At 72.9% G+C, this 55355-nt stretch carries 54 protein-coding genes (1 of these 54 only partly in view); 28 read left to right on the top strand and 26 right to left on the bottom strand.

Annotated elements, in window-relative coordinates; translation table 11 throughout:
- The 4 genes in view from ACGFW5_RS23215 to ACGFW5_RS23200 are tightly spaced (each overlapping or abutting the next) and all read right to left on the bottom strand, a layout consistent with a single transcriptional unit that may run on beyond the window.
- Window positions 1-443, bottom strand: the 5' portion of a protein-coding gene (locus ACGFW5_RS23215; RefSeq protein ID WP_393836190.1) for an ATP/GTP-binding protein. Its footprint begins 157 nt before the window's first position; the window shows 443 of its 600 coding nt (coding positions 1-443); its start codon is at window positions 441-443; its stop codon lies beyond the left edge, outside the window.
- Window positions 424-771: a DUF742 domain-containing protein gene (locus ACGFW5_RS23210; protein ID WP_393836189.1), complete on the bottom strand. Its 348-nt coding sequence runs from the start codon at window positions 769-771 to the stop codon at window positions 424-426. The genes ACGFW5_RS23215 and ACGFW5_RS23210 overlap by 20 nt, the downstream gene beginning before the upstream one ends.
- Window positions 768-1169 carry a roadblock/LC7 domain-containing protein gene (locus ACGFW5_RS23205; protein WP_393836188.1) on the bottom strand — a complete coding sequence of 134 codons (402 nt, stop codon included), beginning with the start codon at window positions 1167-1169 and terminating at the stop codon, window positions 768-770. The genes ACGFW5_RS23210 and ACGFW5_RS23205 overlap by 4 nt, the downstream gene beginning before the upstream one ends.
- Complete coding sequence (locus ACGFW5_RS23200; RefSeq protein WP_393836187.1) at window positions 1166-2809, bottom strand: ATP-binding protein; 1644 nt, start codon at window positions 2807-2809, stop codon at window positions 1166-1168. The genes ACGFW5_RS23205 and ACGFW5_RS23200 overlap by 4 nt, the downstream gene beginning before the upstream one ends.
- A gap of 337 nt (window positions 2810-3146) precedes the next feature.
- Here ACGFW5_RS23200 and ACGFW5_RS23195 point away from each other — a divergent pair, with 337 nt between their 5' ends.
- Window positions 3147-5969 carry an FAD-binding and (Fe-S)-binding domain-containing protein gene (locus ACGFW5_RS23195; protein WP_393836186.1) on the top strand — a complete coding sequence of 941 codons (2823 nt, stop codon included), beginning with the start codon at window positions 3147-3149 and terminating at the stop codon, window positions 5967-5969.
- Window positions 5970-6190: 221 nt separating this feature from the next.
- Window positions 6191-7162 (top strand): DMT family transporter, encoded by a 972-nt coding sequence (locus ACGFW5_RS23190; protein ID WP_393836185.1) that lies wholly within the window; start codon window positions 6191-6193, stop codon window positions 7160-7162.
- A 434-nt stretch (window positions 7163-7596) separates the two neighbouring features.
- Here ACGFW5_RS23190 and ACGFW5_RS23185 read toward each other — a convergent pair whose 3' ends face one another.
- Window positions 7597-8298 carry a DUF4232 domain-containing protein gene (locus ACGFW5_RS23185; RefSeq protein ID WP_393836184.1) on the bottom strand — a complete coding sequence of 234 codons (702 nt, stop codon included), beginning with the start codon at window positions 8296-8298 and terminating at the stop codon, window positions 7597-7599.
- Window positions 8299-8776: 478 nt separating this feature from the next.
- On the opposite strand from ACGFW5_RS23185, the gene ACGFW5_RS23180 reads away from it, so the two are divergent.
- The 8 genes from ACGFW5_RS23180 (at window position 8777) to ACGFW5_RS23145 (ending at window position 19658) form a co-directional block, all read left to right on the top strand.
- Window positions 8777-9601: a TIGR03084 family metal-binding protein gene (locus ACGFW5_RS23180; RefSeq protein WP_393836183.1), complete on the top strand. Its 825-nt coding sequence runs from the start codon at window positions 8777-8779 to the stop codon at window positions 9599-9601.
- Complete coding sequence (locus ACGFW5_RS23175) at window positions 9601-11313, top strand: acyclic terpene utilization AtuA family protein (RefSeq protein WP_393836182.1); 1713 nt, start codon at window positions 9601-9603, stop codon at window positions 11311-11313. The genes ACGFW5_RS23180 and ACGFW5_RS23175 overlap by 1 nt, the downstream gene beginning before the upstream one ends.
- A 223-nt stretch (window positions 11314-11536) precedes the next feature.
- Entirely contained in the window at window positions 11537-13138 is a 1602-nt protein-coding gene (locus ACGFW5_RS23170) for an acyl-CoA carboxylase subunit beta (protein ID WP_393836181.1), read from the top strand.
- Window positions 13139-13287: 149 nt separating this feature from the next.
- Window positions 13288-15189: an acetyl/propionyl/methylcrotonyl-CoA carboxylase subunit alpha gene (locus tag ACGFW5_RS23165; RefSeq protein ID WP_393836203.1), complete on the top strand. Its 1902-nt coding sequence runs from the start codon at window positions 13288-13290 to the stop codon at window positions 15187-15189.
- Window positions 15186-16337: an acyl-CoA dehydrogenase family protein gene (locus ACGFW5_RS23160; RefSeq protein ID WP_393836180.1), complete on the top strand. Its 1152-nt coding sequence runs from the start codon at window positions 15186-15188 to the stop codon at window positions 16335-16337. Before ACGFW5_RS23165 ends, ACGFW5_RS23160 begins: the two co-directional genes overlap by 4 nt.
- 20 nt (window positions 16338-16357) lie before the next feature.
- Window positions 16358-18181, top strand: a complete 1824-nt coding sequence (locus ACGFW5_RS23155) for an AMP-binding protein (protein WP_393836179.1) — start codon at window positions 16358-16360, stop codon at window positions 18179-18181.
- Between the two features lie 77 nt (window positions 18182-18258).
- Window positions 18259-18993 (top strand): enoyl-CoA hydratase family protein, encoded by a 735-nt coding sequence (locus ACGFW5_RS23150; RefSeq protein WP_393836178.1) that lies wholly within the window; start codon window positions 18259-18261, stop codon window positions 18991-18993.
- On the top strand, window positions 18981-19658 hold the full coding sequence (locus ACGFW5_RS23145; RefSeq protein ID WP_393836177.1) for a TetR/AcrR family transcriptional regulator: 678 nt from the start codon (window positions 18981-18983) through the stop codon (window positions 19656-19658). Before ACGFW5_RS23150 ends, ACGFW5_RS23145 begins: the two co-directional genes overlap by 13 nt.
- 74 nt (window positions 19659-19732) lie before the next feature.
- On the opposite strand, the gene ACGFW5_RS23140 is transcribed toward ACGFW5_RS23145, so the two are convergent.
- Together ACGFW5_RS23140 and ACGFW5_RS23135 are read right to left on the bottom strand one after the other, a co-directional pair.
- Window positions 19733-20140 carry a rodlin gene (locus tag ACGFW5_RS23140; protein WP_393836176.1) on the bottom strand — a complete coding sequence of 136 codons (408 nt, stop codon included), beginning with the start codon at window positions 20138-20140 and terminating at the stop codon, window positions 19733-19735.
- A 494-nt stretch (window positions 20141-20634) separates the two neighbouring features.
- Window positions 20635-21045 carry a rodlin gene (locus ACGFW5_RS23135; protein ID WP_393836175.1) on the bottom strand — a complete coding sequence of 137 codons (411 nt, stop codon included), beginning with the start codon at window positions 21043-21045 and terminating at the stop codon, window positions 20635-20637.
- Between the two features lie 319 nt (window positions 21046-21364).
- Here ACGFW5_RS23135 and ACGFW5_RS23130 point away from each other — a divergent pair, with 319 nt between their 5' ends.
- From ACGFW5_RS23130 to ACGFW5_RS23115, 4 genes are all read left to right on the top strand, one after another.
- Window positions 21365-21775, top strand: a complete 411-nt coding sequence (locus ACGFW5_RS23130) for a rodlin (RefSeq protein ID WP_393836174.1) — start codon at window positions 21365-21367, stop codon at window positions 21773-21775.
- A gap of 287 nt (window positions 21776-22062) precedes the next feature.
- Window positions 22063-22287 carry a chaplin gene (locus ACGFW5_RS23125; RefSeq protein ID WP_393836202.1) on the top strand — a complete coding sequence of 75 codons (225 nt, stop codon included), beginning with the start codon at window positions 22063-22065 and terminating at the stop codon, window positions 22285-22287.
- Between the two features lie 157 nt (window positions 22288-22444).
- Window positions 22445-23605 carry a chaplin gene (locus ACGFW5_RS23120; protein WP_393836173.1) on the top strand — a complete coding sequence of 387 codons (1161 nt, stop codon included), beginning with the start codon at window positions 22445-22447 and terminating at the stop codon, window positions 23603-23605.
- Window positions 23606-23968: 363 nt separating this feature from the next.
- Window positions 23969-25360, top strand: a complete 1392-nt coding sequence (locus ACGFW5_RS23115; RefSeq protein WP_393836172.1) for a glycosyl hydrolase — start codon at window positions 23969-23971, stop codon at window positions 25358-25360.
- Here the strand turns inward: ACGFW5_RS23115 and ACGFW5_RS23110 are convergent.
- The 8 genes from ACGFW5_RS23110 to ACGFW5_RS23075 are packed head-to-tail and all read right to left on the bottom strand — an operon-like array spanning window position 25346 to window position 34721.
- Window positions 25346-26476 (bottom strand): GNAT family N-acetyltransferase, encoded by a 1131-nt coding sequence (locus ACGFW5_RS23110; protein WP_393836171.1) that lies wholly within the window; start codon window positions 26474-26476, stop codon window positions 25346-25348. The two genes, ACGFW5_RS23115 and ACGFW5_RS23110, sit on opposite strands and share 15 nt — an antisense overlap.
- On the bottom strand, window positions 26476-27141 hold the full coding sequence (locus tag ACGFW5_RS23105; protein WP_393836170.1) for a lipopolysaccharide biosynthesis protein: 666 nt from the start codon (window positions 27139-27141) through the stop codon (window positions 26476-26478). The genes ACGFW5_RS23110 and ACGFW5_RS23105 overlap by 1 nt, the downstream gene beginning before the upstream one ends.
- On the bottom strand, window positions 27138-28352 hold the full coding sequence (locus tag ACGFW5_RS23100) for a glycosyltransferase (RefSeq protein WP_393836169.1): 1215 nt from the start codon (window positions 28350-28352) through the stop codon (window positions 27138-27140). Before ACGFW5_RS23100 ends, ACGFW5_RS23105 begins: the two co-directional genes overlap by 4 nt.
- Window positions 28349-29134 carry a polysaccharide deacetylase family protein gene (locus tag ACGFW5_RS23095; RefSeq protein ID WP_393836168.1) on the bottom strand — a complete coding sequence of 262 codons (786 nt, stop codon included), beginning with the start codon at window positions 29132-29134 and terminating at the stop codon, window positions 28349-28351. Before ACGFW5_RS23095 ends, ACGFW5_RS23100 begins: the two co-directional genes overlap by 4 nt.
- Entirely contained in the window at window positions 29124-30743 is a 1620-nt protein-coding gene (gene murJ / locus ACGFW5_RS23090) for a murein biosynthesis integral membrane protein MurJ (RefSeq protein WP_393836167.1), read from the bottom strand. Before murJ ends, ACGFW5_RS23095 begins: the two co-directional genes overlap by 11 nt.
- Window positions 30740-32062: an O-antigen ligase family protein gene (locus ACGFW5_RS23085; RefSeq protein ID WP_393836166.1), complete on the bottom strand. Its 1323-nt coding sequence runs from the start codon at window positions 32060-32062 to the stop codon at window positions 30740-30742. Before ACGFW5_RS23085 ends, murJ begins: the two co-directional genes overlap by 4 nt.
- 2 nt (window positions 32063-32064) lie before the next feature.
- Window positions 32065-33498: a sugar transferase gene (locus ACGFW5_RS23080; RefSeq protein WP_393836165.1), complete on the bottom strand. Its 1434-nt coding sequence runs from the start codon at window positions 33496-33498 to the stop codon at window positions 32065-32067.
- Between the two features lie 50 nt (window positions 33499-33548).
- Entirely contained in the window at window positions 33549-34721 is a 1173-nt protein-coding gene (locus tag ACGFW5_RS23075) for a glycosyltransferase (protein ID WP_393836164.1), read from the bottom strand.
- Window positions 34722-35311: 590 nt separating this feature from the next.
- Here ACGFW5_RS23075 and ACGFW5_RS23070 point away from each other — a divergent pair.
- The 8 genes from ACGFW5_RS23070 to ACGFW5_RS23035 all read left to right on the top strand — a co-directional run bounded on the left by ACGFW5_RS23070 (window position 35312) and on the right by ACGFW5_RS23035 (window position 40835).
- Window positions 35312-35551, top strand: a complete 240-nt coding sequence (locus ACGFW5_RS23070; RefSeq protein ID WP_393836163.1) for a chaplin — start codon at window positions 35312-35314, stop codon at window positions 35549-35551.
- 224 nt (window positions 35552-35775) lie between these two features.
- A complete protein-coding gene (locus ACGFW5_RS23065) occupies window positions 35776-36489 on the top strand; it encodes a hypothetical protein (protein WP_393836162.1) in 714 nt (237 codons plus the stop codon).
- 317 nt (window positions 36490-36806) lie between these two features.
- Window positions 36807-37154: a hypothetical protein gene (locus tag ACGFW5_RS23060; RefSeq protein ID WP_393836161.1), complete on the top strand. Its 348-nt coding sequence runs from the start codon at window positions 36807-36809 to the stop codon at window positions 37152-37154.
- Window positions 37155-37472: 318 nt separating this feature from the next.
- Window positions 37473-37712, top strand: coding sequence for a chaplin (locus tag ACGFW5_RS23055; RefSeq protein ID WP_393836160.1), 240 nt, complete (start codon window positions 37473-37475; stop codon window positions 37710-37712).
- A 238-nt stretch (window positions 37713-37950) separates the two neighbouring features.
- The gene (locus ACGFW5_RS23050; protein ID WP_393836159.1) at window positions 37951-38451 is read left to right on the top strand and encodes a DUF5949 family protein; all 501 of its coding nucleotides are present in this window, start codon (window positions 37951-37953) and stop codon (window positions 38449-38451) included.
- Between the two features lie 36 nt (window positions 38452-38487).
- On the top strand, window positions 38488-39138 hold the full coding sequence (locus ACGFW5_RS23045; RefSeq protein WP_393836158.1) for a vitamin K epoxide reductase family protein: 651 nt from the start codon (window positions 38488-38490) through the stop codon (window positions 39136-39138).
- Between the two features lie 316 nt (window positions 39139-39454).
- On the top strand, window positions 39455-39982 hold the full coding sequence (locus tag ACGFW5_RS23040; RefSeq protein WP_393836157.1) for a tyrosinase family oxidase copper chaperone: 528 nt from the start codon (window positions 39455-39457) through the stop codon (window positions 39980-39982).
- The gene (locus ACGFW5_RS23035) at window positions 39966-40835 is read left to right on the top strand and encodes a tyrosinase family protein (protein ID WP_393836156.1); all 870 of its coding nucleotides are present in this window, start codon (window positions 39966-39968) and stop codon (window positions 40833-40835) included. The genes ACGFW5_RS23040 and ACGFW5_RS23035 overlap by 17 nt, the downstream gene beginning before the upstream one ends.
- A gap of 105 nt (window positions 40836-40940) precedes the next feature.
- Here ACGFW5_RS23035 and ACGFW5_RS23030 read toward each other — a convergent pair whose 3' ends face one another.
- The 6 genes from ACGFW5_RS23030 to ACGFW5_RS23005 all read right to left on the bottom strand — a co-directional run bounded on the left by ACGFW5_RS23030 (window position 40941) and on the right by ACGFW5_RS23005 (window position 44729).
- Window positions 40941-41219, bottom strand: a complete 279-nt coding sequence (locus ACGFW5_RS23030; protein WP_358994695.1) for a chaplin — start codon at window positions 41217-41219, stop codon at window positions 40941-40943.
- 143 nt (window positions 41220-41362) lie between these two features.
- The gene (locus ACGFW5_RS23025; RefSeq protein WP_393836155.1) at window positions 41363-41608 is read right to left on the bottom strand and encodes a hypothetical protein; all 246 of its coding nucleotides are present in this window, start codon (window positions 41606-41608) and stop codon (window positions 41363-41365) included.
- A gap of 159 nt (window positions 41609-41767) precedes the next feature.
- Window positions 41768-42688 carry a glycoside hydrolase family 26 protein gene (locus ACGFW5_RS23020; RefSeq protein ID WP_393836154.1) on the bottom strand — a complete coding sequence of 307 codons (921 nt, stop codon included), beginning with the start codon at window positions 42686-42688 and terminating at the stop codon, window positions 41768-41770.
- 107 nt (window positions 42689-42795) lie between these two features.
- Window positions 42796-43041 carry a hypothetical protein gene (locus tag ACGFW5_RS23015; protein ID WP_393836153.1) on the bottom strand — a complete coding sequence of 82 codons (246 nt, stop codon included), beginning with the start codon at window positions 43039-43041 and terminating at the stop codon, window positions 42796-42798.
- Between the two features lie 58 nt (window positions 43042-43099).
- Window positions 43100-44374, bottom strand: coding sequence for a cytochrome P450 (locus ACGFW5_RS23010; RefSeq protein WP_393836152.1), 1275 nt, complete (start codon window positions 44372-44374; stop codon window positions 43100-43102).
- Between the two features lie 76 nt (window positions 44375-44450).
- Window positions 44451-44729: a hypothetical protein gene (locus tag ACGFW5_RS23005; protein ID WP_393836151.1), complete on the bottom strand. Its 279-nt coding sequence runs from the start codon at window positions 44727-44729 to the stop codon at window positions 44451-44453.
- Between the two features lie 165 nt (window positions 44730-44894).
- On the opposite strand from ACGFW5_RS23005, the gene ACGFW5_RS23000 reads away from it, so the two are divergent.
- The gene (locus tag ACGFW5_RS23000; RefSeq protein WP_393836150.1) at window positions 44895-45395 is read left to right on the top strand and encodes a hypothetical protein; all 501 of its coding nucleotides are present in this window, start codon (window positions 44895-44897) and stop codon (window positions 45393-45395) included.
- Window positions 45396-45450: 55 nt separating this feature from the next.
- Here ACGFW5_RS23000 and ACGFW5_RS22995 read toward each other — a convergent pair whose 3' ends face one another.
- Window positions 45451-45924, bottom strand: coding sequence for a hypothetical protein (locus ACGFW5_RS22995; protein WP_393836149.1), 474 nt, complete (start codon window positions 45922-45924; stop codon window positions 45451-45453).
- A 380-nt stretch (window positions 45925-46304) separates the two neighbouring features.
- Between ACGFW5_RS22995 and ACGFW5_RS22990 the strand changes: the two genes are divergently transcribed.
- The gene (locus ACGFW5_RS22990; RefSeq protein ID WP_393836148.1) at window positions 46305-46604 is read left to right on the top strand and encodes a hypothetical protein; all 300 of its coding nucleotides are present in this window, start codon (window positions 46305-46307) and stop codon (window positions 46602-46604) included.
- Window positions 46605-46689: 85 nt separating this feature from the next.
- Here ACGFW5_RS22990 and ACGFW5_RS22985 read toward each other — a convergent pair whose 3' ends face one another.
- Entirely contained in the window at window positions 46690-46896 is a 207-nt protein-coding gene (locus ACGFW5_RS22985) for a hypothetical protein (protein WP_393836147.1), read from the bottom strand.
- Window positions 46897-47079: 183 nt separating this feature from the next.
- Window positions 47080-48183: a citrate synthase 2 gene (locus ACGFW5_RS22980; protein WP_393836146.1), complete on the bottom strand. Its 1104-nt coding sequence runs from the start codon at window positions 48181-48183 to the stop codon at window positions 47080-47082.
- 336 nt (window positions 48184-48519) lie between these two features.
- Between ACGFW5_RS22980 and pdxH the strand changes: the two genes are divergently transcribed.
- Window positions 48520-49143, top strand: a complete 624-nt coding sequence (gene pdxH / locus ACGFW5_RS22975; RefSeq protein WP_393836201.1) for a pyridoxamine 5'-phosphate oxidase — start codon at window positions 48520-48522, stop codon at window positions 49141-49143.
- Window positions 49144-49507: 364 nt separating this feature from the next.
- Here the strand turns inward: pdxH and ACGFW5_RS22970 are convergent, their stop codons facing one another.
- The gene (locus tag ACGFW5_RS22970) at window positions 49508-49891 is read right to left on the bottom strand and encodes a VOC family protein (protein WP_393836145.1); all 384 of its coding nucleotides are present in this window, start codon (window positions 49889-49891) and stop codon (window positions 49508-49510) included.
- Between the two features lie 182 nt (window positions 49892-50073).
- Between ACGFW5_RS22970 and ACGFW5_RS22965 the strand changes: the two genes are divergently transcribed.
- A complete protein-coding gene (locus tag ACGFW5_RS22965; protein ID WP_393836144.1) occupies window positions 50074-51453 on the top strand; it encodes a PAS domain-containing protein in 1380 nt (459 codons plus the stop codon).
- A gap of 398 nt (window positions 51454-51851) precedes the next feature.
- Here ACGFW5_RS22965 and ACGFW5_RS22960 read toward each other — a convergent pair whose 3' ends face one another.
- Window positions 51852-52607, bottom strand: coding sequence for an SIS domain-containing protein (locus ACGFW5_RS22960; protein ID WP_393836143.1), 756 nt, complete (start codon window positions 52605-52607; stop codon window positions 51852-51854).
- Window positions 52608-52809: 202 nt separating this feature from the next.
- Between ACGFW5_RS22960 and ACGFW5_RS22955 the strand changes: the two genes are divergently transcribed.
- Together ACGFW5_RS22955 and ACGFW5_RS22950 are read left to right on the top strand one after the other, a co-directional pair.
- Window positions 52810-53502, top strand: coding sequence for an iron dependent repressor, metal binding and dimerization domain protein (locus ACGFW5_RS22955; RefSeq protein WP_393836142.1), 693 nt, complete (start codon window positions 52810-52812; stop codon window positions 53500-53502).
- Between the two features lie 635 nt (window positions 53503-54137).
- A complete protein-coding gene (locus ACGFW5_RS22950; protein WP_393836141.1) occupies window positions 54138-55001 on the top strand; it encodes an alpha/beta fold hydrolase in 864 nt (287 codons plus the stop codon).
- Window positions 55002-55355: the final 354 nt, after the last annotated feature.

Raw genomic sequence — 55355 nt, 5'->3', positions numbered from 1 at the left:
TCGGGCCCGCCGAAGTCGTTGCACGCCACGACGAACGGCGTGCCGTGGTGCTCCAGACGGTCGATGGCGTACCAGGAGTCCGCCAGGCGCCGCGTGTCGACGAGGACGACCGCGCCCAGCGTGCCCGCGAACAGCCGGTCCCACAGGAACCAGAACCGCTCCTGGCCCGGCGCGCCGAACAGGTACAGGACGTTGTGCGCGTCCAGGGTGATGCGGCCGAAGTCGAAGGCGACCGTGGTGGCCGTCTTCGTACGGACGGCGTCGAGGTCGTCGACGGCCTCGCCCGCCTTGGTCATGGTCTCCTCGGTGTTCAGCGGACGTATCTCGCTGACCGAGCGCACCATGGTCGTCTTGCCGACGCCGAAACCACCGACGACGACGATTTTGAGGCCGTTGTCCGCGGTCCCCGCGAGGGCGGGCCGTTCAGAGATTTCGGAGGCCAACGAGCACCTGCTCCAGGATGTCGGGGTCGGGAAGGCGATGGGCGGAGCGCGGATGGCGGGCGCTGATGCGGCCGGTGTCGTGCAGGTCGGCGAGCAGGATGCGGACCACCGTGACGGGCAGCGCGAGCTCGGCGGCGATCTCCACCACCGCCGTCGGGAAGCGGCACATCGTCAGGATCGCGACGTGCTCGGACTGCATGCCGGGCGCCGGTTCCGACTCGGTGACCACGAGGGTGACCAGGTCGAAGGCGGCCGAACCGGAACGGCTGCGTCCGCCGGTGAGGGTGTAGAGCCGGTCCGGCGAGTCGTCCCGGCCCGGCCGGCTCATGCCCGCGGCTCGGCGCTGAGGTAGTCGCCGAGCTGTTCCACCAGCTCGGACATGTTGTGTCCGACCAGACCCGCGTCCGCGTCCTCGGCGGCGACCACCGCGAGGTGCGCGCCCTCACCGGCCTCGACGATGAACAGGATGCCGCCGTAGAACTCGGCCATCGCGGAGCGCACCCCGCCGCTGCCGTCGCCGAACTCCATGGACGCCCCGTGCGACAGGCTCTGGATGCCCGCGGCGATCGCGGCGAGCTGGTCGGCCTGGTCGACGGAGAGCTCCGGCGTACGGCACAGTTTGAGGCCGTCACGGGACAGCACCAGGGCGTGGCGGGCCCCGGGCGTGCGCTGGAGCAGGTTCTCCAGAAGCCAGTTGAGCTTCTCGTCGGTGGTGGTGCCGGTCATTCTGTGGTGCCTTCCGGGGTGGGGGACTTCGCGCGTACGGCCTGACGGAAGCTGCTGAAGCGGGCGGCGGCGTCCGATGCCGCCGTCGTGGCGCGGGCCGGCGCCGCCGGGGCGTCGGGGCCCTCGGGGTGCGCGGCGGCCAGGGCCCGACCGCGCTTGCGCTTGGGCAGCCCGCTCTCGCCGAACTGCGGGAACTCGCCGCTGGTCTCGCTCCGGCCCGCGTCGGCACCGACCGGGCCGACCGGGCCGACGGGGTCGGCGGGGCCGGTGGGGGCGGTGAGGTCGACGGGGCTGACGGGATCGGCGGCGGACCCGGCTCCGGGGCGGTGGCCGCCGGCGCTTCCACCGAGGTCGCGGCCGGGGTCGCGGCCGGGGTCGAGGTCGGGGTTGAGGCCGGGGTTGGTGCCGGGGTCGCGGCCGTTGCCGGGCTCGGTGACCGGCTCGTGCGTGGCCTCCGGCTCGTTCGTGCTCCCCGGCCCGTGCGTGGCCTCCGGTACGGCGCTGTCCTTCCGCGCCGCGGAACGGGCGGCAGGCGCCGGTGCGTGGGCGACGGGCGCGGCCGGGGCCGGGGCCGGGGTCGGGGTCGGGGTCGGGGTCGGCGCCAGGGTGACATGGGAGATCAACTCGTGCGGCAGCAGCATCAACGCGCCGGTGCCACCGCGCGCGGAGGGCCGGAACGACACCGTCAGGCCGTGCTTGCGGGCCAGCCGTCCGACGACCGCGAGGCCGAGCCGGGTGCCCGAGAGGCCCGCGAGGTCCAGTGAGTGGCCGGACACGGCCTGCTCGGCGCGGCGCTGCTGCACCTCGCTCATCACCAGACCGCTGTCCTCGACGGTGATGATCACCCCGGCCGGCACCTCCTCCACGTACACGTGGACCTCGGCGGTCGGCGGCGAGAAGTTGGCCGCGTTGTCGAGGAGTTCGGCCAGCGCGTGCATCACGCCCTCGGCGGCGTGCCCGGCGACGGCCGCGTCACTGGTGGAGTGCAGGCGCACCCGCTGGTAGCCGCCGATGCGGCCCATGGCGCCGCGCAGGATGGACTCCATGACGATGGGCTTGGCCCAGCGGCGGCCCGAACGCGCCCCGGTCAGCACGGCGATGGAGTCCGCGAGACGGCCTGCCTGCGCCGTGCGGTGGTCGAGGTGGAGCAGATCGCCGAGTACGTCCTCGTCGGCGTGCCGGTGCTCCATGTCGCGCAGGTCGGCGAGCATGCCGGTGGCGAGCGCCTGCATGCGGCCGGCGGCGTTGGCGGTGGCGGCGAGCGCCGCGGCACGGGCGGATTCGGCGCGGCGCAGCTCGGCGGCGTGGGCCGCGATCAGGGCCTTGCGCTCGGCGGACTGGGCCGCGTCCAGGCGTACCGCGTCGGCGCTGCGCCGGGCGGCGTTGGCCTCCTGGGCGCTGATCTGGGCGTTGAGCGCGGTGAGCCGGGCGCGCAGGACACGGTTGCGCAGCACGGTGTGCGTCATGGCGTAGGCGCCTGCGCTGAGCAGGGCCGCCGCGGCACCGAGGCTCCAGCCGACCAGGGCGCGGGAGCCGGGCTCTGCCGAGACCACCGCCGCCGTGCAGAACGCGCCGGTGACCGCCGCGGTGATCAGCAGGGCCAGCGCGGAGGGGCGAATGGGGGAGGGCGACGCCGTCATTGATCAATGCCTTACAGCGCTTATGGCGGGCGAAGGGAGGGTCGGAGTGGTCGGGGTGGCCGGTGGGGCGGGTGTCGCGGTGGGGCGGGTGCAGCGGTGGGGCGGTGGGGCGGGTGGCCGGGGTGGGCCGGGTGTGGAAGGTCGTGTTCCTGTTCCTGGGGGAACGAGGGGCAACTATAGGAGAGTTGGTGATCGAATTGGATAGTTCTTGGTGAACATTCCCGCTCATTGGGACCGTTGGCCAGTCGCATTCTGGTCATCCGGGTAGTTTCAGGACACGCTATGAATGACGCTGCGTCAAGTCCGGACACCGGGCGGCACGGGGCATTCTGGGCTCATGGCAGATGACGCGAAGGGCCGCGAAGCGGGACGGGAGCTGGAGCGGGAGCTGTCCCGTGTGGTGCGCGGCCGGGTGGACCTGTCGGTCACCGCCCGCGCCCTGACGACAATGGACGCCTCCAACTACCGCCGGGTGCCCCTGGGTGTGGTCGCCCCGCGCGACGCCGACGACGTGGCGGCGGTCCTCGCGGTGTGCCGGGCGTACGGGGTGCCGGTGGTGCCGCGCGGCGGCGGCACCTCGATCGCGGGCCAGGCCACCGGCACCGGGATCGTGCTCGACTTCACCCGCTTCATGCGCTCGCTCGTCTCGGTGGACGCCGAGGCCCGAACGGCCGTGGTGCAGCCGGGACTTGTGCTGGACACCCTCAGGGACGCGGTCGCCCCCCACGGTCTGACCTTCGGACCCGACCCCTCGACACACAGCCGGTGCACGCTCGGCGGGATGATCGGCAACAACGCGTGCGGCGCGCACTCGGTGGCGTGGGGGACGACAGCTGACAACATCCGTGATCTGACCGTCGTCAGCGCACGGGGAGAACGTCACCATCTGTCACAGGGGTGGCAGAACTCGTCCGCGCCCGCCGGTCTGCGCGATGCCGTCAGCCGTCATCTGTCGCTGCTGCGTACCGGCTACCCGCAGGATCTCCCGCGTCGCATCTCCGGCTATGCGCTGGACGCCCTGCTTCCCGAGCGCGGCGCCGATCTGGCGCGGGCGTTCTGCGGCAGCGAGGGAACCCTCGGCGTGCTCACCGAGGCAACCGTACGCCTGGTGGAGTCACCGCCCGCCCGCGCCCTCGCCGTGCTCGGCTACCCCGACGAGAGCGCGGCCGCCGAGGCGGCGCCGGGGCTGCTGCCCTACCGTCCGCTGACCGTCGAGGGCATGGCCGCCGATCTCGTACGGGTGCGGGGCGGGGCCGGTCTGCCGCGCGGCGGGGCCTGGCTCTTCGTCGAGACCGGCGGCGCGAGCGAGGCCGAAGCCCGCTCGCGCGCCCAGGAGTTGGCACGCGCCTCCGACGCGCTCGACACCGCCGTGGTGAGCGAGCCGGCCGGGATGCGCACGCTGTGGCGGGTGCGTGAGGACGCCGCGGGCACCGCGACCCGGATGCCCGACGGCACCGAGGCCTGGCCCGGCTGGGAGGACTGCGCGGTGCCGCCCGCCCGGCTCGGCGGCTACCTCCGGGAGTTCCGCGCCCTGCTGGCCTCGTACGGCCTGCACGGCACCCCGTACGGGCACTTCGGCGACGGTTGCGTCCATGTCCGTGTCGACTTCGACCTCCTGACGCCGCAGGGGATCGCGCGCTTTCGCGCGTTCTCCGAGGACCTGGCCGCTCTCGTGGTCGCCCACGGCGGCTCGCTCAGTGGCGAACACGGCGACGGCCAGGCCCGCGCGGAACTGCTCCCCACGATGTACGGAAACCAACTGGTGGGCGTGTTCGGCGAGTTCAAGGACCTGTGGGACCCGGACGGGATCCTGAACCCCAAGATCCTGGCCCGGCCGGCACGGCTCGACGAGAACCTGCGCTTCGAGGTGCTGCCGAAGCGGGCGGTGGACGTCGCGTTCGGCTATCCGCACGACGGCGGCGACTTCTCGGCGGCGGTACGCCGCTGCGTCGGGGTCGCGAAATGCCGCACGGAACAAACCGGTCCCGGCGCGGTGATGTGTCCGTCCTTCCGCGCCACCGGAGAGGAGGAGCACTCGACCCGGGGCCGGGCGCGACTGCTGCACGAGATGCTGGCGGGCGAGGTGGTCACGGACGGCTGGCGCTCGCGCGAGGTCCACGACGCGCTGGACCTGTGCCTGTCCTGCAAGGGGTGCCGCAGCGACTGCCCGGTCGGCGTGGACATGGCCACGTACAAGGCGGAATTCCTGCACCACCACTACGAGGGGCGCCGCCGCCCCGCCGCCCATTACGTGCTCGGCCGGCTCCCCGAGTGGCTTCGGGCCGCCGCGCCCCTGGCACGGCCGCTGAACGCGGCGGCCCGCGTACGCCCGCTCGCCGCTCTCGCGAAACGGCTCGCGGGGATCGCGCCGGAGCGTACGATCCCGCCGCTGGCCCCGCGCACCCTGCTCGCGGGCCTGGGAAGGCGGCCCGAGCCGGACGCGGCGTCGGTGATCCTGTGGCCCGACACCTTCACCAACCACCTGTCCCCGCAGGTCGGCCGGGCGGCGCTGCGGGTGTTCGCGGACGCGGGGATCGGGGCGGCGCTTCCCGGCGGCCGCGTCTGCTGCGGCCTCACCTATGTCTCCACGGGGCAGCTGGACCGCGCCAAAGGGGTGCTGCGCCGCACCCTGGACGTCATGGAGCGGCACCTGGACGGGACGGACCTGCCCGTGGTCGTACTCGAACCGAGCTGCGCGGCCACCCTGCGCACCGACCTGCCGGAGCTGCTTCCCGCCGACCCCAGGGCCGCCCGCCTCGCCGCGTCGGTACGCACCTTCGCCGAGGCCCTTGAGGAGCGCGCCCCGCACTGGAACCCGCCGCGCGTCGACCGCCCGGTGGCCGGGCAGACCCACTGCCACCAGCACGCCGTCCTGGGCGACGCCGCCGAACGCCGCCTGCGCGCAAAGGCGGGCCTCGACGGCGAGCTGAGCGGGGGGTGCTGCGGGCTCGCCGGGAACTTCGGGTTCGAGCGCGGCCACTGGGAGGTGTCGCTGGCCTGCGCGGAGGACCAGCTGCTGCCCGCCGTACGGGCGGCCGCCCCCGGCACGGAACTCCTGGCCGACGGCTACTCCTGCCGTACGCAACTGGCCCAGCTGGCGGGCCGCCGGGCCAGGCACCTGGCGGAGGTACTGGCGGAGGGGCTTGCGGGAGAGGCTTGAGGCAGGGGCGTGAGGCAGGGGCTGGGGCCCGGCTGGGGAGGAGTCCGGGGGGTGAGGGCCGGATGCGGCGGGTGCCGCTTACATTGGGTGGACGGGGTCATTCCGCTTGGCCCGGGTCGTGGCGTCACGAAAACGGTTGCGACGGGCGCAGGTGGTGCAGAATAATGTATGCTTGAGTCCAATTTAATGAACCAAAAGTGGCAAGAGTGAGGTGAGCGCCGGTGAATCCGGTCCAGGGCGCGAGTGCGGCCGAGCCGGTCGCGGCGTCCGCCGTCGCCGTACCGGAGGCTGCCGGTGTACCGGCGGGTGCGGATGCGCAGGTGCCCCAGGGGCCGGGCCGTGGCCGCCGGGCGGCGTTCGGGTCGGTGGCGCTCGTCGTGTCGGGCGGCATATCGGTGCAGTTCGGCGCCGCCGTGGCCGTGACGCTGATGCCCCGGGCGGGCGCGGCCGGCGTGGTGACGCTGCGGCTCGTCGCGGCGGCGGTCGTCCTGATGCTGGTGTGCCGGCCCAAGCTGCGCGGGCATGCACGGGCGGACTGGGGGACGGTCGTCGTGTTCGGCATCGCGATGGCCGGCATGAACGGGCTGTTCTACCAGGCCGTCGACCGCATCCCGCTCGGCGTCGCCGTCACCCTGGAAGTGCTGGGGCCGCTCGCCCTCTCCGTCTTCGCCTCCCGCCGCCTGGTCAACGTGGTGTGGGCGGGGCTCGCCCTCGCCGGCGTCGTCCTGCTCGGCGGGGGCGGCTTCGGCAGCCTCGACCTGGTCGGCGTGGCGTACGCCCTGGGGGCGGGCGTGTGCTGGGCGCTGTACATCCTGTTCAGCGCGCGTACGGGACGGAGGTTCCCGCAGGCCGACGGGCTCGCTCTCGCGATGGTGGTCGGGGCGGTCGTGTTCCTGCCGATCGGCATCGCGCAGGCCGGGGGTGCGCTGCTGGTGCCCTCCACGATGGCGCTGGGCGCGGTGGTGGCGGTGCTGTCCTCGGTGCTGCCGTACACCCTGGAGCTGCTGGCGCTGCGCCGCCTGCCCGCGTCCACCTTCGCGATCCTGATGAGCCTGGAGCCGGCGATCGCGGCGGCGGCCGGGTTCCTGATCCTGAACCAGGCGCTGGCGTGGCCGCAGGCGCTGGCGATCGGGTTGGTGATCGGGGCGAGTATGGGGGCGGTGCGGACGCAAATTCGGGCGGTTTCGGGTTAGCTCCCGGGCTGGGCGGCGTGGCTCCCTTACCGGGGGCACCCGCATCCCGGCCGCCCCCGTGAGGCGCGCCCCCCGGGGCTCCGCCCCGGACCCCGCTCGCACCTTGAGGGCGCTTGTCCTCAATCGCCGGACGGGCTGAGGATGTTCATGCTGCCCGGCACGAGCCCTGCCGGGGGCGCGGGCACGGTCCGCGCGCAAGCGGGGGTTGCCGGGGCTTCGCCCCAGACCCCGTTCGCGCCTGAACGGCGCTCGTCCTCAATCGCCGGACGGGCTGAGGATGCCGATGTTGCCCGGCACCGACCCTGTCAGGGGCGCGGGGAACTGCGCGAACAGCGGCCGCGGCCCGCAGGGCGGAGGCGGGGTTCAGGGGGCGCGCGCCCCGCGCGGTCGTGTCCCGCGGGCGGCACCGCCGGGGCTGGCCTCCCCGGGACGGGTCAGCCGCCCTGGCCCGCGCTGCCCATCGGGCCGACCTTGACCTGGGAGCCGCCGTCCTCCGTGACGGGGAGCGACGCCGCACCCGGCCACGGCAGCGTCGCCGACTTGGTCTCTCCGGGCGGGGTCACCACCAGGCCCGTGATGCGGACACCCGAGCCCCCCGAGTCGTTGGCCGGGTAGGTGATGCCGAAGTAGACCGACTTGCCGTTCTTGAGGGTGTAGGGCGTGGCCGACGCACCCGTGCGCTTCGCGGACAGTGAGCCCGAGTTGGTCTTCAGGTCGACGCCCGCGAACCCGGACACCATGCAGTCGTGGCCGCTGGTGTTGTTGAACTCCACGGCCACGGTGCGCTCCGCGTCACCGCCGACCGTGGCGTCCGCCGCCGTGATGTTCAGGTCGAGGGTGCGGCACTTGGCGACACCCTTGGCGCTCCCGGACCCGCCCGACCCACCGGACCCGCTGGAGCCCGTTCCGCCCGTCGTGGTCTTGCCGCCGCTGCCGCCGGTACCGCTGCCGCCCGTGCTCTTGCCGCCGCCCTGGTCCGAACCCGTACCGGAGCCGGAGGCGGAACCGCCGCCCGCCGAGGCCGCGTTGGACGACGGGTCGTTCTGCGCCGTGGATCCGTCGTCGCTCTGGCAGGCCGTGAGCGAGAGGCCCGCGGCGACGACCACGGCTGCGAAGGTCAGCTTGCGAACGCGCATCGGTTCTTCCTCAGTATCGGTTGGCATGGCGGGCCGCTCGGTACGGGGCGATCGGTACCAGCGAGCGTTTCTGCCCACCAAGAGCGCCCCGGCCCGGCGAACCGTTCCTCCCGACCGCCGTCCAAGACAGTCCTGTTACACGCACAGGCGGCGCACAGCACGCACCGCGACCGTGCTCCCCGCCCCGACCCCCTGCCCCGATGCGCACCGATGCGCCCCGACACCCCGCCGCGTCGCGCCCCCGACCGCCGGGACGCTCGTACCCGTCCCCGTTCCGTCCCCGTTGCGCGGACGTTCGCCTCGGCCGCCCGCTGGGACAGACCCGTAACCCGGTGGATCTTGACCGGGGCCGGTGGCGTGCTTCGTGCCCCGGGAAACCCGGGGAAACCGGCCGGAAATAAATGCAAGCACGCTTGATTGTTTCCCGGGCCGCTGCCATGCTCCGGGGCACACCCGCTGTCCCGGAGGGGAGCGCACCGTGTCCGAACCGGCCGGTCCGACCGACGCCGTTCTTGCCGTCCTCGACGACCTGCTCGCCGAAGGCGGCGAACTCGACGTCCTGATCGGGGAGTTGAGCCCCGCCCAGTGGGCCACCCCCACCGCCGCCCCCGGGTGGACCATCGCCCACCAGGTCGCCCACCTCGCCTGGACCGACACCGCCGCACTGCTCTCCGTCACCGACCCCGAAGCCTTCGCCGCGGAGGCCGAGAAGGCCACGGCCGCGCCGGACACGTTCGTGGACGACGGCGCCGAGGCCGGGGCCCTGCTCCCGCCCGCCGAACTGCTTTCGTGGTGGCGGGACAGTCGCGTACAGCTGCAAGAGGCACTGCGGGCCGCGCCCGCCGGGGCGCGGTTCCCTTGGTACGGGCCGCCCATGTCCGCCGCGTCGATGGCCACCGGGCGGCTCATGGAGACCTGGGCGCACGGCCAGGACGTGTTCGACGCCCTGGGCCGCACCCGCAGGCCCACCGACCGGCTGCGCCATGTCGCCCGTATCGGCATCCGCGCCCGCGACTACGCGTTCGCCGTGCGGGGGCTTGCGGCGCCGGACGAGGAGTTCCGCGTCGAGCTGACCGCGCCGGACGGCGACGGAGTGTGGACGTACGGGCCGCAGGACGCCCAACAGCGCGTCACCGGGCCCGCGTTGGACTTCTGCCTCCTGGTCACCCAGCGGCTGCACCGCGACGACACGGCCGTGACGGCCCAGGGCGCCGACGCCGACCGCTGGCTCGACATCGCCCAGGCCTTCGCCGGGCCTGCCGGTCCCGGCCGCCCGGCGCGTACGCCCGGGGGCGGGGCCTGATGGAGCGCGGCGGCCCCATACTGCGCATCGGCAACGCCTCCGGGTTCTACGGCGACCGCTTCGACGCCATGCGCGAGATGCTGACCGGCGGCCCCCTCGACGTCCTCACCGGCGACTACCTCGCCGAACTCACCCTCCTGATCCTGGGCCGCGACCGGCTGCGCGACCCGACGCTCGGGTACGCCAGGACGTTCCTGCGGCAACTTGAGGAATGCCTCGGGCTTGTCCAGGAGCGCGGGGTGCGTGTCGTGGCCAACGCAGGTGGGCTCAACCCGGCCGGACTCGCCTCGGCCGTACGGGAGTTGAGCGTCCGCGTGGGCGTTCCCGTACGGGTCGCGCATGTCGAAGGGGACGCGCTGGCGCTGCCCGAGGGCGCGCTCACCGCCAACGCCTACCTCGGCGGCGGCGGGATCGCGGCCTGTCTGCGGGGCGGCGCCGACATCGTCGTCACCGGCCGGGTCACGGACGCGGCCCTGGTGACAGGACCCGCCGCGTGGTGGTTCGACTGGGGGCCCGAGGAGTACGACGCGCTCGCGGGCGCGGTGGTCGCCGGGCACGTACTGGAATGCGGCACACAGGCCACCGGCGGCAACTACTCCTTCTTCACGGAGCTCTCGGGCCCCGCGGGCCGCGACCTCGTGCGGCCCGGCTTCCCGCTCGCCGAGCTCCACGCCGACGGCAGCAGCGTCATCACCAAGCACCCCGGGACCGGCGGCGCCGTCGACATCGGCACGGTCACCGCGCAGCTCCTGTACGAGACGTCCGGCGCCCGGTATGCCGGGCCCGACGTCACCGCGCGGCTCGACACGGTGCGGCTCCACCAGGAGGGGCCCGACCGGGTACGCGTCACCGGGGTGCGGGGCGAGGCGCCGCCGCCGACCCTCAAAGCGGGGATCACCCGCATCGGCGGGTGGCGCAACGAGGTCGTGTTCGTGCTCACCGGGCTCGACATCCCGGAGAAGGCCGACCTGGTGCGGCGGCAGATCGAGGATGCCTTCCGCCGCGCCAAGTGTGCGCCACAGCAGGTGAGTTGGCAGCTGTCACGGACCGATCGGGCCGACGCGTCGAGCGAGGAGTGCGCGTCCGCGCTGTTGCGTCTTGTCGTGCGGGACGGGGATCCGGAGGCGGTGGGCCGGGTCGTGAGCGGCGCGGCCATCGAGCTGGCGCTCGGCAGCTACCCCGGATTCCATGTCACGGCCCCGCCGGGCAAGGGCGCGCCCTACGGGGTGTTCTCGGCGGTGCAGGTGGACCCCGGGACGGTGGAGCACATGGCCGTACTGGCGGACGGCGTACGGCAGTTGGTGCCGCCCGCACCCCGCACCGCCCCTCTGGTGGCCGTCCCGGAACCGTCCCTGCCGCCGTTCGTCGCGACCGGACCCACGCGGCAGGTGCCGCTGGGGGCCGTGGTGGGGGCTCGCAGCGGGGACAAGGGCGGGGACGTGAACGTGGGGGTGTGGGCGCGGTCGGAGGGGGTGTGGGGGTGGCTGGTGCATGCGCTCACCGTCGGTCACCTTCGTCAACTCCTGCCGGAAATCGCTGTGTTGACTATCACCCGGCACGTTCTGCCCAACCTGCGGGCGCTGAACTTCGTGGTGGAGGGGTTGTTGGGGGAGGGGGTCGCTTCGCAGGCGCGGTTCGATCCTCAGGGGAAGGGGGTGGGGGAGTGGCTGCGGAGCCGGGTGGTGGCTGTGCCGGTGGATCTGCTGGGGTGAGGTGTTCCCCGCCCCGCCCCTCCCCTTTCCGAGACCCGCCGGGGAGCCGTCCGGCCGCGGGCCGGTGGGAGCTGGCGGGGGCTGGTGGGGCTGGTGGGGGCTGGTGGGGGCCGGGGTGCAACCCCGCCGCAAGCGTCCCCACCCCCACCCCGAGGCCTCCACCTCGCCCCCGCACCCCGCCCCGCGCCCGAGCCCCCCTCGCCCACCCACAAGGGAGCGCCCCATGCCCACCCTTCGTACCGCTCTCGACCCCACCACCCCCGCGTTCCGCCAGGCCGCCGAGGCCATGCGGACCCGGCTCGCCGAGCTCGACGGGGAGCACGCCAAGGCACTCGCCGGCGGCGGCGAGAAGTACACCCAGCGGCACAGGCGGCGCGGCAAGCTCCTGCCCCGCGAGCGCATAGAGCTGCTGCTCGACCCGGACACCCCCTTCCTTGAGCTGTCCCCGCTCGCGGCCTGGGGCAGTGACTATCCCGTGGGCGCCTCGATGGTCACCGGCATCGGTACCGTCGAGGGCGTCGAGTGCCTGATCACTGCCAACGACCCGACGGTCAGGGGAGGCGCGTCCAACCCCTGGACGCTCAAGAAGGCCCTGCGCGCCAACGAGATCGCGTACACCAACCGCCTGCCCTGCATCAGCCTCGTCGAGTCCGGCGGCGCCGACCTGCCCTCGCAGAAGGAGATCTTCATCCCGGGCGGCGCGATCTTCCGGGACATCACCCGGCTCTCCGCCGCCGGCATCCCCACCATCGCGGTCGTGTTCGGCAACTCCACCGCCGGCGGGGCCTACGTCCCCGGGATGTCCGACCACACCGTGATGATCAAGGAGCGGTCGAAGGTGTTCCTCGGCGGGCCGCCGCTCGTCAAGATGGCCACCGGCGAGGAGAGCGACGACGAGTCGCTGGGCGGCGCCGAGATGCACGCCCGCGTCTCCGGGCTCGCCGACCACTTCGCCGTGGACGAGCACGACGCGATCCACCAGGCCCGCCGCATCGTCGCCCGCCTCAACCACCGCAAGGCGCACCCCGATCCGGCCGGACTCGCCGAGCCCCCGAAGTACGACGAGGAGGAACTGCTCGGCATCGTGCCCGAGGACCTGAGGACACCGTTCGATCCGCGTGAGGTCATCGCGCGGATCGTCGACGGGTCCCGTTTCGACGAGTTCAAGGCGCTGTACGGGACGAGTCTGGTGACCGGGTGGGCCGAGCTGCACGGCTATCCCGTCGGCGTTCTCGCCAACGCCCAGGGCGTGCTGTTCTCGGCCGAGTCGCAGAAGGCCGCCCAGTTCATCCAGCTCGCCAACCAGCGCGACATCCCCCTCCTGTTCCTGCACAACACCACCGGCTACATGGTCGGCAAGGAGTACGAGCAGGGCGGCATCATCAAGCACGGCGCGATGATGATCAACGCGGTGTCCAATTCCCGAGTGCCCCATCTGTCCGTGCTGCTCGGGGCCTCCTACGGCGCCGGGCACTACGGGATGTGCGGGCGGGCCTACGACCCCCGCTTCCTGTTCGCCTGGCCGAGTGCCAAGTCGGCCGTCATGGGGCCCCAGCAGCTCGCAGGCGTCCTGTCGATCGTGGCCCGCGCCTCCGCGCAGGCCAAGGGGCAGCCGTACGACGACGAAGCGGACGCGGGGCTGCGCGCGATGGTCGAGCAGCAGATCGAGGCCGAGTCCCTGCCCATGTTCCTGTCCGGGCGGCTGTACGACGACGGGGTCATCGACCCCCGTGACACCCGGACCGTCCTCGGGCTCTGCCTGTCCGCGATCCACACCGCCCCCGTCGAAGGCGCCCGTGGCGGCTTCGGCATCTTCCGGATGTGAGGGCCATGACCGATACGCGCGCCGTGACCGAGTCGAGGGCCGTGACCGATACGCGCGCCGTGACCGAGTCGAGCGCCGTGACCGATACGAGCGCCGTGACCGAGACGAGGGCCGTGATTGAGACGCGCGCCGTGACCGAGTCGAGCGCCGTGATCAAGTCCGTGCTCGTCGCCAACCGGGGCGAGATAGCCTGCCGGGTCTTCCGTACCTGCCGCGAGCTGGGCATCGCCACCGTCGCGGTGTTCTCCGACGCCGACGCGGGCGCCCTGCATGTGCGGGAGGCCGACACCGCCGTACGGCTGCCGGGGGCCACGTCCGCCGAGACGTATCTGCGCGGCGACCTCGTCGTGGCGGCGGCCCTCGCCTCGGGCGCCGACGCCGTGCACCCGGGGTACGGGTTCCTGTCCGAGAACGCCGGTTTCGCCCGGGCGGTCACCGGTGCCGGGCTCACCTGGATCGGGCCGCCCCCCGAGGCCATCGAGGCCATGGCCTCCAAGACCCGCGCCAAGCAACTCATGGGTCTTGCCCCGCTGAACCTCGCCGACGTCACCGAGGACGACCTGCCGCTCCTCGTGAAGGCGTCGGCGGGCGGCGGCGGACGCGGCATGCGGGTGGTGCGCCAACTTGACGACCTGGACGCCCAGTTGAGGGCCGCGCGTGCCGAAGCCCTCGGCGCCTTCGGTGACGGTGATGTGTTCGTCGAGCCGTACATCGAGGGCGGACGCCATGTCGAGGTGCAGATCCTCGCCGACGCCCACGGCACCGTCTGGGTGCTCGGCACCCGCGACTGCTCGCTCCAGCGCCGCCACCAGAAGGTCATCGAGGAGGCCCCGGCGCCCGGCATCGGATCCGAGCAGGCCGGCGAACTGCACGCCCTGGCCCTGCGGGCGGCCAAGGCCACCGACTACCGGGGCGCGGGCACCGTGGAGTTCCTGGTCGCCGACGGCAGGGTCCACTTCCTGGAGATGAACACGCGCCTCCAGGTCGAACACCCCGTCACCGAGGCGGTGTTCGGCGTCGACCTCGTCGCGCTCCAGCTCCGCGTCGCCGAGGGGCACGCGCTTCCGCCGACCCCGCCCGAGCCCCGGGGGCACGCCATCGAGGCGCGTCTGTACGCCGAGGACCCGGCGGTCGGGTGGGCACCGGGGACCGGGACGGTCCACCAACTGGCCGTCGACGGCGTGCGGTTCGACCGGGGATACGCCGCCGGTGACACCGTCTCCGTCCACTACGACCCGCTGCTCGCCAAGGCCGTCGCCCACGCCCCCACCCGCGCCGAAGCCGCCCGCAAGCTGGCCCGGGCCTTGGAGCGGGCCCGTATTCACGGCCCGGTCACCAACCGCGACCTGCTCGTACGCTCCCTGCGCCACCCGGATTTCGCCGAGGGGACCGACGGGACTGACGGCGGGCGGGCCCGGCTCGACACCGGGTTCTACGACCGCAACATGGCCGAGCTCACCGAGCCGCCGCCCGGCGCGCACCACGCGGCGCTCGCCGCCGCTCTCGCGGACGCCGCCGCGCGGGCCGGCCGGTTCGGCGGCGGCTGGCGCAACGTGGCCTCGCAGCCGCAGGTCAAGCGGTACGGCGAGCACGAGGTCCGCTACCGCACCACACGCCACGGCCTCGAAGCCGACGGCCACCCGGGGGTGCGTCTGATCACCGCAGAGCCGCAGTGCGTACGCCTCGAAATCGACGTTGTGGTACGGGAGTTCGGGGTGCGGCGGTACGGCGACACCGTGTACGTCGACACGGCGTCGGGGTGTCACACCCTTGTCGCGCACCCACGATTCACCGACCCCGGCGACCTCGTCGCGCCGGGCTCGCTGCTCGCCCCCATGCCGGGGGTCGTCGTGCGGGTCGCCGACGGGATCGAGGAAGGCTGCCGCGTCCGTGCGGGGCAGCCACTGCTCTGGCTGGAAGCCATGAAGATGGAGCACCGCATCACCGCTCCGGCCTCCGGCACGCTCACCGCGCTCCATGCCGCGCCCGGCCGCCAGGTCGAGGTCGGCGCCCTGCTCGCCGTCGTCGTATCGGAGGCCGAAGAAGCATGACCGCTGCCATCGAAAGCCAGGAGCACAAGGATCTGCGGGCCGCCGTCGCCGCGCTCGGCACCCGGCACGGACGCGGATTCGACCGCCAGGCCCTGTGGTCGGAGGCCGCCAAGCTCGGCTACCTCGGTGTCAACCTGCCCGAGGAGCACGGCGGCGGCGGTGGCGGCATGGCCGAACTGTCCATCGTGCTTGAGGAGTTGGGCGCTGCGGGCTGTCCGCTCCTGATGATGGTGGTGTCACCCGCCATCTGCGGCACCGTCATCGCCCGCTTCGGCACCGACGAGCAGAAGCGGACCTGGCTGCCGGGACTCGCCGACGGCACGCGCACCATGGCGTTCGGCATCACCGAGCCCGACGCCGGATCCAACTCGCACCGCATCACCACCACCGCCCGGCGCGACGGCGACGACTGGATCCTCACCGGCCGCAAGGTCTTCATCTCCGGCGTCGACATAGCGGACGCGACGCTCATCGTCGGCCGTACCGAAGCGGTGCCTGACGAGAGGGCGGGCCGCTCCGGCAGCCTCAAGCCCTGCCTGTTCATCGTCCCGCGCGACACGCCGGGCTTCCACCGCTCGCAGATCGACATGGAACTCCACGCGGCGGAGAAGCAGTTCGAGCTGACCCTCGACGAGGTGCGGCTGCCCGCCGCATCGCTCGTCGGCGACGAGGACGCCGGCCTGCTCCAGCTCTTCGCCGGCCTCAACCCCGAACGGATCATGACGGCCGCGTTCGCGATCGGCATGGGCCGCTACGCGCTCGCCACGGCCGTCGACTACGCCACGACCCGGCAGGTGTGGAAGCAGCCCATCGGCGGCCACCAGGCCATCGCCCACCCGCTCGCCCAGGCCCACATCGAGCTCGAACTGGCCCGCCTGATGATGCAGAGGGCGGCCGCGCTGTACGACGCGGGCGACGACGTCGGAGCGGGCGAGGCCGCGAACATGGCCAAGTACGCGGCGGGCGAGGCCTGCGTCAAGGCCGTCGACCAGGCCGTCCACACCCTCGGCGGCAACGGCCTGACCCGCGAGTACGGCCTGGCCCAGCTCATCACGGCCGCCCGGGTGGCCAGGATCGCGCCGGTCAGCCGCGAGATGATCCTCAACTACGTCTCCCACCAGTCCCTGGGCCTTCCCAAGTCGTACTAGACGTACTAGGAGATGCCGACATGGACGCCCCCGCGCATCCCCACGCCGTTCCGGCCCCCGGCGCTCCGCGCATCTACCGGAGCGAGTACGCCGACGTGCCCCTCGTCGACGAGCCCATCCACGAGGCGGTGCTCGCCCGCTCCACCGCCACCCACCCCGACGCCGTCGCTCTCGTCGACGGCGCGGACCCCACCGGCACCACCACGATCACCTACGGCCAACTCGACGCCTGGCACCGCGCGTTGGCCCTCTCCTTGACCGCCACCGGGCTGCGCAAGGGCGATGTGCTCGCCCTGCACAGCCCCAACTCCGTCCTCTACCCGGTGGTGTTCTACGCGGCGAGCCGGGCCGGCGCGGTCGTCACCACCGTCCACCCGCTGAGCACGCCCGAGGAGTTCGCCAAACAGCTCAACGACTCCCGTACGCGCTGGATCGCCACGATCGCCCCGCTCCTGGCGACCGCCCGCCGCGCCGCCGAACTCGTCGGCGGCATCGAGGAGATCTTCGTCTGCGACCGGGCCGAGGGACACCGTTCGATTGTCCACGATCTCTTGGCTGGTGGGGCTGATGGGCCTGGTGGCCCTGGTAGGGGAGGTGGGGCAGGCAGGGCAGCAGGGGCCGCCGGGACAGCTGGGCCCGCCGGGACCGTGGGGCCGGTCACCGTCGGTCCCACCGCCACCACCGGCCTCACCGCCACCACGGGCCCCACCGCCCCCACCGTCACCATCGACCCCGCCGAGGACATCGCCGTACTGCCGTACTCCTCCGGCACCACCGGCGCCCCCAAGGGCGTCATGCTCACCCACCGCAGCATCGCCACCAACCTGGCCCAGCTCCACCCGCTGGTCCCCATGGTGCCCGGCGACCGCATCCTGGCCGTGCTTCCGTTTTTTCACATCTACGGAATGACGGCCCTGATGAACGCGCCGCTGCGGGCCGGCGCCACCGTCGTCGTACTGCCGCGCTTCGACCTCGGCCAGTTCCTCGGCGCCATCGAGAAGCACCGCATCACCGGCCTGTACGTCGCCCCGCCCATCGTGCTCGCCCTGGCGAAGCATCCGGCGGTCGCGCAGTACGACCTGTCGTCCCTGGAGTACGTCGTCAGCGCGGCCGCCCCGCTCGACTCCCGTCTAGCTGCCGCCTGTTCGGCGCGTCTGGGGCTGCCTCCGGTGCGGCAGGCGTACGGCATGACCGAGCTGTCACCCGGCAGCCATGTGACCCCGTCTGCCACGCCGGATCCTTCGGCGGGCACTCCAGGGCGTTCCGGCGGGGGAGGCGCCGGTCGGGGCGCGGTCGGCAAACTGCTCCCCTCCACCGAGATGCGCATCCTGCGCCTGGACGACCCCACTCGTGACGCGGAGCCCGGCGAGGAGGGCGAGATCGCGATCCGGGGTCCCCAGGTGATGAAGGGCTACCTGGGCCGACCCGATGCCACCGCCGACCTGATCGACGCGGAGGGCTGGGTGCACACCGGTGACGTCGGCCGGGTCGACGGGGACGGCTGGCTGTACGTCGTCGACCGGGTCAAGGAACTCATCAAGTACAAGGGCTTCCAGGTGGCCCCCGCCGACCTGGAGGCCGTGCTGCTCACCCACCCCGCCATCGCGGACGCCGCCGTCATCGGCGTGCCCGACCCGGACGGCAACGAGGTGCCCAAGGCCTTCGTCGTACGCGGGCCCGACGCGCGCGACCTCGACGCGGAGGGCGTGATGGCTTACGTCGCCGGGCAGGTCGCCCCGTACAAGAAGGTCCGCCGCGTGGAGTTCGTGGACGCCGTACCCCGGGCCGCGTCCGGCAAGATCCTGCGGCGTGAGCTGCGTCAACGAGAGAAGGACCAGGCGTGAACCGAGAGAGCGAGCGGCCGTGAAACCAGGCGTGAACCGAACGAAGGAGCGGCCGTGAACCGAGCGGAGGACCAGGCGTGACACTCATCCGGGCCGCCCACGAGCGGGGCATCACCACCCTCACGCTCGACTCGCCCGCCAACCGCAACGCGCTCTCGGCGGCCCTGGTCGCCGAGCTGGGCGCGGCGCTCGCGCGGTGTGCCGGGGATCCGGGCGTACGGGCCGTGCTGCTCACCCACACCGGCGGCACGTTCTGCGCGGGCGCCGACCTGAAGGCGCCGCCCGACCCGGAGGCCTTCGTCGCCCTGATGCGTACCGTGGTCGCGCTCCGCAAGCCGGTCGTGGCGCGGGTGACGGGCCACGTCCGTGCGGGCGGCCTCGGGCTGCTCGCGGCGTGCGACATCGCGGTGGCGGGGTCCGCTTCGACGTACGCGTTCACCGAGGCGCGGCTCGGTCTCGCGCCGGCCGTGATCTCCATGCCGGTCCTGCCGCGCATGGACCCGCGTGCCGCGAGCCGCTACTACCTCACGGGCGAGCGCTTCGACGCGGCCGAGGCGGCCCGTACGGGACTCGTCACGCTGGCCGCCGACGATGTCGACGTGGCTCTCGCACCGGTCCTCGACGGGCTGCGCAGATCCTCGCCCGAGGGCCTGGCCGCGTCGAAGGCCCTGGTCACGGCTACCGTGACGGAGACCTTCGACCGCTGGTCGAAGGAGCTGACCGCCCGCTCGGCGTCCCTCTTCGCCTCCGCCGAGGCGCGGGAGGGAGTGACGGCCTTCCTCGAACGACGGGACCCCGCATGGGTGTTGTGACCCCACCGAAGACACCGCAACCTCAGCCCCCGCAATCGCAGGCACCCCAGCCGCAGACCCTCCAGCCGCAGACAGCCCAGGCGAAAGCCCTCCGGCCGAAGGCGCCGAAGCAGGACCGCAGCCGGGCCACCCGGCAGCGTCTGCTTGAGGCGGCCGTCGCGTGCCTTGCCGAGCACGGCTGGGCGGGTTCCACGGTGTCGGTGGTCGCCGAGCGCGCCGGGGTCTCGCGGGGGGCCGCCCAGCACCACTTCCCCACCCGTGAGGACCTGTTCACGGCGGCGGTCGAGTACGTCGCCGAGCAGCGCTCCCGCGCACTGCGGGCCCTGGACCGCAGGGACCGGGGGGAGGTCGTGGCGGCCCTGGTCGGGCTCTACACGGGCCCGCTGTTCCGGGCCGCGCTCCATCTGTGGGTCGCCGCGTCCAACGAGCCGCAGCTGCATGCGCGGGTGACGGAGCTGGAGGCGAAGGTGGGCCGCGAATCGCACCGGATCGCGGTGGAACTGCTCGCCGCCGACGAGTCCGTACCGGGCGTACGCGAGACGGTGCAGGGTTTCCTCGACATGGCGCGCGGCCTGGGCCTTGCCAATGTGCTCACCGACGACGCGGCGCGCAGGGACCGGGTCGTGGCGCAGTGGGCGGTGCTGCTGGACGAGGCGCTGCGCTGAGCGCGCCGCCCGGCGCCGGCCCACGAAGAACGGCCGGCCCCGGGTCACCCGGGACCGGCCGTCGACCGGACTTTTCAGCTGCCGGAGGCGCCGTTGCCGGAGAGCACCGGGATGTCGTCCAGGATGTGCGACAGCGCCTCGTCGCGCTTGGCCTGGGTGGAGTTCTCGGTGCACTGCTGGGTCTGCGGCGAGGACAGGACCGGGATGTCCTGGACGCCGACGTTGACCAGGGCGACGATGTTCTGCACGTCTGCCTTGGCCGGGAGACCGACACACAGCTTGTTCAGGGAGCCCTGGACCAGGGTCATCTGGGGGCTCATGTCGCCGTCGGTCTTCGAGTTGCCGAAGGCCTGCTCGGCACCGTTGCCACTGAGCGACGTCGTGCCGCTGTCGTTGCCGATGGCCATCGCCTGCGGCGCGGCCATCATCGCGACACCGGAAACGGCTGCGGCGACGGCTGCGGCCGACCACAACTTCTGCATGTCTACTCCTGTTGGTCTGATTCCACTGATGGGGATCTGTGAAGAAGAACGGTAGGAAATTCTTTTGGTTGCGCCGTGTCCCCCGGACAGAGCATTGCGCAATCGGCTCCGCCCGGCCGTGGTAATGAGGAGTGACCACGGACCGATGGTGAGGAAACATGACTGAGACGCAAGGCGCGTGGCGCCGGGGGGCATTCATCCCGATCACTCGTCGACGATTCGAGAGCCGAGCGGCGGCCGAACCCCTCTACGCGGACCTGGTGCGTTCCTGGGCCGCGGAAGGGCGCACGGTGCCGGGTCGGCCCGACTGGGAATGGAATGCGCTTGTCAACGGTTTCCACTGGCCGGACTGAAAAGCCGCGACGTCACCCCGTGAGGTGACGGGCGCGAAAAGGCCGGATCGCCGGAGCGTGCCGGCGATCCGGCCGAGGACATCAGGGCGTCGGACCCCCGAAGGGATTGACAGCGGCCCGGCCGTCCTGAAATCGCTGAATTCAGCTGTGCGCGGCGCCGTTGCCGGAGAGGATGGGGATGTTGCTCAGGATGTGCGACAGCGCCTCGTCACCCTTGGCCTGGGTGGAGTTCTCGGTGCACTGCTGAGTCTGCGGCGAGGACAGGACCGGGATGTCCTGAATTCCGACGTTCACCAGGGCGAGGATGTTCTGCACGCTGGCCTTGGCCGGCAGCGCGATGCAGGGCTTGTTGAACGAACCCTGGATCAGTGCGATCTGTGGGCTCATGTTGCCGTACGTGGCGGAGTTCCCGTACGACTGCAACGCGTTGTTGCCGCTGACCGACGTGGTCCCGCTGTCGTTGCCGATCGCCATCGCCTGCGGCGCCATCACCGCGGACGCACCGACTACGGACACGCCGACGGCTGCTGCCGCCATAGCCTTCTTGATCACGCTGGTCCCTTTCTGGTGGATGCCCCAGACGGAGCCTCCTGACCAACGGTCCCCGCGGCGGATCGGTTTCTTCCCTTCACTCTTTTGGCCGTACGAAAATAGGGCCGAACAAGTCTCCGTGCCTTTGTTGGTTGGGATTATATGGAGATCTCATGTCAGCGTCTGTGGCGTCCTGTCGGGCGTTCTCCGTCCCTCTTGAGAACCGTTCGGGTGATGTGGCGGAACCAAACCAGTTCGGCGAAGTTGACCAGGCAGTAGTACGGCGCAGTGGATATGGGCGCGGTACTGCACGTGCTCTCCACCAAGAAAAGGGAAGACCATGCTCAAGAAGGTTATGGCCGCGTCCGCTGCCGCCGTTTCGATTGTGGGCGCCTCCGCCATGCTGGCCCCCCAGGCCATGGCCATCGGCAACGACTCCGGTACGACGTCACTCAGCGGCAACGGCGCGAAGCAGGCCTTCGGCAACTCGAAGACCGACGGCGACATGAGCCCGCAGCTGTCGCTGGTCCAGGGCTCCCTGAACAAGCCGTGCATCGGCCTCCCGCTCAAGGCAGACGTGCAGAACATCGTCGCCCTGGTCAACGTCGGCGTCCAGGACATCCCGGTCCTGTCCTCGCCGCAGACCCAGCAGTGCACCGAGAACTCCACCCAGGCCAAGCGCGACGAGGCGCTGTCGCACATCCTGGACGACATCCCGGTGCTCTCCGGCAACGGCGCCTCCGGCAGCTGAGTCCTTGCCGCCGCTCGGGCCGCCGCAGTCCGCTGTTCGGGCCGCGGCGGCCCGAGTTCTTCGGGCGCGCAGCGCACGACGGCTGAGGGGGCCGTGGCGCGACCAGCTGTTGCTCCTGCCATTTGGGTGAGGAAAGCGGCGGTGCGGTTCCGCTTCGGTTTCCTTTGCCGGAATCAATCGTTACCAAGTCGTCAGCGGCTCCTTGGGCGAAAGCTCTGGCAACGCGCCGTGAGCAACGACTGGTTGCGCGACTTTTTGACTGAGGGAAGGAAAACCACGTGAAGTACATGAAGACTGCGACGGTTCTGACCGGCCTTGTCATCGCCGCGGGCGGTGCCGCCCCGGCGTTCGCCGACGCCGGCGCCGAGGGTGCCGCTGTCGGCAGCCCGGGCGTTCTGTCGGGCAACCTGCTCCAGGTCCCGATCCACATCCCGGTCAACGTCTGCGGCAACACCGTTGACGTCATCGGGCTGCTGAACCCCGCGTTCGGCAACACCTGCATCAACAAGTGATGTAGCGCCAGGACTCTCCACTCCGGTTTTGGGGCGTGCCCACCGCACGCCCCAAAGTCGGTTTCCCCTACTTTTCTCCGCGACGGAAGACAGTCCATTGCGCCAGGTCCTCAGTAAGACCCTGTTCACTGCCATGGCAGCCACGAGCGTCCTTTCCATGAGCGCGAATTACGCGCAGGCCGCCGGCGCCGAATCCGAGAACGTGGGCTCGCCAGGTCTCCTTTCGGGGAACACGATCTCGGCACCCGTGGACGTTCCGGTCCAGGCGTGCGGGAATTCGGTGAACCCGGTCGGAGCGCTCAACCCGTCCTTCGGGAACAACTGTGCGACGGTCTCGTCGTCCGCCGAGCGTGCGGCCGAGATCGCCGAGAACGCCGCCGACCACGCGGGCGAGGGCCCCGGCGGTGGCCCGGGTGAGGACGCGGGGCGCCCCGGTGCGCTGTCCCATGATGCGTACGGCGACTTCGACGCGCGGGAGTACGCCGCGGCGCACGCCCTGGAGCACCACCACCACGCGGCCGCCAGTCAGGCGCAGAGCGTGACCAGCGGTTCCCCGGGTGTGCTGTCCGGCGACTCCGCGGCCGCGCCGGTCGATGTGCCCGTGCAGGCGTGCGGGAACACGGTGAACGTGGTGGGACTGCTCAACCCGGCGTTCGGCAACCACTGCGCGACGGGGCCCGCGGCCCCGCCCACCCGCCGGGCGCAACACGCGACCCCGGTCCACCACGCCCCCCCGGTCCACGCGACCCCCCCGGTCCACGCGGCCCCGCCGGTACGCCACGCGGCCCCGCCGGTACGCCACGCGGCCCCGGCCCACGACGCCTCATCTGTGCACCAGGCGCCGCCCGCGCACCACGCGGCCCCGCCGCCGTACCACGAGGCTGCTCCCGTCTACCAGGCCCCGCCGGTCCGGCACGCGCCCTCGGCGCACCACGCGCCCTCGGCGCACCACGCGCCCCCGGCGTACGAGGCCCCGCCCGCGCACCATGTGCCGCCCCATCACTGCCCGCCGGGGCACGAGGCGCACCACGCGCCTCCGGAGCGGCACCTCCCGCCGGTTCGCGAGACCCCGCCCGTGCACCACGCACCCCCGGTCCACGCGGCGCCCCCCGTGCACCACGCACCCCCGCAGCACGCGCGGCACGCCGTGCCCTCGTCGCAGCCCGTCGCCCGGGTCGTAGCGCCCGTGGCCGCCGCGCATCTCGCGGACACGGGGGCCGACCCCGCACTCCTCGCGGCGGCGGCCGCCGGGGCCGCCGGGCTCGTGCTCGGTGGCGGCGTCCTCTACCGGCGTGGCCGGGCGATGGCCAAGGCCTGACCCGAGGCGTCCGCCGGACTCCCTGCCTCGCGGCAAGCGATGGCCGAGGGCTCGGAGCCGGGCGAAGTATCAACGGCGCCCAGGCCATCCCAACCAGCAGGTCCACCAAGGCCGTTACGCGGCACGTCCACCGGCAGTCCTGCCGAACGCCAAGGGCCCGTCTCCCTTCCAGGAGCCGGGCCCTTGGCGTTCCTGCACGTACCCCGGGGGTCCTGAGGGCTCATCAGAGGGCTGCATGGCGGGGGAACATGGCGTACGGCCGATCGGGGGACTTCCGGCGTGGGCTGCTTAGGTTTCCTATCGGCGCAATAAGAATATTTTCAACCCGGAACCCGGGAGGCCCTCCGAACCAAGGGAGCGCGCATGCGTCGACGACGTCATCGAGCGGCCACCTTCACGACGAGCGTTCTGGTGGTGGGTGCTCTCTTCAGCCTCGCTCTCGCCCCCGGACGCGACGCCACGCACCCAGTCGGCGCCGCGCACCCGACGCCCGGACCCGACGCCACGCCCCCGGCCCGCGGATCCGCATCCGTACGCCCGGTTCCCCTCCCCGGCGCCACACCCCCGGCGATCGGTGCTCAGGCCACCCGGCCGGGCACTGGTACCGATCCGCCCGCCGGGCACCCCTCCGTCGTGAATTTCGGGGCATTCCTGGATTCCGGGCTCCTGGGCGTCCAGCGGATCGCGGCCCTGGAGAAGTGGCTCGGCGGGGCGGACATCCGGGTCGGGCACACCTATCTGCCCGGGAACACCTGGTCGGACATCGAGGGCAGGGGAGGGTTCCTCGACTCCTGGGCCGCCTGGCGCAGGGAGCGCGCCGACCGCACCCTCGTCCTCAACGTGCCGATGCAGGCGCTCAACGAGGCGGGGGTGGCCGACATCCGGGTGCGCCGGCTGCTGGCCAAGGGCGCCGAGGGACAGTTCGACGAGCACTTCAAGCGGCTGGCCGAGCGGCTGGTCGACCTGAAGATCCCGGACACGGTGATCGTCCTCGGCTGGGAGATGAACGGCACCACGTACACCCACCGCTGCGGGCCGGACCCGGAGGCGTGGAAGACGTACTGGAAGAACGCCGTCACCGCCATGCGCTCGGTCCCCGGGCAGAAGTTCCGCTTCGACTTCGCGCCGAGCCGGGGCCGGGACGCGGTGCCGTGGACCGAGTGCTACCCCGGTGACGACGTCGTCGACATCATCGGCATGGACTCCTACGACCAGCCGTCGGGGCAGGACTTCGACAAGCAGATCAAGGAGCCGTACGGGCTCCAGAAGCAGGTGGACTTCGCCGCCGAGCACAAGAAGCCCATCTCCTATCCGGAGTGGGGGCTGTTCCGCAACGGCGACAACCCGGAGTACATGCGGCGCATGCTCCAGTGGATGGACGTGCACAAGCCCGTCTACAACACCATCACCGACTACTGCCCGCACGGGGTGTGGGGGTGCGCCGACAACCCCCGCTCGTCGGAGGTCTACCGCTCGCTCCTGTACGGCCGCACCGATCCGATGCCGCAGCCGTCGACGCCCGTCAGCCCCCAGCCCTCGACGCCGACGGCCCCCCTGCCGTCGACCTCGACCAGCCCCCAGCCCTCGACCTCGCCCAGCACGCTGCCCCCGGTCTCGCCGAGCCCGCAGCCGGCCGCGCCCCCGGCGCCGACGACGCCCCAGAAGTGCGCGCCGGTCGACCTCGGGTCATGGGTGGAGTACTGGATCGGCGGCAAGCTCTGCCTCCGCTTCGACTGGTTCTCACGCCGGCCGTGAGGGCGGTGCGGCGGGGCGGCTCCGGGCGTCCCGCCGCCTGCGCAGGTCGCGCAGCGCGGCGGCGGCCACGCGGCGCAGCCGCGCGTGCAGCACACTGGCCCACAGCAGCGGGAGCGTGCGGCGCCGGGCGAGCAGGAAGCGCTGGTTGACCCGGGCCTCGGGGCGCCAGTGCTGTTTGTACGGTTCGTTGCCGCGCAGCATGCTCAGGGCGGCCCGGCCGCTGCCGTCGACGCGCTGGGCGCCGGCCCGCAGCAGCATGGTGGCCACGTCGATCTTGCGGCCGCGCAGCCCGGGGTGGGCCCCGTACAGATAGCCGCCGGCGAGGGCGGGCGAGAGCAGCGTCAGGTCGGCGGCGACGACCTCGCCGTCGAGGCGGAACTCGGTGACCACCGCGTCGCCCTGCCGTGTCATCTCGCCCACCGCGCGCGCCAGATGCTCCTCGAAACGCGGTCGCATGTGCTCGCGGGTCACGCCGCGGCCCTGCCACTGGAGCCCGTGCAGTTCGAGCAGGGTGCGCATGGCTCCGGGTACGTCGTCGGGCGGTACCTCGCGCTGTTCGATGCCCAGCGCGTCGATCTTGCGGAGCTTGGCGCGGGCGCGCTGGGCGCTGCTCGTGGGCAGCCGGGCGAGGAGTGCGTCCATGCCGGCGGCGGGCAGTTCGAGGCAGCCCGAGTCCGTCAGCCGGCGTTTCGGGCGCGGCCAGGCGGCGTGCAGGCGCTCCGCTCCGCCGCCCGGACGCACTTCGCCCAGGTCGATCAGGGCGCCACGCGCCGAGCCCATCAGAGCGCCGGTGAGGGCGTCCGCGGCTTCCTCGGCGTGCTCGTCGTCCAGGAGGACGTCCGTGAAGTCGGAGATGGGTCCGCCCAGGGGCACCAGGGCGGGAAGGGGACGCAGCACCCGCATGAGCGGCGCCGCGGCGATCAACTCGCCGTCCCGGTACACCAGATGGACGCGCAGGCGTCCCCGGATTCCGTACGAAAGCCACCACGAGTGCAGCCACGCGTGACTCTGGAAGGGGGTCGCCGTGGCGCAACGCCGGTGCAGGCGCAGCCAGCTGGGGGCGAGGTCGGCGAAGCGGAGTTCTTCGGTGCACACCTCCACGCGGAGCCCGGACACTAGCCGACCTCCTGCGGCACGGATGCCGCCCCGGCCGGTCCCGGCACCGCGGCCGTGCGCTCCGGCTCGTGGTCGGGGCGGCGGCGCGGCCGGGCGAGCAGCGCGAGCCCGCCGAGCAGGCCGCCCGCGCAGCCGCCCACCAGGGACGTCAGGGACGCCGACGGGGAGGAGGGGGCCAGGGGTTTGGCCGCGCGCGAGAACTGCACCACGCGCACCCCGGTGTCGGCCTGGCTGTGGGCGCCGTTGAGGGTGAGGGCGCGGGCCACGGCGTTGGCGATGTTCGCGGCGTCCGCGGCTTGGGCCGAGGTGGCGGTGATCGCGATCATCGGCGCGTCGGGGGAGGTGGCGGTCTGCACGCTGTCGCGCAGCGTGGCCGCGCTCACGCCCGCCCACACCTGGGCGTCCCCGATGACGGCGACCTCGGTCGCGACCCGGCCGTAGGCCTGCGCGAAGCCGAGGGCGACGGAGGGGTCCGCCTTTCCGGCGGGGGTGACCACGACATAGCTGGTCGCGCTGTACTCGGGGGTCTTCACCGCGCCGTACACGCCGCCCGCCGCCGCGCCGAGCAGCGCGCACACGGGCAGCGGCCACCAGCGCGGCAGCGGCCGGGAGCCCAGCGGGCCACGGGTGCCGTGACGCTGGCGCGGGCCGGAGACTCTGCTCATCTGGACTCTTCTTTCTCCGAGGTGTTCGTCGTGAGGTGCGCGGCGCCCGGCGTGGGCACCGGCGCCGCGTCGTACGCCGGGCGGGGCAGCGGCACACGGGCCGCCGCCGCCTCGTACACCCGGACCAGCTGGGCGGAGGTCGCGGTGACGCAGTAGCGGCGCACCGCGTCGGGGACGGGCAGCCGGGTGCGGTCCGCCTGCTGGAGGCCGCGCAGGGCGGCGGTGAACGCGGCGGCCGTGCGGCCGGTGCGCAGCGCTCCCGGCACGGAACCGGCCGGCAGGTCGTCGATGGCCGGGCACGTCACGTATGCCACGGGGAGCCCGGCCGCCAGGCCCTCCACCACCGCGAGGCCGAAGGCCTCCTCGTCCGACGGCGAGGCCAGGCAGTCCACGGCGGACAGCACGCCGGGCAGCGTCGGGCGGTGCCCGGCGGGGGACGTCCCGTCCTGGGGGCACTCGCCCGCGAAGACCACCCGGTCGGCCACCTTGAGCCCTTCGGCGCGGGCCCGCAACGGCTGTTCCTGGTCGCCGGCGCCCACGAACACCAGCCGGGCACCGGGGAGTTCGGCCAGGGCGTCGAGCAGGACGTGGAAGCGTTTGCCCGCGGCGAGCCTGCCGACCGCACCGATCACGAACGCGTCGGGAGCCAGGCCGAGTTGACGGCGTACGTCCTCGCGGGCACCGGCGTCGAAGGCGAACCGGGCGGCGTCGATGCCGTTCGGCACCACCTGGATGCGGCGCTCGGGCACGCCCCAGCGGGCCAGGCGCCGCGCGATGGTGGGGGACACCGCGACGGTCGCCGTGCCCAGCCGTTCGCTCGCCAGGTAGAGGCCGCGTACGCCGGGGCCGAGCGGGCGTCCCTCGATGCGGGCCTCGCCGAGCGAGTGCTCGGTGGCGACGACGGTGCGCACCCCGGCGAGCCTGGCCGCGATACGCCCGTACAGGCAGGCCCGGTACAGGTGGGTGTGGACGATGTCGTAGCGGCCGCCCGCGATGAGCCCGGTGAGCCGGGGCAGCGCGGTGAGGTCGCGGTTGCCGGCCATGGCGAGGTCGCGCACCCGGCCGCCGTCACGGACGACGGCGCGGGCCACGGCGCCGGGGTTGGTCAGGGTGATCACATCGGCCTCGTACGGCAAGTGCCGCAGCAGCAAGCGCAGTTGGTGCTCGGCGCCGCCGACGCCGAGGCCCGTGATCACGTGCAGGACCTTCACGAGCCCTCCGGCAGATCGGCGGGCTCTTCCCTGCGCCAGCGGTGCAGGCCGCGTTTGAGGTGCAGCCGCAGGGCGGTGTCGCGCTCGCCGACGTGGACGCGCGGCAGGGCGTAGCGGCCGGTGAGCGGGCCCGGGTCGATGGCGCAGGCGTACGCGTAGCCGGCCGCGCGGACCGCTTCGACGGCGCGCACGTCGACGGCGCCGTACGGATAGCAGAAGCCCGCCACGTCGTGGCCGGTGAGGTCGGTCAGCAGCCGCCTGCTCTCGCGCACCTCGCGGCGCAGGGTGTCCTCGTCGGCGTCGGTCAGGTCGAGGTGGCGCAGCCCGTGCGAGGCGATCTCCATGCCCCAGGTGGCGGCCTGCTGGATGCCGCGCTCGTCGAGCAGGGGCCTGCGCGGGCCCAGCGGATCCCATTCGTTGGTGGCGCCGAGCAGACCCGGCAGTACGAACACGGTCGCCGTGCACTCGTGGCGGCGCAGCAGGGCGATCGCCTCGGCGGTGAAGTCGGCGTACCCGTCGTCGAAGGTGAGCCCGACCAGGTTCTGGGCGGTGCCTGCGGCGCGGGCCCGCAGGAGTTCGGCCATGCTCACCCCCTTCAGGCCGTGCCGGCGCAGCCAGCGCAGCTGGCGTTCGAAGCGGGGCGGGGAGACGGTGATGCGGTAGGGATCGTCCGTGGTGTGGGTCACCGAGTGGTACATGGCCACCCACAAAGGTGCGGCCGGGCGCGGTGTCGAACCAGTCAGTGGACCTCGTGGGTCGCCGACTGCCGTGTCAACGGGCATGCCAGAGCTTTCGTGTGACGGGACGGAACAGCAGACAGAACTCCCTGACCCGCAGCACACGGGCCACGACGGCGAAGGCGGTGGCCGCCGCGAGCGGACCGACGACGAGGGCCAGCAGGGGATTCGAGGGTGCGGACGCCGCCCACCAGCAGGCGGCGGTGGCGCCGCACGCGGCCACGACGAGACGGGCGAGCTGGCCGCCCACCCAGCGCACGGACAGCGCCGTGCGCCGCCGCCCGCTGCCCCACAGGAGCAGGAGCGCGGTCAAGGTGATGCCGAGCGCGTTGGCCGCGGCGATGCCGGGCGCGCCCCACACCGGCACGGCGAACGCGCCGGCCACGGCGGTCGCGGTGAGCCCGGCCAGCATGGCGCAGGCCGGGAACCACAGGGGGCGCGCCTCGGAGAAGTACGAGCGGGCCAGGACCCCGACCAGGGTCTGGCCGAGCAGGCCGAGCGCGTACACGCGCATCACGTCGGCGGTCGCCGCGGTGTCGTGGGCGGTGAACGCGCCGCGCTGGAACAGGACATGGATGATGTCGGGGGCGCACGCCACCACCACCGACGAGCCGAGCAGCACGATGGTGCCGGCCACGATCAGGTCGCTCTCCACGCGCCGCCTGGCCCGCTCGGTGTCGCCCGCGGCGAGCGCGCGGGCGATCACCGGGAAGGTGACCGTGCACAGCATCAGGGACAGCACCATCGGCATCTGCGCCACCTTCTGGGCGTAGTTGAGGTGCGAGATGGCCCCGGCGGGCAGCGGCGCGGCGAGGAACCGCTCGATGAGGACCTGCGTCTGGCGGCTGAGCGCGAACACCACGACCGGCGCGACCAGCGCGAGCCGCAGCGCCCGCGCGGTGCCGTCGGCCGACGCCCGTCGTGCGGCGGGCAGGACGGGCGAGCGCTCCGGTGTGTGCCAGCTGCGCCACAGCGCCGGAAGCTGCACGAGCACCATGAGGACGCCGCCGAGCGCGACCCCGGCCGCGGCGGCCCGCACCCCCCAGGCCCCGCCGAGCAGCAGGAGCAGGGCGATGATGCCGACGTTGTACGCGAGATAGATCGAGGCGGGCGCGAGGAAGCGGCCGTGTCCGCGCAGGGCGGCGCTGCAATAGCCGGTGAGCCCGAAGGTGAACACGCAGGTCGCGGTCAGCCGGGTGCAGTCCACGGCCAGGTCGGCGCGGGGCAGCCCGGGCGCGAGGACCGCCACCATGGCGGGCGCGGCGGCGATCACGACGGCGGCGCCGGCGGCCAGCGCGAGCGTCAGCCGGGGCAGGGTGGCCGCGACCAGGGCGCGTACCGGATCGGGGCCGGGAGCGCGACCGCGCCGCACCAGGGCGAGGCTGAACGCCGGGACCAGCACGAAGGCGAGCCCGTCCTCGATCAGCAGGGTCGCGGCGACTTCCGGGACCGTCCAGGCGACCAGGAAGGCATCGGTGTCGGTGTCGGCGCCGAAGACGTGCGCGAAGGCCTGGTCGCGCAGCAGCCCGAGTATGGCCCCGGCGACCGTGAGGACGGCGGTCAGGAACGCGGCCCGCGCCAACAGCCGCCCCGATGAGCCGGGTTCGGGCGGCGCGGACGGCGCCGGGAGCAGGGGGGGAACGGTCTTCGTCACGGCCGGGCGCCCCCTCGTGCGGCCAGCCCCCACCAGGCGGCGAGGCCGAGGACGAGTGCGGTCAGGGCGGTCGAGGGGCCGCCGATGTCACCGTAGAAGAAGTCCACCAGGAGCCAGGTCAGCAGGCCGGTGGCGACCAGCGCGCAGTCCAGCGGCGCCCCGTGCCGGCGGGCGAGGCGCAGCCGGCGCACCCCGGCCACCAGGAGCGCGGCCCAGGCCCCGACGAGGGTGACCACGCCGATGAGGCCCTGCTCGCTCAGGACGAGGAAGTACATGTTGTGCGGGGAGAGCAGGGGCTGGCGCTTGAAGGCGGCGCCCGCGCCCGCGGTGTCGCTGCCGGAGGACAGGGCGATCGAGGAGTGGGCGTCGCGGTGGTCCGGGAAGCCCTTCAACCCGACGCCGGTGAGCGGGGATTGACGCCACATCAGTTCGGCGGCGGCCCACATCGTGTACCGGTCGGTGACGGACTGGTCGGGGGCGCTCTCGACCTGGGTGATGCTGGCGAGGCGTTCCTGGAGCAGCTGACTGCCGGACCCGCTGGCGCCGATGAACACGACACCGGCGGCGGCGAGGGCCACGAGGACGACGAGGGCGCGCCGCACCCCGGAGAGCAGCAGCATCGTGCAGGCGGCGACCGCCGTCGCGATCCAGGCGCCCCGGCTGAACGACACGGCGAGCGGGACGAGCAGGAGCGCGGCGCAGCCGAGCGCGGCCCGGCGCGGGGTGCGGCTCGCGCCGGGTGTGGGGTCGAGGGCGAGGCCGATCGAGCAGAGCAGTCCGCAGGACACGACGGTGGCCATGCCCATGATGTCGGAGGCGCCGAAGGTGCCGACCGCCCGGATGTCCTCGCCCATGTAGGAGGCGCCCGTGGAGGTCAGGTACTGCTGGACGCCGAGGCCGCCCTCGAACAGGGCGAGCGCCACCACGGCGGCCGCCGCGAGACGGAAGTCGTCGCGGTCGCGCAGCACGAGCAGCACGGCGAGCGGTACGAGCACGAAGATCTGGAGGTAGCGGCCGAGGCCGGCGATCGCGGTGGCGGGGTCGGCCGCGCCCATCGCGGCGACGCAGATCCCGGTCACCGGCAGGCCCATGACGATCGCGGCCCGGCGGCTCAGCGGCCGCTCGCCCGAGCGCAGCACACGCAGCAGTGCCCACACCACGAGCACCCCGCAGGCCGCGTCGGCGGCGGTCGCCGAGCCGTCGCCGCCCAGCGGGGGAGTGGCGAGCAGGACGATCACGGCGAGCAGGGGGAACAGATGGGCGGCCCGGCGCGCGGGGCCCGGCAGGGTCAGGGGCGGCGTGGCCGCGGCGGCGTGCACGCTCAGCTCCCGGTGGGGCGGACGAGGCAGGTGGCGGTGCGCAGCAGGATGCACAGGTCCTGCCAGAGCGACCAGTGGTCGATGTAGTAGTTGTCGTAGCGGGCCCGGTCCTCGATCGAGGTGTCGCCGCGCAGGCCCTGCACCTGGGCGAGCCCGGTGAGGCCGACGGGCATCCGGTGCCGGGCCGCGTAGCCGGGGTGGGCGCGGCTGAACTGGCCGACGAAGTAAGGCCGTTCGGGCCGCGGCCCGACCAGGCTCATGTCGCCCCGGATCACGTTCCACAGCTGGGGCAGCTCGTCGAGGGACGTACGCCGCATGAAGTGCCCGGCGCGGCTCATCCGCCGGTCGTCGGCGATGTTCCAGCGGGTGGCGGCCTCGTGCACGGTGTCGGGGCGCAGCGTACGGAACTTCAGGAGCGTGAACGCCTGCCCGCCGAGGCCGACGCGCTCCTGCCGGAACAGCACGCCGGGCCCGTCGCTGCGGCGCAGCACCAGCGCGCACACCAGCAGGACGGGGGCGGCGACGATCAGCGCGGGCACCGTGAGGGCCAGGTCGAGGAGGCGCTTGAGGAAGAGGCCGACGGCGCCGGCGGGGGTGCTGGTCAGCGGGAGGCAGGGGAAGGCGGCCAGCTCGTCGGGCTGCCGGCCGGGCGCGGTGTGGCCGGGCGCGCGCGTATCGAGCTGCCACAGCGCACAGCCCAGGGCTTCAAGGAGGGCCGGTGGCGCGGGGTTCGGGGCGCCGGTTTCGACGGCGTACGTGAACAGGCAGTCCCGCACCCCGTTCTGGACGACGGCGCGCTGGACGTCCTCCATGCTGCGCAGCACCGGCACCGGGCCGGCCTCCACGGCGGTCTCGGAGGGCGGCACGACGACCCCGACCGGGCGGATCCCGCCGCCCGCCTGGCGTACCAGCGCGGCCGTGACGCGTACGGCGGTGGCCGCCGGCCCCACCACCAGGGCCGGCCGGGGCCTGCGGGCGGCCTTGCGGCGCCGCAGCCACAGGGCGGCGGCGCGGCCCGCGCAGCTCGCCAGGGTCTGGACGGCGCACCCGGCGGCGAGCGCGGGCACCGCGAGCGGCACATCGTCGGTCGCCTTGACCAGGACGCTCCCCTGGGCGAGCACCGCGGCAAGGACGCACCAGCTGCTCAGGGCGCGGACGAACAGCGCGGGCACGTCGCCGAGGACGCCGCCGGTCATCGTGGGGCGGTAGAGCCCGGCCTGGGCGTTGAGCGCGAGCACGGTGGCCACGAGCAGCCCGGCGGGCCCCGGGGGCAGCCCGGAGTAGGGCGGTACGAGCATGCCGAGCAGCCCCGCCGCGCAGTCGACGGCGAGCAGGACGGACACGAACGTGCCGCCCGCGCGCGGCCGCCCGGCCGGTGGCACGAAGTGGTCCGGCGCCTCGCGGGGCGTGACCACCGAAACGGTTCCCGATGACATCCCGGCGCCGTGGGGCGGCCCCCCGGCGGAAGGGACGATGCTTTCCGCGGTCACTGGCTGATGGGTTCCCTGTGCTCGGAGCGCTGTAGAGCGGCCACGTCGCGGTACACCTCCGCGATGCTCTGGGCCGTCTGCCGCACGTCATGGGTGGTGGTCACGTGCTCGTGCCCCTGGCGGGCGAGGCCGGTGCGCAGCGGGGCGTCGAGGAGGAGGTGGGTCATGGCGCGCGCCAGCGCCCCGGGGTCGTCCGGCGGTACGAGACAGAGCGGGGCGTGCCCCGGCGCCAGGCTCTCGGCGGAGCCCCCGACGTCGGTGACCACCACCGGCCTTCCGCACGCCATCGCCTCCAGCGGGGCGAGCGCCATCCCTTCCCAGCGCGAGGGCAGCACGACCAAATCCGCCGCGCGGTACCAGGCGGCGGTGTCGGTGACCGCGCCGATCAGGGACACCGAGCCGGGCGCCGCCGCGCGCAGCGCCGCCAGGTCGGGGCCGTCGCCGACCAGGACCAGATGGGCGCCGGGCACCGCACGGTGTACGTCGTGCCAGGCGTGCAGCAGGACGTCCTGGCCCTTCTGCCGGCACAGCCGTCCCACGCAGACCACCAGGGGCGCGTCCGTCGCGGCCGGGGCCTCGTCGGGCGCCCGGTAGTGGTCGAGGTCGACGCCGTTGGGGACGACCGCGAAGGACGCGAGGACCCCGGCGCGCTGTCCGGTGGCCCGCTCGCCCTCGCTGACGCACACGACGCGCGAGGTCCAGCGCACGGCGGCGCGCTCCCAACTCCTCGACAGGAGTGCGGTGATCCCGCCGACCGCCTCGAACGACCAGGCGTGCGGCTGGAAGACGGTGGGCACGGAGCCGCGGGCGGCGAGCCGGGCGGCGACCCCCGCCTTGGCGCTGTGCGCGTGGATCACATCGGGGCGCACCCGCCGGATCAGCCGGGCCGCGCGCAATGTCTCGCCGAGCAGCGCGGGTCCGGGCGAGCGGGTGGCCGGCCAGGGGCACACCCGGGCGCCCAGGCGCGACAGTTCGGTGCTCAACGGGCCTCCCTCGGGGCATGCCACGGTGACCCGGAATCCACTGCGCAGCTGGTCCCGGACCAAGTCCGTGACGACTCGGGCTACGCCCCCCTCAACGGGCTGGACCAGGTGCAGGACACTCAAGTCCTTCACGGGCCCCGGCCCGGGTCTGCCGGGTCCGCCGGGGGCGTTCGCTGTCGTGGGCATGCGCGGTCACTCCGGTCCTGGCGCTCGCAATAAAAGCTGGACAAAGGTGCTGCGGGGCTCGCGCGCAGAGCGGACTCGCTCTTGAATTCCGCTTTACCGGTCGTGCGGTTGCCGGGGTTCCCCACGCGTCGAACGGCCCCGGGGTGAGGAGCACTGTAACCGTATTTACGACCGGTCCTGTCATGAATGCGTGGACCGGAGTGTCCCTTCGAGCGATCTGCCGTATCTCATTCACGACCGGCTCGTTGTACCGATGGCCGCTTATTTACCCGAAATCCCTATGGGAAGGGAAGGGGCGGCATATGGCGTGGCCAAGCCCGCTATGGCGGCGTCCTGGCGGGCCAGTGCTCACGGCAACACCCGCGTCAACAGATGACCCGCACGGGTGGCATTCGTGGCGGGGGCCGCCATCCGCGTGCTCGGTACGAAACAAGGCCCATGACCATCTTTTCGCCGCCGGAAACCCGGGTTCACCCGTTGGGGGCAAAACCGGGCGCCTGACGGCGCGTTGAGGTGTAAGTCGAGTGACACCACCCGGTCAGTGCCTTGACCCCAAGGCCCATGACTTCCCAATCTAGGAGTGCTTCTCCATGCCGCGTACCGCGAAGGCCCTGGTCCTGTCCACCGCTGCCGTTGCCGCCATTGCCGGTGGGGCCGGCGTCGCCGCCGCCGACGCCGACGCGCACGGCGCGGCCACCCACTCCCCCGGCGTTCTCTCCGGCAACATGGCGCAGATTCCCGTCCACGTGCCGGTCAACGTCTGTGGCAACACGGTCAACGTGATCGCCCTGCTGAACCCCGCCTTCGGCAACACCTGCGTCAACAAGTAGTTCCCGCCGAAGCCCCGGCCGCCCCCGCCCAGGGGGCCGCCGGGGCTTCGTGCTGCTCCGGACGGCGCAAGGGCGCGAAGCCCCGCGCGTACGGGGTCCTTCCAGCTCGGACCGGCGCGTCGTGGGCGGTGCGGTCACCCGGGTCGGCCATGCGGTTGCGGGGGCCCGGGGGGCTGCGCACGGTGAGGGAAAACTCGCATCCCGCACCGAAGGAGAACCGTTTCATGCGCGCACGCACACCGCGGCGAGTGGCCGCAGTGGCCCTCTCGACCGCGATCGTCATCGGATCCGCCGGAACCGCGATGGCCACCGACGTCCAGCCGCCGCGTCCGGTCAGCGCCGGGGCGCCGGTGCCGCCGGGGGCCGACCAAGTGCTCGGGCAGGCCCAGACGCTGGCCGCACTGGGGGCCGTGCTCAAGCCTGTGACCGACCTGCTGACCGGCGTGCTCAAGGGCGGATCGCCCGCCGACGTCAAGGTGCTGGCCGACCGGGCGACGAAGGCCCTCGACGCCGTGAAGACACCGGCCCCGGCGACCCCCACCGCCCCCACCAAGCCGGCCCCGGCGACCCCCACCGCTCCCGCCAAGCCGGATACGGCCGCCGCCCCCGCCAAGCCGGGCACGGCCGCCGCGCCGGCGCTGACGTTGGCCCCGCTTTCGCTCGGGGGGCCGGGAACGGCCGCCGGGCCGATGGACGTCAAGGGCGACGCCGTCGCGGCCCTCAAGAAGTCTCTGGACGACCTCCTCAAGGCGGTGACCAGCGCCAATGCCGCGGGCGTCGTGCCGGCGGCGACCGGCGTGGTCACCAACCTCGTCGGACTCGTCACGGCCACGGTGGTCGGCGGAGGCCTGCCCGCGCCCAAGCTGTCGGGTTTGCCCGCCCTTCCCCCGCCCCCCGGGGGCGCGCCGCCCGTCTCGGCGCCGGATCTGCCGGCCTGAGCCGCACCGCCGAGAGCGCCGGGCCGGAAACGGAACCGGCGCTTTCCGCTGTCCGGGCACGGCCGGGGGCGCGGGGCTCCGCCGCCGGCTCCGCACCCCGCTGCGCCCCCCTCGCGTGCAGGCCCGACGCCAACTGCCCGGCCGCGCACCGAAATTCATGGAAGCTCGTACGAGAAACAGCTGGATTCCACCCTTGAATGGGAGCGGGCGAGGCCCGATGAATCCGGCGCCAAAGGGTTTCCCAATCGTCCGGGAGTCGTTACCCAAGGCGAAGCAGTGCAAAGCATTCACGGACACGCGCGGTGCCACGGAGTGCGGTGCGTGCAGCCAATTCGGCGATCGAACTCGCCGCGGAAGGACTGAACATGAAGTCGATGAAGATGGCCGCGGCGGTCGCCGGTTCCCTCGCGGTCATGGGTGCGGCGGCTCCGGCCTTCGCGGCCGGCGACCTGCCCCCCATGAGCCTCAACGGCGGCCTCGACGCGATCACCCAGCAGATGGCCAGCGCCCCCATGGTGGACACGGCGCCCGTCCGCACGAACCTGCTCGACCCCAAGTCCAACGACTCGCTGCTCCACACGGTCGGCAGCACCGCCAAGGACCTCAACAAGACCAACGGTGCGCCCAACCCCAACCACCTGCTCGGCGGCCTTCCCGTCGGCTAGGGGGTGTCTGGTGGATCATGGCCGGGGGTGCGGCGCCTGGCACGGCACCTCGCGGCGTTGCCGAAACGCCCCGATAGCTCCGCTATCACGACGTTCCGGCGCCTTGCGATGCACCGCACCAGGCGCCGCACCCTGACCGACCCTGATCCACCAGACACCCCCTAGCTCCGTAACGGAGCTTCGCGACGGCGAATTGATCGGCCATTCAGCCCACCCATGCGCTGTACGAGGGAAATACGATAAACGCGGCGTGTTCGCTTCCTGTGGTTCCGGGGTGTTTGCCTACGCTGAGGCCGACCCCGAATGGAAGGTTTTCCTATGAACACCGTCAAGAAGACCGCTCTCGCCCTCTCCGGCGCCCTGCTGGTGGCCGGTGCGGCTTCCGGCACCGCCTTCGCCGACGCAGGCGCCGAGGGCGCTGCCGTCAACTCGCCCGGCGTGCTGTCCGGCAACGTGGTGCAGATCCCCGTGCACGCGCAGGTCAACGTCTGCGGCAACACGGTCGGCGTCATCGGAGCCCTGAGCCCGGCGTTCGGCAACACCTGCATCAACTCCTGACACGACGTCCGACCCGCGCCGTCCGGCGCACCGCGTGAAGAGCGGCTCCGAGGAGATGGGGATCCCGGGGCCGCTCCGCCGCGTCCGGACCGGGTCCGGCCCGGCGCACTCGAAGGTCCGGCGCGCCCCATGATGACCCCGTGCGCCCGTGAAGGCCCGGTGCACCCCGCCAAGGACGTTTCATCCGGATGAGTGACAGCTGCGATGGGCTCGGCCCGTAATGTCCTAGAGTCCCGGCATGACTTCAGCCACCAGTGCCGTACAGCCGTCCAGGGCAGCCCTGTTGGGCTCGCTCATCGTCATCGCGTGGAGCGGCGAACATCCCGACGGATCCGGCGACGTGCCCTTCCTCATGGCGTACCCCCTCGGTGACGGCGTCCAGGGCCCGGAGGGCGCCGAGGTCGCGGCGCGGGCGCTCCTCGACGAGATCGGTATGCCGGCCGGCAGTGTGGTCGACCAGAGTCACGGTGGCTCGTTCCCGCTGACTCTCATCGTGCAGGCCGGCCGGGCCGTCCTGACCCTGCCGACCATGACCGCCCAGTGCCCCGCGCCGCCCGAGTGGCTGGCGGCGGCCGAGGCGCGCGGCACCGTCCAGTTCATGTTCGTCACCCGCTCCTGGCCCGAGGCCGTGCCCGGCGTCGCCGTCAGCGACAAGCAGTTGAAGGCGTTCGCGGGTGACGAGGCCACCATCACCACCGCGGGCCACTGCTTGCTCCCCATCCGTCGCCTGCGCGGCTGAGCCCCGCCGGACGAGAACGGAACGGAGACAACACCGATGCCCTTCCACGAGACGCTCCAGGAGCCGGCGCCGGTCACCGACTCGTCCGGACCCCCGCCACCAGGCGCTGCCGCCTTCGGTGCCGGCTACGGCTTCGCCTGGCTGGTCGTGCTCACCGGCGCGGCGGGCCTGCTGGCCTCCTGGGTGATCACGCTCGACGAGTTCGCGCTGCTGCGTGACCCCGGCTTCGTCCCCGGATGCAGCCTCAACCCGGTGATCTCCTGCGGCAACATCATGAAGAGCGCGCAGGCCTCCGTCTTCGGGTTCCCCAATCCGATGCTGGGCCTGGTGGCGTACGGGATCGTGTGCTGCGTGGGCATGAGCCTGCTCGGTGGTGGCCGGTTCGGACGCTGGTACTGGTTGACGCTGAACGCGGGGGCGGCCCTCGGCGTCGCCTTCGTCAGCTGGCTCCAGTTCGAGTCGCTGTACCGCATCGACGCGCTGTGCCTGTGGTGCTGTCTGGCCTGGGTCGCCACCATCGTGCTGTTCTGGCGAGTCAGCACGCACAACGTCGTCAAGGGCGCGCTTCGCGCGCCGAGTTGGGCCCGCGGCCTGCTCGCGGAGTTGGGCTGGGCGGTACCGGTGATGCACATCGGGGTGGTCGCGATGCTGATCCTGACCCGCTGGTGGGACTTCTGGACGGGATGAAAAGGGCTGAGCAGAAGCGTTGGGCCAACCGCATGAAACACTTCTCGCCACCGACACACCTGTCTGCCGAAGGCGTTGACCCCACCGACCAGTCGCATGGTTGAAGCCTCCCCGGGCCGTGCAACCAGTACCGGCCCGGGGAGCGCCGGCGGCGCCGACGAACGCGCGGCGGCCGTTTCCTGGGCCGGGAGGCCTCGTTGAATTCGGCATCGGACAACGAGAGCGGACGCTCGGACGGGCCCCGGGACCAGGACGGTTTCCGGGGCCGCAGCATGTGCCGGCCCCGTCCGCGCGAGCGAGCACGAGGGAGACGCCCATGAAGGACGCGACACACTTCTGGCGCGCACGACGGACCGGCCGCACCCGCCCCCGGGGCCGCGCCCCCGAGCCAACGAGGCCCGGGACGCCCCCTTCCCGTACCGCCTGGCGCATCGCCCGGCGCGGCCTGCTGCGCGCCCTGTTCGCCTCGGCGTCCGTCGCCTTCACCGGCGCCGCGCTCTCCCGCATCACCTCCGCTGCCACGGCCGGCGCCACCGGCCCCGGGTCCGCCGCCCCCGTCCCCGGGGGGACGCCCTTCGACGAGATGCACGCCGGCCATCGCATTCAGGGCCGCCCCCTCCAGGCGGACGGTTGCGAGGTCGCCGTGTTCGTGGACGACCGCAGGCTGATGCTGATGCGCCGCGCCGACGGCAGCTACCTGAGCTCCGTCGACCACTATGAGTCATATGCCACCGCACGTGAGGCGGCCCGCGCCGCCGCCGTCGTGCTGGGCCGCGCCCGGCTGGCCGCGGTGCCCGTGCACGCGGGCCACGAAGGGGGAGCCGTCCATGGTGTACACGCGTAAGAACCAGCGGAACCTGACGAGCGCCGAACGCAAGGCTTTCGTGCACGCCGTGCTCGAACTCAAACGGCGCGGCGAGTACGACGCGTTCGTACGCACACACATCGACTTCTACGTCTCGGACGGCGACCGGGGCCTGCGTGTGGCGCACATGGCGCCGTCCTTCCTGCCCTGGCACCGTCAGTTCCTGCTGGAGTTCGAGCGGGCGCTGCGCAAGGTCGACCCCCGTGTCACCGTGCCCTATTGGGACTGGACGCGCGACAGTTCGCCCGCCTCGTCGCTGTGGGGCGACGACTTCATGGGCGGCAACGGGCGCCGGGGCGACCTCCAGGTCATGTCCGGCCCCTTCGCGTTCGCCCACGGCTCCTGGGAGGTGACCGTCAATGTCACCGAGGAGCGCTTCTTGACCCGGGACCTGGGCCGCCCCAAGGGTCCCATCAAGCTGCCCACCGCCGCCGACGTCGCCCACGCACTCGCGGACCCCGTGTACGACGTCTCGCCCTGGAACTCGATGAGCGGGACCGGATTCCGCAACAAGATCGAGGGTTGGACCAAGGCGTCGGGCAACGCCCGCTTCCGCACGCACAACCAGGTGCACCGCTGGATCGGCGGGCTCATGCTCGGCGGCGCCGCCGTCAACGATCCCGTGTTCTGGCTCCACCACGCCTTCGTCGACAGCCTCTGGTCGCGCTGGCAGGCCGCTCACCCCAGGTCCAAGCGCTATCTGCCCGACGTACCGCCGCCGTTGGGTGACCCCCAGCACGGCCGGGTGGCGGCCCTCCACGAGCCGATGCCGCCGTGGAACGTGGCGCCGGTGGCGCTCTTGGACCACAGCCGGATCTACCGGTACGCCTGATACGGCGACGGCCTCCCGGGGGGAGAAGTCCGGGAGGCCGCAGGCACCGTTGGATCAAACGCCCGGCCGGGCTGTCACGAGAACGGCCGGCCGGGGCCGGGGGCGTCAGCCCCCGTAGCCCCCACCGTGGTGGTGGAGGAGGTGGGAGTCGTTGACGCAGGTGGTGCCGAACACCGGGTTGAGCAGGCCGATCACGTTGATCGAGTTGCCGCAGAGGTTGACCGGGATGTGCACCGGCACCTGCAGCACGTTCCCGGAGAGGACACCGGGGGAGCCGGACGCGACGGCCTCGGCGCCGGCGTCGGCAGCGGCCATACCCGCACCGGCCAGCGCCACCGCGCCCGCTCCGGCGACGACGGCGGCCGTCTTCGCGATACGAGACATCAAAGTTCTCCTTGAATGGACACGCGACCGCAGACACGCAGTCGTCATGTCACTTCAACGTGTCGATCGGCCATAGGTAACGGACACCAAGGAGCAAATCGGTTCCTCCGTGAGCGGAACGTGACCGGCCACCGCCCGCCCCGCTACTCGCCGCACTTCCCGCGTGAGGCGCGCCGGGACAGCGCGACCGCCGCCGCACCCGTGACGACCGCGCCCGCGCTCAGTGCGCCGAGCAGCGAGGCGTTCGCGTCGGCGCCGGTGTCGGCCAGGGTGGGCCGCGCGGGCGCTTCACGGTGACCCGCGGCGTGTGCCGCGTACCCCGTGCCCAGCGTGGCCACGAGCCCCGCGACGACGGCGGCCCGTGCCACGGGGCCTGAGAGCTTGTCCATGCCTGCGACCCTTCAACAGGAAATCCGGAGTGGGATCGGATGCTGATACGCATGATGGGGATTCGCCTCAAGGGATGCCCGGGCCACGCGAGCCGCACCGCAGGGACCACCCGTCCGGCCCACCCCGCGCCCCCGCACGGCCCAGCGGGCGGCCCGCGCTCACCGCGCCCGGTAAACGCGCGCCGCGTCGGGGTGGCCGGGGCACTCCCACACGCCGTGCGGGCAGTAGTCGGTCAGAGTCTGGTAGACGGGCCGGTAGCGGCGGAACCACGCCGTCATCCCGCGTACGTACCGCGCGTCGTCGCCGTTGCGGAAGAGCCCCCACTCCGGGTAGGACACCGGCTTGCCGTGCCGGGCGGCGAAGTCGACCTGGGCGCGCAGCCCGTACGGCTCCTCGACCTGCTCGCGGAACGACATGCCGGCGGGCTGGTCGTAGGAGTCCATGCCGAGGATGTCGACGAAGGCGTCGCCGGGGTAGCACTCGGTCCACGGCACGGCGTCGCGGCCTCGGTCCGGCGCGAAGTCGAAGCGGAAGCGCTGCCCCGCCACCGAGCGCATCGCGCTCACCACGCGCCGCCAGTACACCCGCCACGCGGCCGGGTCGGGAGCGCATCGGTGCGCATAGGTGACGCCGTTCATTTCCCATCCCAACACCACGATGGTGTCGTGGAGCCGGCGGGAGACGAGGTGCTCGGCCAGCGTGGTGAAGTGGTCGTCGAAGGCTCCCAGCGCCCCCTGCCTGAGCAGGTCGCGCACCTCGGCGTCGGGCAGGCCGTCCTCGTTGCGGGACAGCATCGGCACGTTGAGCACGAAGACCCGGTCGGCGCGCTCGTGGCGCCAGCGGGCCCAGGGCGCGAGCAGCTGCGCCGGGCCCTCGATGCCGCTCCAGGTGTCGCCCGGCAGGTAGGTGTGGCCCGCGCGCAACTGTCCGTGGCCGCGCCACTTCTCGACCGCCGCGAGCTTGCCGATGCCGTCGCTTCCGGAACCGGTGAAGACGCCCGCCGCCGTCCGGGCCGCGGGCGGCGTCGGGCCGCGTGTCCGGTCGCCGGGCAACTGGACGAGCGCGGATACCAGCAGCACGAGCGCGCAGAGCGCGGCCTTCCACGAGGGCGGTACGCACCGGGGCGCCCCACCTGCCCGACCCCGGCGCCCGGGGCCGGGCCCGCCTGCCCGGCGCGTCCTGGTCGTCAGCGGCCCCCGGACGCGCCGCCGCGCTGGACGGCGTCGCTGAGCGTGGCGACACCGGTGGTGAGCGTTTCGGCGATCTCGCCCTGGCCGCCGAGCACCTTGGGCCGGCCGTATTCGCTGACACTGCCCTGTCCCGCGCCCGTGCCGGCCGCCACGATGCCGGGCGCGGCGAGGAGCAGGAGGGATGCGGCGGTGGTGGCGGCCCACAGGCGGTGCCGTGTGTGCCCTGTGTTGATGGCGTTCATGCCCGGTACAACGCCGCCCGTGCGGGGAGGGTGCGCGCGCGGGGCCGGGCGCCCGGCCTCAGGGCTTGGACGCATCGAAGGCGAAGTGCTGCTTGCGGACGCGGTGGTCGAAGTTGGATGTGCCGAGTTCGGGCTCGCCGAGCGCGCGTACGGCCAGCGGGCGGGTGAGCAGTTCGCGCAGGACTGCCTTGATCTCCAGACGGGCCAGATGGGCTCCGAGGCAGTAGTGCGGGCCGCCGCCGCCGTACCCGAGGTGCGGGTTGGGGTCGCGGGTGATGTCGAAGGCGTCCGGGTCGGTGAACACCGACGCGTCACGGTTGGCGGAGGCGTAGAGCAGCATCACCTTGTCGCCGGGCAGGAAGGTGTGGCCGGACAGGGTGTAGCGCGTGGTGACGGTGCGGCGGAACTGGATGATGGGTGTCGAGTGCCGCACGATCTCGTCGACGGCGCCGTCCGCGTAACGCTCGAAGTCGGCGACCAACAGCGCCAGTTGGGCCGGGCTGCGGGTCAGGAGGGCAAGCGCGTGGGCGATGGCGTTGCGCGTCGTCTCCACGCCCGCGACGAGCAACAGCGAGAAGAATGAACCGAGTTGAGGGTACGTCAGAGCCTGTCCGTCCACGTCGGCGGTGACCAGGGCCGAGATGAGGTCGCCGGTAGGGCGTCGGCGCCGCTCGCGGCCGAGCCGCGCCACCGTCAGCTCCATCCGTGCCAGCGCCCGCAGCCCCTTGCCGGGGCTCATCAGACGGGCGGCGAGGCCGCGCCGTACGCCCGCGTGCTCGGCGGCCCGGTCGATCTGGCGGGCGATGCGGCGCCGGTCGGCGTCGGGCACGCCGAGCATCGCGCAGATGACCTCGAACGACATCCGGGAGGCCACCGAGGAGACGAACTCGTCGGGCCGCTCGGCGACCATGTCGTCCACGATGCGTACGGCGAGCTCGCGGATGTGTGTTTCGGTGGTGGCCAGCAGGCGCGGGGTGAAGGCCTGCTGGACGATACGGCGCAGGCGCGCGTGGTCGGCCCCGTCGAGGTTGACCATCGAATCGCCGAACACCGCCCGCACCCAGCGCGCCGGCTCGGGCGATGTGACGCCCGGGGCGCTGGCGAACACCCGGGGCAGCCGGCTCGCCTTGAGCACGTCGGCGTGCCGGACCAGGGCGTAGAAGCCCTGCTCCGGGCGGCGCCGGGTGGCCCGGCGTTCGGTGAAGAACACCGGGCGCGGCTCATGCCTCAACTCCGTGAAGCGCGCGAGGCGTTGGGCGGCCGGCAGCCGCCAGAACGCCGGGTCGGCGAGGTCGGCGCCGCTGCCGGCCGGGACCGTCCGGGTGTGGGTCACGCTCGCTCCGTCCTGACCGCCGCGCGGCTCTCGGTTGACGCTGGGAATGACACGCTCGGGCAGAGCAGGCGAGCGGTCAGCTCATCAGGTCGTGCCCTGCCTTGACCGCGTCCTTGGCGGCCTTGACCGCGTCGCTTCCGGCCTTCACGCCGTTCTTGACGGCCGTGACCTTCTGGTTCAGCTTGTCCCCGACGACGCTCTCGGCGGCGGGCTTGAGCTGGGCGCCCGCGGCGCTGGTGGTGGTGGCCGCTTTGCTCAGGGTGCCGCCGAGGTCGAGGGCGTGCGCGGAGGGAGACAGGGCGGCGGCGAGCGCGGTTCCGGCTGCGGCGGCGGCAAGGTATCGGCGTACGTTCATGTCGGCTACAACGCATGAGCCGGGCCAAGGGCACGCACGGGGGGCGCGCGCCGCGCGGATGGGCTCCAGGTTGCTGCAAGCAGGGGAACTTTGCAGTGATACCGCCGCCGCGATCGTTCTAGCAGAACGATACGGCCGAAGAGGCCAGGGAAGGAAAGAACATTCATGGGAATCACCTCACGCGCGGGCCTGGCGAGCGTACTGACCTGCATCGCGACGGCGGCGGCGGTCGCGCCGGCCGCAGCTGCCCCGGCTGTCCCGGTCGACCTGCCGCTCGGCGGTCTCAACACCGTCCTCCCGTTCGACGCCCCCACCGTGCACACCGGCATGCCGCTGCCCGTCCCCGGCACCCCCGACGGCCCGCGGTACGTCAAGGGCAACCTGCTGCCGCACAACATGGTCCCCGCGCTGCCGGTCGAGTCCGCGCTGCCCGACACCCGCATCGGTGCGCCGCTGCCCGACCCGCTGGGATCCCGCAACCTCGGCACCCCCGACCTGGTCGCCCCCGGCACCGGGCTGCACGCCGTCACGCCGGGCGCCGACCTCGGTGCCCCGCTGAGCCAGCCGCGCGCCGCGCTGTTCGGGCTGCCCGCCGTCACCCTGCCGGAGGCCGGCCTGACCGCGCCCGCGGTCCAGGGCGCCCCGGCCGCCACCGCGACCCTCTGAGCCGAGCGCCCGCCCGGGGCGCCGCGCCCCGCCACGAGGACGTGCCCAACGCGCCTCAACCGTCAAGGAGTTGACTCGTGTCTCGTCCGCCGGGGAACGTCCTCGCCGTCTCGCCGCCGGGCCGGGTGCTCGCGGCGCTGGTCGCCGTCGCCGCCGTTACCGCGCTCGCTGTGCAGGGCGCGAGCGCGGCGCCCGGCCGCCCCGACCCGCACGGGGTGGGGGCGGGCCAGGGCGCGCCGCCGTGGCCCGCGCCCACCGACCCCGCGGCGGCGGCCGCCGCCGCGGGCTTGGAGATGATGCCCGCCGAGGGCATGGTCCAGCACACCCACACCCACCTGGACGTCCTCGTCGACGGCCGGGCCGTCACCGTCCCCGCCTCGATCGGCATCGACGCGCCGCACGGGCTCATCAGTCCCCTGCACACCCACGACACCAGCGGCGTGATCCATGTCGAGTCGCCGAAGCGGGCGGACTTCACCCTCGGCCAGTTCATGGCCGAGTGGCGCGTCCCGCTGAGCGCCGACCGCATCGGCGGCCTCCATGCGGGCGGCGGGCGCCGTCTGAAGGCGTACGTCAACGGCCGTGCGGTGGCTGGGAATCCCGCGGCGATCGTGCTGCGCGAGCGCGACGAGATCGCCCTCGTCCTCACCCGCGAGACCGACACACGTCCGGCGCCGGCTAGCTACGCCTGGCCGAGCGGACAGAACGTTTCTCAGCGGGGCGCACCGGGCTGTGCGCAACAGGATCCGTGCCAGACGCCGCGCCCCGGCCCCGGTCCGCCAGACACCCCGTGGTCCCCCCCCGGGCAGGGGCGGCTGCCCTCTGCGGCCCGGGCGTCGGCCAGGTACGCCTGTCGGGTGAGAGCGGGAGGCGGCCGTGTCCGACGCCGCCGCTCCCCGTTGTGCAGGCGTGATCTCAACACGACGCATCGCCACTGTCCTCGCCGTCGCCGTCGCCGCCGGTGTCTCGGGCCTCGCCGTCTCGTCGGCGAACGCGGCGGGCCCCCTGGACCACCTGGGCAAGCCGTTGAACCCGATCAGCGAGCTCGACAACATCGCCTCCAGCGGAATCCCCGCCCCATACGCGGCCCAGCTCCCCGGCGTCAAGAGCCAGCTGGCCGGGCTCAACCACCTCAACGACCTCAACCAGCTGCACCAGGTGACCGACCCGGTCGCCCCGCTGCTCAATCTCGTATCGGCGGCGGGGTAGGCGACGTCCGTGCCGAAACACGGACGCGCGCCCGGAACCCACGGGTTCCGGGCGCGCGTCCCCGCACGTGGTGCGGGGCCCTCGGTCAGAGCAGGATCAGCAGAAGGCTGGTCAGGAGACCGTAGTGGCGGCGCTGCGAGTCGTTGTTGCCGTTGTGGTCGTAGTTGTTGTGGTTGTCGTGGGCCACAACGGCAACGGCGGTCTGCGGGGCCGCCTGGGCGGTCGCGGTGGCGGGGACGATCACGGCGGCGGAGAGCGCGACCACGACGGCGGCGCGACGGATGAGGCTCACACTGAACTCCACATTCACTGGGCAAAACGGACGAGACCGACCGTAAGCCCCATATCGCCCACTATCGTGCTTGACGCGCGCACGGATACTCCACGTGGCGCCATCGGCCGCGCCCCGCCGTCCTCAGCCCGCGAAGTCGGCGGCGCCCAGCGTGCCGGCGGTGCCGGAGAAATCTGCGATGTCCTAGATATCCGAGATGTCGGCGTATCCCTCGATCGACTGCGGGTCCCGTGAACCGGGGCCCACGTAACGGGCCGAGGGGCGTACCAGACGGCCCGTGCGCTTCTGCTCCAGGATGTGCGCCGACCAGCCGGCCGTGCGCGCACACGTGAACATCGACGTGAACATGTGCGCCGGCACCTCCGCGAAGTCCAGCACGATCGCCGCCCAGAACTCGACGTTCGTGGCGAGCACCCGGTCGGGCCTGCGCGCGTGCAACTCCTCAAGAGCCGCCTTCTCCAGCGCCTGCGCCACCTCGAAGCGCGGCGCGGCCAGCTCCTGCGCGGTGCGGCGCAGCACACGGGCGCGCGGGTCCTCGGCGCGGTAGACGCGGTGGCCGAAGCCCATCAGGCGCTCGCCGTTGTCGAGGGCGCGCTTGACGTACGCCGTCGCGTCGCCGGTGCGCTCGATCTCCTCGATCATGCCGAGCACCCGCGAGGGGGCGCCGCCGTGCAGCGGGCCCGACATCGCGCCGACCGCGCCGGACAGCGCGGCCGCGACGTCCGCGCCGGTCGAGGCGATCACGCGGGCGGTGAACGTGGAGGCGTTCATGCCGTGCTCGGCGGCGCTCGTCCAGTACGCGTCGACGGCCTTGACGTGCTTGGGGTCGGGCTCGCCGCGCCAGCGGATCATGAAGCGCTCGACGACGGACTCCGCCTTGTCGATCTCGCGCTGCGGCACCATCGGCAGGCCCTGCCCGCGCGCCGACTGGGCGACGTACGACAGCGCCATGACGGCGGCGCGGGCCAGGTTGTCGCGGGCGGTGCGCTCGTCGATGTCGAGCAGGGGCTTGAGGCCCCACACCGGTGCCAGCATGGCGAGCGCGGACTGCACGTCGACGCGGATGTCACCGGAGTGGACGGGGATGGGGAACGGCTCGGCCGGCGGAAGGCCGGGGTTGAACGCCCCGTCCACCAGCAGGCCCCACACGTTCCCGAACGAGACGTGTCCGACCAGGTCCTCGATGTCGACGCCCCGGTAGCGAAGGGCGCCGCCCTCCTTGTCCGGCTCGGCGATCTCCGTCTCGAACGCGACGACTCCTTCAAGTCCGGGTACGAAGTCGGACATCAGGCGGCTCCTCAGGATGTGTGCGACGGGCTGCGGGCGGGCCGTGCCGCCCCGGGTCCCTCGGTCATGCCCCGTACGGCAGTCGAGAACCCCGCCGCGGGCTGAACGCGTGTAGGGAGGCCACAGTGGCCCAGCCGAGAGTTTGGCGGGTCCCGACGACGTGGGGAAGCGTGACATCCGGCACACTGCCCCATTTCGTCGGCACGGGGTTGGGGCCCCGCCGTCGCGGGCACACTGCTCCGCCGCCGGCCGCGTCGCCGAGCGCCCCACGCACCGCGGGAGGCGGCGTGACGGTGCGGCAGGATGGGGTACGTGACCGACCTGGACCCCGCAGCGATGCGCGAGCAGTACCGCACCACCCTCCTCGCCGAGGAGGACCTGGCCCCCACCCCCATGGGGCAGTTCGCGCGCTGGTTCAAGGAAGCCGTGGCGGGCGGCCTGCACGAGCCCAACGCGATGGTCGTCGCCACCGCCACCCCCGACGGCCGCCCCTCCACCCGCACGGTGCTCCTGAAGTCCTACGACGAACACGGCTTCGTCTTCTTCACCAACTACGCCTCGCGCAAGGCGGCCGAGCTCACCGCGAACCCGTACGTCTCGCTGCTCTTCCCCTGGCACCAGCTGGCCCGCCAGGTCATCGTCACGGGCACCGCGGCCCGGGTGCCGCGCGCGGAGACCGAGCGGTACTTCCGCAGCCGCCCGCACGGCTCCCGGCTCGGCGCCTGGGCCAGCGCGCAGTCCACGGTGATCGAATCGCGGGCCGAACTGACCGCGCGTTACGAGGAGTTGACGGCCCGATACCCCGAGGGGAGCGAGGTTCCCGCGCCCGAGCACTGGGGCGGCTTCCGGGTCGCGCCGGGGAGCGTCGAGTTCTGGCAGGGCCACGAGAACCGGCTGCACGACCGGCTGCGGTACGCCGTCGAGGGCGACACGTGGCACGTGGAGCGCCTGGCGCCCTGAGCGGGGGCCGGCCCGGCCGCTCGGATCCGGCCATCCGGGCCGGGGGTCCGGTCCGCGCATCCGGGCCGGGGGTCCGCTCCGCGAATCCGGTTGGCCGGTCCGCTCCGGAAGTCCGGTCCTGGCATGCAGAAACCCGCGGGCTCGGGTCCTCCGGAGAGGAGCCGGCCGGACGTACCGGCGAGCCCGCGGGTCGGTGACTGCTTGGGAATTCGGCCGACGACCATGGTCGGCACCGCACAAAGAGTGCGACAGCAGGCGTCAGCCCGCAGTCACCTCACGCGTCCGGTTTGCATACATCTGTCAAACCACCTCCCTTCTCGTGTGCACCACACATTAGGAGCCCGGCCGGTGGCCCTCAAGCGAATTAATTCGAGGCGCGCGCCCGCTCCCCGGCGCTGCGCTCCACGCAGAACTCGTTGCCCTCGACGTCGGCCATCAGCGCCCACCCCGAGCCGTCCGGACGGCGGTGGTCGTCGACGAGGGTGGCGCCGAGCGCCAGCAGGCGCTCGACCTCCTCGTCACGGGTGCGGTCCTGCGGCTGCAGGTCGAGGTGGACGCGGTTCTTGACCGCCTTGCGCTCCGGCACCGCGATGAACAGGAGCGCGATCCCTCCGGCGGTGACCTGCGCCTCCGGGTCGCCGGGCACGTCCTCCGCGCCCAGGGTGCCGCCGAGCGCCCCGGCCCAGAAGGTGGCCAGACGGTAGGCGTCGGCGCAGTCGAAAGTCACATGGCGTACGAGAGAAGTCATGGGCGCCACTATGAGTACGCCTGACCGGGGCGTCCAGGGGCGGCCGGTAACCGACGTCGGCCGGAGGCGATTTCCGTGAAATCCGTGTGTGCTGCGTCACGTTCGAGTTGAATGATCCTGCGTGCGTGACCCAGCGCGCAGGCCGTGCGATGCGGCGACCACGTCCTGCAGGGGGTGCCAGGATGAGTGCTTCCCGGAGCGAGACCACCAGGGTTCCGGCCCCGGACGGATCCGGTACGGGGCCTGCGGGCCCGTCCGCGCCGGAACCCGGCGGGGACCTTCTGGCCGCGCTGCTCGACGGGATGGACGCCGCGCTCTGCGCGTTCGACGCGGACGGCGTGGTCACGCACTGGAACCGCGAGGCCGAGCGGATCCTCGGCTGGCCGGCCGAAGAGGCCGTCGGACGGCGGGGGTTCACCGGCTGGGCGGTGCGGGCCGCCGACGCCGAGGAGATCCAGGGACGCCTGATGGCGGTGATGGACGCACCGGGCCGCCATGTGCACGAGTTCGCCCTGCTGCGCAAGGACGGCAGCCGCGTCCTGGTCCGTACGCAGTCGGCGGGCGTGCGGGGGGCCGACGGGGCGGCGGCCGGGGTGTACTGCGCGTTCAGCGAGGTGCACGCGCAGATCGACCTGGAGCGTTCCATCGCGCTGAGCGAGGCGCTGTCCGACGACGGGTCCTGGGGCGTCGTCCTGGTCGACGTGGACCTGCGGCCCACCGTCGTCAACGCGTACGCCGCCCGAGTACTCGGCACCTCCCGCGCGACCCTGCTCGGCCGCCCGCTGGGCGAGCTGATCGTCCAGGGCGTCGAGGAACTGGAGGGCGCCCTCCAGCACGTACTGGCCGAAGGCTCGACGGCCGGCCCCGCCGAGCTGTGGGTGACGCTGCGCACCGCCGAGGGCGAGCGGCGCCGCTGCTGGCGCAGCGGCTTCCTCAGGCTGTCGTCGCCGCTCGCGGAGGAGCCGGTTCCGCTCGGGGTCGGCTGGCTCTTCCAGGACGTGACCGACCAGAAGCTCGCGGAACAGGAGGCCGACCGGCTCCGCTTCCGCTGCAACCAGCTCGACCGTGCCGCGCGGGCCGCCGCGGAATGCGAGGACCCGATGGAGGCGGCCGCCTCCCACCTGGACTTCGCCCTGGCCGGCTTCGCCGACCACGCCCTGCTGGACCTGGGTGAGGGCTCGCGCCTCGTGCGCACCGCGGCCACCCCGGCCGGCGCCCCTGGCCCGGTCGCGCCGGTGGCGGGCGGCGGCATCCCGGTCCGCTATCCGGCGGGCCACCCGGCCCTCCAGGCGGTGGACCGCACGGGTTCGGTGCGGGCCAGCGCGGGAGCGGGCGGTGAGCGGTGGGCGGTGGAGCGCCAGTGGCCCGCGGACACGGCTCACGCGCTGTGCGTGGTCCTGCGCAGCCGCGGCCGCACCCTGGGCGCCCTCACCTTCCTGCGCGGCGCGTCACGGCCCGCCTTCGAGCGTCCCGACGCGACGTACGCGGAGAGCGTGGCGGCGCGGGTTGCGGCGGCGGTGGACCTGGCCCAGTCCCTGCGGGAGGCTCCGCGAAGGGGGTGAGCGGGGCGTGTGGTGCTGCGCCCTGCGCCTGCGGGGGCTTGAGCCCGCCTTTGGCCCGGCCGACCGTGGACGGCTTCTCGCGCAGTTCCCCGCGCCCCTGGCGGGGCTGCCCTTCGCGGACTGCTCGGTCGGGCATCCTCAGCCCGTCCGGCGTTTGAGGACGAGCGCCCTTGAGGCGCGTTACGGGGTCTGGGGCGGAGCCCCAGGTGCCCGGCCTTCGACGTGCGGGCCGTGCGTGGCTGGTCGCGCAGTTCCCCGCGCCCTTGGCGGGGTTGGCCTTGGCAGGGTGGCTTGGTCAGGCATCTTCAGCCTGTCCGGCGTTTGAGGACGAGCGCCCTTCAAGGCGCGAACGGGGTCTGGGGCGGAGCCCCGGGGGGGCCTGCGCCGGCGGGGACGGCTCAGTGGCGGAAGAAGATGCGGTCCCTGTACTCCGTCATGACTCGCCCGTTCCACTCGTGGCCCCCGTCGACGTTCCCCGAACGAAGAAGCGGAGGTTCGATGCCCCGGGCGACCAGGGCCTCCGCCGCAGCGGCCATCGTCGCCTGCATCAGCGCGCTGGTGACCACGGTGGACGCGGGAGCGAACGGCGCCTCGATGCCCTCGTGGGTCAGCTCGGCGTCGCCCACCGCGATCTTGCTGTCGAGCACGATGTCGCAGTGGTCGCGCAGGAACGTGCCCGACACGTGCCGCGACCGCGTGTTCTGCGCGTACGCAAGCGACGTGACCCCGATGACCTTGAGCCCGAGCGCCCGTGCGTTCATCGCCATCTCCACGGGCAGCGCATTGCGCCCGGACAGCGAGATGATCACCAGCGCGTCGCCGGGCTTGGCGGGGCTGGAGTCGAGCACCGCGCCGGCCAGGCCGTCGACCCGCTCAAGGGCGGAGCCCAGCGTGGCGGGCATGACGTCGACGCCGACCACGCCGGGCACCGCCAGCAGGTTCATCAGGGCGAATCCGCCGGCCCGGTAGACCACGTCCTGGGCGGCCAGCGAGGAGTGCCCGGCGCCGAAGGCGAACAGCCGGCCGCCCGCCTCCACCGTGTCGGCGATCAGCGCGCCCGCGGCCGCGACGTTCAGTGACTCCTCGTCCCGCACCCGCCCCAGGAGCCCGATCGCGGCGTCGAAGAACTGACCGGCCAGCTTGCTCTCGCTCATCGCCGAGGACCCTTTCCGGGGTGGGGAACGACCGTGCGCCGATCACGGTGCGGTCTGTACCTTTCCCCTGTCAATACGGTGTCCACGGGCGCCGGGTCAAGACGGGCGGCGGTCGGCGCGGCACGGTTGTCAGTGGGATGCGTCAGAATTGGTCCAGGGCCAGCGGCACGACGTTTTCATGTCACAGCATCGAGGGGCACGTATGTCCGGACTGATCGACACCACGGAGATGTATCTCCGCACCATCCTCGAACTTGAGGAGGAGGGTGTGGTCCCCATGCGCGCCCGCATCGCCGAGCGCCTGGACCAGAGCGGCCCGACCGTGAGCCAGACCGTGGCGCGCATGGAGCGCGACGGCCTGGTGCAGGTGGCGGGCGACCGCCACCTGGAGCTGACCGACGAGGGTCGCCGGCTGGCGACGCGCGTCATGCGCAAGCACCGGCTCGCCGAGTGTCTGCTCGTCGACGTGATCGGCCTGGAGTGGGAGCAGGTGCACGCGGAGGCCTGCCGCTGGGAGCACGTCATGAGCGAGGCGGTGGAGCGCCGCGTTCTCGAACTGCTGCGCCACCCCACCGAGTCTCCGTACGGCAACCCGATTCCCGGCCTTGAGGAGCTGGGCGAGAAGACCGAGGCGGACGCGTTCCTGGAGGACGGCATCATCAGCCTGGGCGAGCTCGACCCGGGCCCCGAGGGCAAGACGGTGGTCGTGCGCCGGATCGGTGAGCCGATCCAGACCGACGCCCAGCTGATGTACTCGCTGCGCCGGGCCGGCGTGCAGCCCGGCTCCGTGGTGAGCGTGACGCAGTCGCCCGGCGGGGTCCTGGTCGGCAGCAGCGGCGAGGCCGCCGAGCTCGCCGCCGACGTCGCCTCGCACGTCTTCGTGGCCAAGCGCTGAGCCGAGCGCCGAACTGTGCGCCGAACTGTGCGCCGAACTGTGCGCCGAGCCGGGCGCTGTGCCGGGCTTTGCGGGGGCCGTCCTCGCCGCAGGAGTCGTAACGCTACGTCACCGCCCGCTCCCCGTACGGGAGTTGAGCACAGCGCGTGAGGGCTGCGGGGAGCTTGCGGGGAAGGCCGGTTTCCGGGTGGAATGGCAGCGGCCGGGCGGATCGCGTGCGAGGCTGTGGCTTGAGGCATATGACCGCCGAGGTGTGCGGCAGGGGAGGGGGCGGCAGCATGGCGCCGTTCGAACCACGCGCATCGTCGTCGACGCCCGGGCCTGCCTGGGCGTTCGCGCCCGCCGACCCGCGTCGGGCAGACCAGGGCCCCGGCGCCTCGCGGCGCCGGGGCCTGTCCTCCCCGGTGTCGACCCGGAGCCCCGAGCTCCCAGGGTCGACCCCCGCGGACCGTCTTCCCCGAGCGGCCCGCCTCCCGGAGAAGATCTCCCCTCGGCACGTGGCGTCAATCCTTGAGCGTGGTCACTCGAACGAGGGGTGTTGCGCGAGAGACGCGAGTTTTCGAATAGAGGTTCGATACTCTGCCGTGAACTGACCACACGGGAGCCGTCGGGGGCTGAGAGGGGGTGCCAGGCACATGGTGCGGCGCATCGACGTGACGGGGACCGGCGGGGTCCGCCTCGCCGCCTGGGAGTTCGCGGAACCGCCCAAGGGCAGCGCGGAGGCGGACGGGCCTCCCGGGGTCCTGCTGCTCCACGGCCTGATGGGCCGGGCCTCGCACTGGGCCTCCACGGCCCGCTGGCTGGCCGAGAAGCACCGGGCGGTGGCCATCGACCAGCGGGGCCACGGCCGCAGCGACAAGCCGGCCGACGGGCCCTTCACGCGCGAGGTCTACGTGGCCGACGCCGAGGCCGCCGTGGAACAGCTGGGGCTCGCCCCCGTGACCCTCATCGGCCACTCGATGGGCGCCCTCACCGCGTGGCAGCTCGCCGCCAAGCGCCCCGACCTGGTCCGCGCCCTGGTCATCTGCGACATGCGGGCCTCGGCGCTCGGCGCGGCCTCGCAGCGCGAGTGGGAGGACTGGTTCGCGTCCTGGCCGGTGCCGTTCGCGACGCTCGCCGACGTACGCAAGTGGTTCGGCGAGGACGACCCGTGGGTGGAGCGGCCCAGCCCGTCGCGGGGCGAGTTCTTCGCCGAGGTGATGGCCGAGCGGGCCGACGGCTGGCGTCCGGTCTTCTCCCGCCGCCAGATGCTGACGTCGCGCGAGACGTGGGTGCACGACGCGCACTGGGAGGAGCTGGCCCAGGTCGAGTGCCCCGCGCTCGTGGTGCGCGGGCTGGACGGGGAGCTGGGCCGCGCGGAGTCCCAGGAGATGGTGCGGGTGCTGCCGCGCGGGCAGTACGCGGAGGTGGCCGACGCGGGGCACCTCGTGCACTACGACCAGCCGGATGGGTGGCGCGACGCGGTGGAGCCCTTCCTCGCCACCGCCCTCACCCCATGACCCCGCCCGGCCCCCTGCGCAGTTCCCCGCGGCCCTGGCGGTGCCGATGCGGGCCTGCATGGGCATCTTCAGCTGGCCGGGCTGCCCGGTGCGGGCCCGCATGGGCATCTTCAGCCCGTCTGGCGTTTGAGGACGAGCGCCGTTCAGGCGTGAACGGGGTCCGGGGCGGAGCCCCAGGGTCCCTCGGCTTTTGGGTGCGGACCGTGGTCGCTTCTCGCGCAGTTCCCCGCGCCCCTGGCGGTGCTGGTGCGGGCCAGCGTGGGCATCTTCAGCTGGCCGGGCTGCCCGGTGCGGGCCCGCATGGGCATCTTCAGCCCGTCTGGCGTTTGAGGACGAGCGCCGTTCAGGCGTGAA

The sequence above is a fragment of the Streptomyces sp. NPDC048416 genome (assembly GCF_043200435.1).
In the GTDB taxonomy this organism is placed as follows: domain Bacteria; phylum Actinomycetota; class Actinomycetes; order Streptomycetales; family Streptomycetaceae; genus Streptomyces.
This window is presented reverse-complemented; position numbering and strand designations above follow the sequence as displayed.

Excerpts from the sequence above, each read along its gene's own strand:
- ACGFW5_RS23160 (WP_393836180.1), top strand. The coding sequence starts at position 15,186 with ATGACCGCTGCCATCGAAAGCCAGGAGCACAAGGATCTGCGGGCCGCC.
- ACGFW5_RS23065 (WP_393836162.1), top strand. The coding sequence starts at position 35,776 with ATGCGCGCACGCACACCGCGGCGAGTGGCCGCAGTGGCCCTCTCGACC.
- ACGFW5_RS23155 (WP_393836179.1), top strand. The coding sequence starts at position 16,358 with ATGGACGCCCCCGCGCATCCCCACGCCGTTCCGGCCCCCGGCGCTCCG.
- ACGFW5_RS23025 (WP_393836155.1), bottom strand. The coding sequence starts at position 41,608 with ATGGACAAGCTCTCAGGCCCCGTGGCACGGGCCGCCGTCGTCGCGGGG.
- ACGFW5_RS22980 (WP_393836146.1), bottom strand. The coding sequence starts at position 48,183 with ATGTCCGACTTCGTACCCGGACTTGAAGGAGTCGTCGCGTTCGAGACG.
- ACGFW5_RS23035 (WP_393836156.1), top strand. The coding sequence starts at position 39,966 with ATGGTGTACACGCGTAAGAACCAGCGGAACCTGACGAGCGCCGAACGC.
- ACGFW5_RS23115 (WP_393836172.1), top strand. The coding sequence starts at position 23,969 with ATGCGTCGACGACGTCATCGAGCGGCCACCTTCACGACGAGCGTTCTG.
- ACGFW5_RS23185 (WP_393836184.1), bottom strand. The coding sequence starts at position 8,298 with ATGCGCGTTCGCAAGCTGACCTTCGCAGCCGTGGTCGTCGCCGCGGGC.
- ACGFW5_RS23200 (WP_393836187.1), bottom strand. The coding sequence starts at position 2,809 with ATGACGGCGTCGCCCTCCCCCATTCGCCCCTCCGCGCTGGCCCTGCTG.
- ACGFW5_RS23095 (WP_393836168.1), bottom strand. The coding sequence starts at position 29,134 with ATGCCCGTTGACACGGCAGTCGGCGACCCACGAGGTCCACTGACTGGT.
- ACGFW5_RS23140 (WP_393836176.1), bottom strand. The coding sequence starts at position 20,140 with ATGCAGAAGTTGTGGTCGGCCGCAGCCGTCGCCGCAGCCGTTTCCGGT.
- ACGFW5_RS22970 (WP_393836145.1), bottom strand. The coding sequence starts at position 49,891 with ATGACTTCTCTCGTACGCCATGTGACTTTCGACTGCGCCGACGCCTAC.
- ACGFW5_RS22955 (WP_393836142.1), top strand. The coding sequence starts at position 52,810 with ATGTCCGGACTGATCGACACCACGGAGATGTATCTCCGCACCATCCTC.
- ACGFW5_RS23005 (WP_393836151.1), bottom strand. The coding sequence starts at position 44,729 with ATGAACGTACGCCGATACCTTGCCGCCGCCGCAGCCGGAACCGCGCTC.
- ACGFW5_RS23030 (WP_358994695.1), bottom strand. The coding sequence starts at position 41,219 with ATGTCTCGTATCGCGAAGACGGCCGCCGTCGTCGCCGGAGCGGGCGCG.
- ACGFW5_RS23000 (WP_393836150.1), top strand. The coding sequence starts at position 44,895 with ATGGGAATCACCTCACGCGCGGGCCTGGCGAGCGTACTGACCTGCATC.
- ACGFW5_RS22960 (WP_393836143.1), bottom strand. The coding sequence starts at position 52,607 with ATGAGCGAGAGCAAGCTGGCCGGTCAGTTCTTCGACGCCGCGATCGGG.
- ACGFW5_RS23050 (WP_393836159.1), top strand. The coding sequence starts at position 37,951 with ATGACTTCAGCCACCAGTGCCGTACAGCCGTCCAGGGCAGCCCTGTTG.
- ACGFW5_RS22950 (WP_393836141.1), top strand. The coding sequence starts at position 54,138 with ATGGTGCGGCGCATCGACGTGACGGGGACCGGCGGGGTCCGCCTCGCC.
- ACGFW5_RS23120 (WP_393836173.1), top strand. The coding sequence starts at position 22,445 with ATGAGCGCGAATTACGCGCAGGCCGCCGGCGCCGAATCCGAGAACGTG.
- ACGFW5_RS23075 (WP_393836164.1), bottom strand. The coding sequence starts at position 34,721 with ATGCCCACGACAGCGAACGCCCCCGGCGGACCCGGCAGACCCGGGCCG.
- ACGFW5_RS23105 (WP_393836170.1), bottom strand. The coding sequence starts at position 27,141 with ATGAGCAGAGTCTCCGGCCCGCGCCAGCGTCACGGCACCCGTGGCCCG.
- ACGFW5_RS23210 (WP_393836189.1), bottom strand. The coding sequence starts at position 771 with ATGAGCCGGCCGGGCCGGGACGACTCGCCGGACCGGCTCTACACCCTC.
- ACGFW5_RS22965 (WP_393836144.1), top strand. The coding sequence starts at position 50,074 with ATGAGTGCTTCCCGGAGCGAGACCACCAGGGTTCCGGCCCCGGACGGA.
- ACGFW5_RS23080 (WP_393836165.1), bottom strand. The coding sequence starts at position 33,498 with ATGTCATCGGGAACCGTTTCGGTGGTCACGCCCCGCGAGGCGCCGGAC.
- ACGFW5_RS23145 (WP_393836177.1), top strand. The coding sequence starts at position 18,981 with ATGGGTGTTGTGACCCCACCGAAGACACCGCAACCTCAGCCCCCGCAA.
- ACGFW5_RS23045 (WP_393836158.1), top strand. The coding sequence starts at position 38,488 with ATGCCCTTCCACGAGACGCTCCAGGAGCCGGCGCCGGTCACCGACTCG.
- ACGFW5_RS23125 (WP_393836202.1), top strand. The coding sequence starts at position 22,063 with ATGAAGACTGCGACGGTTCTGACCGGCCTTGTCATCGCCGCGGGCGGT.
- ACGFW5_RS23040 (WP_393836157.1), top strand. The coding sequence starts at position 39,455 with ATGAAGGACGCGACACACTTCTGGCGCGCACGACGGACCGGCCGCACC.
- ACGFW5_RS23055 (WP_393836160.1), top strand. The coding sequence starts at position 37,473 with ATGAACACCGTCAAGAAGACCGCTCTCGCCCTCTCCGGCGCCCTGCTG.
- ACGFW5_RS22995 (WP_393836149.1), bottom strand. The coding sequence starts at position 45,924 with ATGCGGTCGGCGCTCAGCGGGACGCGCCACTCGGCCATGAACTGGCCG.
- ACGFW5_RS23175 (WP_393836182.1), top strand. The coding sequence starts at position 9,601 with ATGGAGCGCGGCGGCCCCATACTGCGCATCGGCAACGCCTCCGGGTTC.
- ACGFW5_RS23195 (WP_393836186.1), top strand. The coding sequence starts at position 3,147 with ATGGCAGATGACGCGAAGGGCCGCGAAGCGGGACGGGAGCTGGAGCGG.
- ACGFW5_RS23170 (WP_393836181.1), top strand. The coding sequence starts at position 11,537 with ATGCCCACCCTTCGTACCGCTCTCGACCCCACCACCCCCGCGTTCCGC.
- ACGFW5_RS23205 (WP_393836188.1), bottom strand. The coding sequence starts at position 1,169 with ATGACCGGCACCACCACCGACGAGAAGCTCAACTGGCTTCTGGAGAAC.
- pdxH (WP_393836201.1), top strand. The coding sequence starts at position 48,520 with ATGCGCGAGCAGTACCGCACCACCCTCCTCGCCGAGGAGGACCTGGCC.
- ACGFW5_RS23070 (WP_393836163.1), top strand. The coding sequence starts at position 35,312 with ATGCCGCGTACCGCGAAGGCCCTGGTCCTGTCCACCGCTGCCGTTGCC.
- ACGFW5_RS23015 (WP_393836153.1), bottom strand. The coding sequence starts at position 43,041 with ATGAACGCCATCAACACAGGGCACACACGGCACCGCCTGTGGGCCGCC.
- ACGFW5_RS23130 (WP_393836174.1), top strand. The coding sequence starts at position 21,365 with ATGCTCAAGAAGGTTATGGCCGCGTCCGCTGCCGCCGTTTCGATTGTG.